Origin of the sequence: Vibrio sp. D404a (genome assembly GCF_030248535.1) — a bacterium.
Lineage (GTDB): Bacteria > Pseudomonadota > Gammaproteobacteria > Enterobacterales > Vibrionaceae > Vibrio.
Map to the genome: position 1 here is coordinate 115,343 of NZ_JAHGAJ010000017.1, position 57,671 is coordinate 173,013.

Annotated in this window: 52 protein-coding genes (1 of these 52 cut by a window edge); 20 read left to right on the top strand and 32 right to left on the bottom strand. The window is 47.6% G+C overall.

Going from position 1 to position 57,671, the window contains the following annotated elements; genetic code table 11:
* Positions 1 to 94: 94 nt before the first annotated feature.
* On the bottom strand, positions 95 to 1,393 hold the full coding sequence (gene envZ, locus KI655_RS10775) for a two-component system sensor histidine kinase EnvZ (protein WP_285404724.1): 1,299 nt from the start codon (positions 1,391 to 1,393) through the stop codon (positions 95 to 97).
* A gap of 145 nt (positions 1,394 to 1,538) precedes the next feature.
* Positions 1,539 to 2,258 (bottom strand): two-component system response regulator OmpR, encoded by a 720-nt coding sequence (gene ompR, locus KI655_RS10780; protein ID WP_032551125.1) that lies wholly within the window; start codon positions 2,256 to 2,258, stop codon positions 1,539 to 1,541.
* Positions 2,259 to 2,419: 161 nt separating this feature from the next.
* Between ompR and greB the strand changes: the two genes are divergently transcribed.
* Positions 2,420 to 2,896 (top strand): transcription elongation factor GreB, encoded by a 477-nt coding sequence (gene greB / locus KI655_RS10785; protein WP_032551124.1) that lies wholly within the window; start codon positions 2,420 to 2,422, stop codon positions 2,894 to 2,896.
* Positions 2,897 to 3,573: 677 nt separating this feature from the next.
* Positions 3,574 to 5,895 carry a Tex family protein gene (locus KI655_RS10790; RefSeq protein WP_285404728.1) on the top strand — a complete coding sequence of 774 codons (2,322 nt, stop codon included), beginning with the start codon at positions 3,574 to 3,576 and terminating at the stop codon, positions 5,893 to 5,895.
* A 194-nt stretch (positions 5,896 to 6,089) separates the two neighbouring features.
* Here the strand turns inward: KI655_RS10790 and KI655_RS10795 are convergent, their stop codons facing one another.
* Both KI655_RS10795 and bioH read right to left on the bottom strand, forming a co-directional pair.
* On the bottom strand, positions 6,090 to 6,563 hold the full coding sequence (locus KI655_RS10795) for a hypothetical protein (protein ID WP_032551121.1): 474 nt from the start codon (positions 6,561 to 6,563) through the stop codon (positions 6,090 to 6,092).
* 174 nt (positions 6,564 to 6,737) lie between these two features.
* Positions 6,738 to 7,514, bottom strand: coding sequence for a pimeloyl-ACP methyl ester esterase BioH (gene bioH, locus KI655_RS10800; RefSeq protein ID WP_285404730.1), 777 nt, complete (start codon positions 7,512 to 7,514; stop codon positions 6,738 to 6,740).
* Between the two features lie 90 nt (positions 7,515 to 7,604).
* On the opposite strand from bioH, the gene KI655_RS10805 reads away from it, so the two are divergent.
* The 4 genes from KI655_RS10805 to cysQ all read left to right on the top strand — a co-directional run bounded on the left by KI655_RS10805 (position 7,605) and on the right by cysQ (position 10,692).
* Entirely contained in the window at positions 7,605 to 8,327 is a 723-nt protein-coding gene (locus KI655_RS10805; RefSeq protein ID WP_306416256.1) for a ComF family protein, read from the top strand.
* A 109-nt stretch (positions 8,328 to 8,436) separates the two neighbouring features.
* Positions 8,437 to 9,021 carry a Fe-S biogenesis protein NfuA gene (gene nfuA / locus KI655_RS10810; RefSeq protein WP_032551117.1) on the top strand — a complete coding sequence of 195 codons (585 nt, stop codon included), beginning with the start codon at positions 8,437 to 8,439 and terminating at the stop codon, positions 9,019 to 9,021.
* Positions 9,022 to 9,290: 269 nt separating this feature from the next.
* Positions 9,291 to 9,854, top strand: a complete 564-nt coding sequence (gene nudE, locus KI655_RS10815) for an ADP compounds hydrolase NudE (RefSeq protein WP_285404734.1) — start codon at positions 9,291 to 9,293, stop codon at positions 9,852 to 9,854.
* 10 nt (positions 9,855 to 9,864) lie between these two features.
* Entirely contained in the window at positions 9,865 to 10,692 is an 828-nt protein-coding gene (cysQ, locus tag KI655_RS10820) for a 3'(2'),5'-bisphosphate nucleotidase CysQ (RefSeq protein ID WP_285404736.1), read from the top strand.
* 56 nt (positions 10,693 to 10,748) lie between these two features.
* On the opposite strand, the gene KI655_RS10825 is transcribed toward cysQ, so the two are convergent.
* The 12 genes from KI655_RS10825 to gspC all read right to left on the bottom strand — a co-directional run bounded on the left by KI655_RS10825 (position 10,749) and on the right by gspC (position 22,203).
* Positions 10,749 to 11,528, bottom strand: a complete 780-nt coding sequence (locus KI655_RS10825) for a type II secretion system protein N (RefSeq protein WP_285404738.1) — start codon at positions 11,526 to 11,528, stop codon at positions 10,749 to 10,751.
* Between the two features lies 1 nt (position 11,529).
* Complete coding sequence (locus tag KI655_RS10830; protein WP_285404740.1) at positions 11,530 to 12,018, bottom strand: type II secretion system protein M; 489 nt, start codon at positions 12,016 to 12,018, stop codon at positions 11,530 to 11,532.
* A 20-nt stretch (positions 12,019 to 12,038) separates the two neighbouring features.
* Positions 12,039 to 13,265: a type II secretion system protein GspL gene (gspL, locus tag KI655_RS10835; protein ID WP_285404742.1), complete on the bottom strand. Its 1,227-nt coding sequence runs from the start codon at positions 13,263 to 13,265 to the stop codon at positions 12,039 to 12,041.
* Entirely contained in the window at positions 13,234 to 14,271 is a 1,038-nt protein-coding gene (gene gspK / locus KI655_RS10840; protein ID WP_285404744.1) for a type II secretion system minor pseudopilin GspK, read from the bottom strand. Before gspK ends, gspL begins: the two co-directional genes overlap by 32 nt.
* Positions 14,264 to 14,950: a type II secretion system minor pseudopilin GspJ gene (gene gspJ, locus KI655_RS10845; protein WP_285404746.1), complete on the bottom strand. Its 687-nt coding sequence runs from the start codon at positions 14,948 to 14,950 to the stop codon at positions 14,264 to 14,266. The genes gspK and gspJ overlap by 8 nt, the downstream gene beginning before the upstream one ends.
* Positions 14,937 to 15,311 carry a type II secretion system minor pseudopilin GspI gene (gspI, locus tag KI655_RS10850; protein ID WP_285404748.1) on the bottom strand — a complete coding sequence of 125 codons (375 nt, stop codon included), beginning with the start codon at positions 15,309 to 15,311 and terminating at the stop codon, positions 14,937 to 14,939. The genes gspJ and gspI overlap by 14 nt, the downstream gene beginning before the upstream one ends.
* Positions 15,298 to 15,873 (bottom strand): type II secretion system minor pseudopilin GspH, encoded by a 576-nt coding sequence (gspH, locus tag KI655_RS10855; RefSeq protein WP_285353334.1) that lies wholly within the window; start codon positions 15,871 to 15,873, stop codon positions 15,298 to 15,300. The genes gspI and gspH overlap by 14 nt, the downstream gene beginning before the upstream one ends.
* An 80-nt stretch (positions 15,874 to 15,953) precedes the next feature.
* Positions 15,954 to 16,397, bottom strand: coding sequence for a type II secretion system major pseudopilin GspG (gspG, locus tag KI655_RS10860; protein ID WP_255231703.1), 444 nt, complete (start codon positions 16,395 to 16,397; stop codon positions 15,954 to 15,956).
* Between the two features lie 116 nt (positions 16,398 to 16,513).
* On the bottom strand, positions 16,514 to 17,737 hold the full coding sequence (gene gspF, locus KI655_RS10865; RefSeq protein ID WP_285404751.1) for a type II secretion system inner membrane protein GspF: 1,224 nt from the start codon (positions 17,735 to 17,737) through the stop codon (positions 16,514 to 16,516).
* A gap of 1 nt (position 17,738) precedes the next feature.
* Positions 17,739 to 19,241, bottom strand: a complete 1,503-nt coding sequence (gene gspE, locus KI655_RS10870) for a type II secretion system ATPase GspE (RefSeq protein WP_285404753.1) — start codon at positions 19,239 to 19,241, stop codon at positions 17,739 to 17,741.
* A complete protein-coding gene (gene gspD, locus KI655_RS10875; RefSeq protein ID WP_285404755.1) occupies positions 19,241 to 21,265 on the bottom strand; it encodes a type II secretion system secretin GspD in 2,025 nt (674 codons plus the stop codon). Before gspD ends, gspE begins: the two co-directional genes overlap by 1 nt.
* Before the next feature lie 41 nt (positions 21,266 to 21,306).
* A complete protein-coding gene (gspC, locus tag KI655_RS10880; protein ID WP_285404757.1) occupies positions 21,307 to 22,203 on the bottom strand; it encodes a type II secretion system protein GspC in 897 nt (298 codons plus the stop codon).
* 317 nt (positions 22,204 to 22,520) lie between these two features.
* Here gspC and hslR point away from each other — a divergent pair, with 317 nt between their 5' ends.
* The 4 genes from hslR (at position 22,521) to KI655_RS10900 (ending at position 27,897) form a co-directional block, all read left to right on the top strand.
* Positions 22,521 to 22,907: a ribosome-associated heat shock protein Hsp15 gene (gene hslR / locus KI655_RS10885; RefSeq protein ID WP_285404759.1), complete on the top strand. Its 387-nt coding sequence runs from the start codon at positions 22,521 to 22,523 to the stop codon at positions 22,905 to 22,907.
* 18 nt (positions 22,908 to 22,925) lie between these two features.
* Complete coding sequence (gene hslO / locus KI655_RS10890; protein ID WP_285404761.1) at positions 22,926 to 23,804, top strand: Hsp33 family molecular chaperone HslO; 879 nt, start codon at positions 22,926 to 22,928, stop codon at positions 23,802 to 23,804.
* A gap of 337 nt (positions 23,805 to 24,141) precedes the next feature.
* Positions 24,142 to 25,767, top strand: coding sequence for a phosphoenolpyruvate carboxykinase (ATP) (pckA, locus tag KI655_RS10895; protein ID WP_285404763.1), 1,626 nt, complete (start codon positions 24,142 to 24,144; stop codon positions 25,765 to 25,767).
* Positions 25,768 to 25,926: 159 nt separating this feature from the next.
* On the top strand, positions 25,927 to 27,897 hold the full coding sequence (locus KI655_RS10900) for an AsmA family protein (protein WP_285404765.1): 1,971 nt from the start codon (positions 25,927 to 25,929) through the stop codon (positions 27,895 to 27,897).
* A gap of 43 nt (positions 27,898 to 27,940) precedes the next feature.
* Here KI655_RS10900 and KI655_RS10905 read toward each other — a convergent pair whose 3' ends face one another.
* Genes KI655_RS10905 through KI655_RS10915 form a run of 3 tightly spaced genes read right to left on the bottom strand, consistent with a single transcriptional unit; the run spans position 27,941 to position 30,240 of the window.
* Positions 27,941 to 28,876 carry a bifunctional GNAT family N-acetyltransferase/hotdog fold thioesterase gene (locus KI655_RS10905; RefSeq protein WP_285404768.1) on the bottom strand — a complete coding sequence of 312 codons (936 nt, stop codon included), beginning with the start codon at positions 28,874 to 28,876 and terminating at the stop codon, positions 27,941 to 27,943.
* Between the two features lie 16 nt (positions 28,877 to 28,892).
* On the bottom strand, positions 28,893 to 29,327 hold the full coding sequence (dtd, locus tag KI655_RS10910; RefSeq protein WP_285404770.1) for a D-aminoacyl-tRNA deacylase: 435 nt from the start codon (positions 29,325 to 29,327) through the stop codon (positions 28,893 to 28,895).
* Positions 29,299 to 30,240 carry a virulence factor BrkB family protein gene (locus KI655_RS10915; RefSeq protein ID WP_285404772.1) on the bottom strand — a complete coding sequence of 314 codons (942 nt, stop codon included), beginning with the start codon at positions 30,238 to 30,240 and terminating at the stop codon, positions 29,299 to 29,301. Before KI655_RS10915 ends, dtd begins: the two co-directional genes overlap by 29 nt.
* A 40-nt stretch (positions 30,241 to 30,280) precedes the next feature.
* On the opposite strand from KI655_RS10915, the gene KI655_RS10920 reads away from it, so the two are divergent.
* Together KI655_RS10920 and KI655_RS10925 are read left to right on the top strand one after the other, a co-directional pair.
* A complete protein-coding gene (locus tag KI655_RS10920; protein WP_285404774.1) occupies positions 30,281 to 30,922 on the top strand; it encodes a DUF2959 domain-containing protein in 642 nt (213 codons plus the stop codon).
* 14 nt (positions 30,923 to 30,936) lie between these two features.
* Positions 30,937 to 31,467, top strand: a complete 531-nt coding sequence (locus KI655_RS10925; RefSeq protein ID WP_285404776.1) for an AAA family ATPase — start codon at positions 30,937 to 30,939, stop codon at positions 31,465 to 31,467.
* A gap of 179 nt (positions 31,468 to 31,646) precedes the next feature.
* Here the strand turns inward: KI655_RS10925 and typA are convergent, their stop codons facing one another.
* Positions 31,647 to 33,476: a translational GTPase TypA gene (gene typA, locus KI655_RS10930; RefSeq protein WP_032551091.1), complete on the bottom strand. Its 1,830-nt coding sequence runs from the start codon at positions 33,474 to 33,476 to the stop codon at positions 31,647 to 31,649.
* 553 nt (positions 33,477 to 34,029) lie between these two features.
* Here typA and glnA point away from each other — a divergent pair.
* From glnA to KI655_RS10955, 5 genes are all read left to right on the top strand, one after another.
* The gene (glnA, locus tag KI655_RS10935) at positions 34,030 to 35,439 is read left to right on the top strand and encodes a glutamate--ammonia ligase (protein WP_032551090.1); all 1,410 of its coding nucleotides are present in this window, start codon (positions 34,030 to 34,032) and stop codon (positions 35,437 to 35,439) included.
* A 176-nt stretch (positions 35,440 to 35,615) separates the two neighbouring features.
* Positions 35,616 to 36,173, top strand: coding sequence for a DUF4124 domain-containing protein (locus KI655_RS10940; RefSeq protein WP_285404779.1), 558 nt, complete (start codon positions 35,616 to 35,618; stop codon positions 36,171 to 36,173).
* A gap of 168 nt (positions 36,174 to 36,341) precedes the next feature.
* Positions 36,342 to 37,418 carry a nitrogen regulation protein NR(II) gene (glnL, locus tag KI655_RS10945; protein WP_285404782.1) on the top strand — a complete coding sequence of 359 codons (1,077 nt, stop codon included), beginning with the start codon at positions 36,342 to 36,344 and terminating at the stop codon, positions 37,416 to 37,418.
* A gap of 112 nt (positions 37,419 to 37,530) precedes the next feature.
* Positions 37,531 to 38,931 (top strand): nitrogen regulation protein NR(I), encoded by a 1,401-nt coding sequence (gene glnG, locus KI655_RS10950; protein ID WP_285404784.1) that lies wholly within the window; start codon positions 37,531 to 37,533, stop codon positions 38,929 to 38,931.
* A 106-nt stretch (positions 38,932 to 39,037) separates the two neighbouring features.
* Positions 39,038 to 41,572 carry an EAL domain-containing protein gene (locus KI655_RS10955; RefSeq protein WP_285404785.1) on the top strand — a complete coding sequence of 845 codons (2,535 nt, stop codon included), beginning with the start codon at positions 39,038 to 39,040 and terminating at the stop codon, positions 41,570 to 41,572.
* A 107-nt stretch (positions 41,573 to 41,679) separates the two neighbouring features.
* Here KI655_RS10955 and hemN read toward each other — a convergent pair whose 3' ends face one another.
* From hemN to KI655_RS10980, 5 genes are all read right to left on the bottom strand, one after another.
* Entirely contained in the window at positions 41,680 to 43,071 is a 1,392-nt protein-coding gene (gene hemN / locus KI655_RS10960) for an oxygen-independent coproporphyrinogen III oxidase (RefSeq protein WP_285404787.1), read from the bottom strand.
* Between the two features lie 239 nt (positions 43,072 to 43,310).
* Positions 43,311 to 43,799, bottom strand: a complete 489-nt coding sequence (locus KI655_RS10965; RefSeq protein WP_285404790.1) for a DUF2489 domain-containing protein — start codon at positions 43,797 to 43,799, stop codon at positions 43,311 to 43,313.
* Between the two features lie 6 nt (positions 43,800 to 43,805).
* The gene (yihI, locus tag KI655_RS10970; protein ID WP_285404792.1) at positions 43,806 to 44,357 is read right to left on the bottom strand and encodes a Der GTPase-activating protein YihI; all 552 of its coding nucleotides are present in this window, start codon (positions 44,355 to 44,357) and stop codon (positions 43,806 to 43,808) included.
* Positions 44,357 to 44,995: a class I SAM-dependent methyltransferase gene (locus tag KI655_RS10975; protein WP_285404794.1), complete on the bottom strand. Its 639-nt coding sequence runs from the start codon at positions 44,993 to 44,995 to the stop codon at positions 44,357 to 44,359. The genes yihI and KI655_RS10975 overlap by 1 nt, the downstream gene beginning before the upstream one ends.
* Positions 44,996 to 45,553: 558 nt before the next feature.
* Positions 45,554 to 46,171, bottom strand: coding sequence for a cytochrome c (locus KI655_RS10980; RefSeq protein WP_285404796.1), 618 nt, complete (start codon positions 46,169 to 46,171; stop codon positions 45,554 to 45,556).
* 148 nt (positions 46,172 to 46,319) lie between these two features.
* Between KI655_RS10980 and yihA the strand changes: the two genes are divergently transcribed.
* Together yihA and KI655_RS10990 are read left to right on the top strand one after the other, a co-directional pair.
* Entirely contained in the window at positions 46,320 to 46,979 is a 660-nt protein-coding gene (gene yihA / locus KI655_RS10985; RefSeq protein WP_285404798.1) for a ribosome biogenesis GTP-binding protein YihA/YsxC, read from the top strand.
* Positions 46,980 to 47,167: 188 nt separating this feature from the next.
* Positions 47,168 to 47,812, top strand: a complete 645-nt coding sequence (locus tag KI655_RS10990) for a GTP-binding protein (RefSeq protein WP_285404800.1) — start codon at positions 47,168 to 47,170, stop codon at positions 47,810 to 47,812.
* Between the two features lie 515 nt (positions 47,813 to 48,327).
* Here KI655_RS10990 and polA read toward each other — a convergent pair.
* The 3 genes from polA to hemB all read right to left on the bottom strand — a co-directional run bounded on the left by polA (position 48,328) and on the right by hemB (position 53,361).
* A complete protein-coding gene (gene polA / locus KI655_RS10995) occupies positions 48,328 to 51,135 on the bottom strand; it encodes a DNA polymerase I (protein ID WP_285404802.1) in 2,808 nt (935 codons plus the stop codon).
* Positions 51,136 to 51,816: 681 nt separating this feature from the next.
* Positions 51,817 to 52,251, bottom strand: coding sequence for a GNAT family N-acetyltransferase (locus KI655_RS11000; RefSeq protein WP_285404805.1), 435 nt, complete (start codon positions 52,249 to 52,251; stop codon positions 51,817 to 51,819).
* A gap of 66 nt (positions 52,252 to 52,317) precedes the next feature.
* A complete protein-coding gene (hemB, locus tag KI655_RS11005; protein WP_239842190.1) occupies positions 52,318 to 53,361 on the bottom strand; it encodes a porphobilinogen synthase in 1,044 nt (347 codons plus the stop codon).
* A gap of 210 nt (positions 53,362 to 53,571) precedes the next feature.
* On the opposite strand from hemB, the gene KI655_RS11010 reads away from it, so the two are divergent.
* Positions 53,572 to 54,357: a TatD family hydrolase gene (locus KI655_RS11010; protein ID WP_285404809.1), complete on the top strand. Its 786-nt coding sequence runs from the start codon at positions 53,572 to 53,574 to the stop codon at positions 54,355 to 54,357.
* Between the two features lie 282 nt (positions 54,358 to 54,639).
* On the opposite strand, the gene tatC is transcribed toward KI655_RS11010, so the two are convergent.
* From tatC to ubiB, 4 genes are all read right to left on the bottom strand, one after another.
* Positions 54,640 to 55,386 (bottom strand): twin-arginine translocase subunit TatC, encoded by a 747-nt coding sequence (gene tatC / locus KI655_RS11015; protein WP_285404811.1) that lies wholly within the window; start codon positions 55,384 to 55,386, stop codon positions 54,640 to 54,642.
* Positions 55,387 to 55,470: 84 nt separating this feature from the next.
* The gene (tatB, locus tag KI655_RS11020; protein ID WP_285404813.1) at positions 55,471 to 55,878 is read right to left on the bottom strand and encodes a Sec-independent protein translocase protein TatB; all 408 of its coding nucleotides are present in this window, start codon (positions 55,876 to 55,878) and stop codon (positions 55,471 to 55,473) included.
* A gap of 3 nt (positions 55,879 to 55,881) precedes the next feature.
* Positions 55,882 to 56,118 carry a Sec-independent protein translocase subunit TatA gene (tatA, locus tag KI655_RS11025; protein WP_032551065.1) on the bottom strand — a complete coding sequence of 79 codons (237 nt, stop codon included), beginning with the start codon at positions 56,116 to 56,118 and terminating at the stop codon, positions 55,882 to 55,884.
* Positions 56,119 to 56,170: 52 nt separating this feature from the next.
* Positions 56,171 to 57,671, bottom strand: the 3' portion of a protein-coding gene (gene ubiB, locus KI655_RS11030) for a ubiquinone biosynthesis regulatory protein kinase UbiB (protein WP_285404815.1). The gene runs 134 nt beyond the window's last position; only the last 1,501 of its 1,635 coding nucleotides appear in the window; the start codon falls outside the window, past its right edge; it ends in the stop codon at positions 56,171 to 56,173.

Below are 57,671 nucleotides of genomic sequence, written 5' to 3' on the forward strand. Positions count from 1 at the left end.
GGACAACACTTCAAGACTAATCACATCGTCATCCCCGAGAGGGAAGAATGACCGAGTCGGGGATCTGTCTCAGCCCCGAAAGTCTCATTAATACTTACGACTTAACCGGGAAGCTGATCTGCGCTTTCAAGCCACCTTGGCTGCGGTTATTCACCACCACCGCGCCTTGGTGCTGACTGACAATGCGTTTCACGATCGCCAAGCCTAAGCCTGTACCTTCACTGCCACGAGCGGTGTCGCCTCGGGTGAAAGGTTCGAACAGCTTACTGATCTGATCTTGAGGAATACCGGGGCCATTATCTTCCACCGTTACCCAAGCCAGCTTATTATCCGCGGTCATGCCTGTGGTGACTTTGACCCAGCCATTACCATAACGCAGGGCGTTAACCACTAAGTTGCTGATGGCGCGTTTAATCGCAATCGGGTTACCCAAGGCAGGCTTCATATTAGAAGATAAGTCAGTTTCAATCTCGACCTCATAGCCACCTTCAGAGCTTGCTACTTCTCCAGCGATATCTTCTAAGAACACCGCTTGGAAAGAGTTACGATCAACAGGTTTTAGGTAATCCATAAACTGGCTGATGATCTCATTACACTCTTCAGTATCACTGATAATGCCATCAGCTAAGTAGCTGTCTTCTGGAGACATCATCTCTGTCGCTAAACGAATACGGGTTAATGGCGTACGCAGGTCATGGCTGATACCCGCCATCAACAGCGCTCTGTCTTCTTCCAGCTCTTGAATGCCTTTCGACATCTGGTTAAAGGCGCGAGTCACCGAGCGAATCTCTTGTGCACCTTGCACTGGTAGCGGTGGTGGAATATCGCCACGCCCTACTCCTTTGGCGGCTTTCTCTAGTGCAATCAACGGGCGATTCTGTAAGCGTATAAACAACCAACCACCAGCAATGATCAGCAGCGCCATAATCAAACTATTGCGAAATAGCGGCGCAAAGTCTTCTTCTTGTAGCTCAGAGAGTGGGATTCGAATCAGTGAGTTAGGTAGCTGCGCTATATCCATCCATAGCACATAGCTCTCGGAACCTAAGATCAGTCTCACCTCAGTTTCCGAACCAAGCTCCTTGGTCATCTCTTCACTCATCAGGTCTATCGCCACAGCATGGTAAAACTCACCCGCTGTGTCGCTGTCTTTGGTATGTACTGTCACGCCAAGCTGCTCTAATACACGCTGACGCAGCGGTGCGTCCATCCCAATATCAAGGTCACCTTCGTCCAAAACCAAGTTCAGCTCATGCGCCAAGATCTTATTAAACTGCTGCAAACTCGGCATCAAGGCGTAATTAAACACCGCGTAGTAAGAGAAGATTTGGCTGGCAACCAACAAGGTTAAGAAGAGAACGATAGATTGAGTAAAGGAGCTACGTATACGCATAGGGTACCCAAAGTGTAGAGAGAAAAAACAAAGCGTTATATGACTATAACCATAAACCTTCGTTCTGAATAGAAAACGGGCCATCACATAACAATGAGATGGCCCGATAGAAATCACATTTCAATCACGATAATGACTGGCAGCGTTATACGGCTTTTCCATCTGGAACAAACACGTAACCCAAGCCCCACACCGTTTGGATGTAGCGCGGCTTACTTGGATCTTCTTCAACCAGACGACGCAGGCGAGAGATCTGCACATCGATAGAGCGTTCCATTGCCGAGTATTCACGACCACGAGCCATGTTCATCAGCTTGTCGCGAGACATAGGTTCACGCGCATTAGTTACGAGCGACTTCAATACTGCAAACTCACCAGAAGTCAGTGGCATTGGCTCTTCACCACGGAACATCTCACGCGTGCCTAGATTCAGGCGGAATTCGCCAAACTCAACCACAGACTCTTCCGTGCTTGGTGCGCCCGGTGCTTCAATCACTTGGCGACGCAGTACCGCTTTAATACGAGCAAGCAACTCACGCGGGTTGAATGGTTTTGGCAGGTAGTCGTCGGCACCCACTTCTAGGCCAACAATACGATCTACTTCATCACCCTTTGCTGTCAGCATTAGGATAGGCAGCATGTTGTTAGCATTACGCAGACGGCGACAGATAGATAAGCCATCTTCGCCCGGTAGCATTAAGTCCAGCACCATCAAGTGAAAGTTTTCACGGGTTAACAGGCGGTCCATCTGCTCACTGTTCGCCACGCTACGCACTTGAAAGCCTTGTTCAGACAAGTAGCGTTCCAGCAATGCACGAAGGCGCGCATCGTCATCGACCACTAAGATTTTGTAGTTTTCTTGCATGTAATGGTTCCACCTATTAAAACTCAAACTTGAAGATTAAGTATTCTTTTTAGACATTGAAAATGTAACATTCTTGGAGAAAATGTCGCCTAAAGAATTGTTAACGTATGTTGCCTTTCTATATATTCTATCTTAGAACATGATTTCACTAAGTCAGAGTTATGAAAACAAACTTAATTACTCGTGAGGGTTATGAAAAACTCACAAAAGAGCTGAATTTCCTATGGCGAGAAGATCGTCCTGAAGTGACCAAGAAAGTAACGTGGGCAGCGAGCCTCGGAGACCGCAGTGAAAATGCAGACTATCAGTACAACAAGAAACGCCTGCGTGAGATCGACCGCCGCGTTCGCTATTTAAGAAAACGACTCGACCAAGTAAAGGTCGTCGACTACTCGCCACAGCAAGAAGGCAAAGTGTTTTTTGGTGCTTGGGTTGAAATAGAGAATGACGATGGCGATACCAAGTCATTTCGTATTGTTGGGCCAGATGAGATCTATGGCGGTGTGAAAGATTACGTCTCCATTGACTCACCAATGGCACGAGCCCTGCTCAAGAAAGAAGTGGATGATGAGTTCACGGTGCGTACCCCAGAGGGCGACAAAGAGTGGTTTGTGAATGCGATTCGCTATACACCATAGAGACTTTTCAAGGCTCTAGATAAAAGGAAACCCCGTGAGGCTTGCGCCCTACGGGGTTAAGTTCTTTCGTAGCCTTCCTGCCACTATTTATCTCATTGAGATAAGGTGCTCCCTGCATCTTTCCTTGATATTGGCTAAATCCTTTAACCGATTTCCTTTTGTCATCGCCATCCTAGCGGTGTCCATGCTTGCCTATCATCCTGACGGGCTAATCTCATCCAGAGATATTCACTTTCATCAGCATCAGTAACCATCCTAGCCACATCAAACTCAATCAGTGTTTTACATCCTTGCTGACCACTCATCCTAAGCAATCAAATCTTCATCCTGAAGATACCTAATCCGTTAGGCTTTTTCCTGTTCCTGCCAACTCCCTGTCGACAAGGTAAATATTACCCGAAACCTGAGCCCATCCCAGACATCTGCTCATTAAAAATGGATGAGATCTATATCACACTTGATGTAAGTTGTTATTTTTCAGACACTTAAATAAAAACATGGCAAAAGTGGACGTCACAAAGTGATTTAGTCGCACATCACTTGTAAGAGATCTCGCACAAAGGGTATGTCAGATCGGGAAATCACCGAACAAACAGGAAATTGACTTAGCAAAGCTAGAAAAAGCTAAGGTTCACCCCCATATATGTGGGCACGATAATCAAAAAGAGATTCAACGGATGAGCCAAGCTATCTGTAGACAGATCGCTCAAGAGCTGAGCGTTCGCCCCGATCAAGTGACCGCAGCAGTTACCCTAATCGATGACGGTAACACGGTTCCCTTTATTGCACGTTACCGTAAAGAGGTAACGGGCGGCCTTGATGACACCCAATTACGTAATCTAGACAGCCGACTTTCTTATCTGCGTGAACTCGACGATCGCCGCCAAACGATCCTCAAATCAATTCAAGACCAAGGCAAGCTGACCGCTGAGCTTGAAAAAGAGATCACTCAAGCCGACAGCAAAACCCGCCTAGAAGATTTATACCTGCCTTACAAACCTAAGCGTCGCACCAAAGGTCAAATTGCGATTGAAGCAGGCCTAGAGCCACTCGCAGAGACGCTGTGGAACGAGCCACAACACGATCCAGAAAGTGAAGCCTCTCAATACCTGAATAGTGAAAAAGGCATTGAAGATACCAAGGCTGCACTGGATGGCGCTCGGGCCATTATCATGGAGCGCATCGCAGAAGATGCAAACCTGCTTGAGAAAATCCGTCAGCACCTGACGCGTAATGCGGCACTGGGCGCGCGCGTTGTTGCAGGGAAAGAGCAAGAAGGCGAAAAGTTCAAAGACTACTTCGAGCATGACGAAACGCTGAGCAAAGTCCCTTCACACCGAGCACTAGCCATGCTGCGTGGCCGCAACGAAGGCTTCCTAACCCTGACCATGAACGCAGACCCAGAGCAAGAAGAGGGAGTGCGAGGTTCTTACTGTGAAAACATCATCTCTGATCACTACGGTATTACTCTGAGCAGCGCCCCTGCCGATACATGGCGTAAACAGGTGATCAGCTGGGCATGGCGCATTAAAGTATCGATGCACATGGAAACCGAGTTGATGGGCGCAATGAAAGAGCGTGCAGAAATCGAAGCGATTGAAGTATTCGCGACTAACCTGAAAGATCTATTGATGGCTGCTCCGGCTGGTCCTCGTGCAACGCTAGGTCTCGATCCAGGTCTACGTACAGGTTCAAAAATCGCTGTAGTTGATGCAACAGGTAAAGTGCTCGCAACAGAAACCATCTACCCTCATCCACCACAAAAGCAATACGACAAATCTGCACACATCGTTGAGCAGATGGTGCGTCAATTCAATGTTGATCTAATTGCGATTGGTAACGGTACAGCTTCACGCGAAACCGACAGCTTTGTGGCTGACGTGATTAAGCGCGGCAACCTAAAAGTACAGAAGATCATTGTGAGTGAAGCTGGTGCATCGGTTTACTCGGCCTCTGAGCTTGCAGCGAAAGAGTTCCCGAATATGGACGTGTCGTTGCGTGGTGCCGTATCGATTGCTCGTCGTCTACAAGACCCACTGGCAGAACTAGTTAAGATTGACCCGAAATCGATCGGTGTTGGCCAATACCAACACGATGTGAGCCAAACCATGCTCGCGAAACGCCTAGACGCGATCGTCGAAGACTGTGTAAACGCCGTCGGTGTTGATGTAAACACTGCCTCCGCCGCACTTTTGACTCGTGTTGCTGGCCTATCTAGCACCATCGCACAGAACATTGTTGATTACCGTGATGAGAACGGCCGCTTTGAAGCGCGTACCACGTTGAGGAAAGTTGCGCGCTTGGGGCCAAAAGCCTTTGAACAGTGTGCCGGCTTCCTGCGTATCATGGGTGGTAAAAACCCACTCGATGCCTCAGCAGTTCACCCTGAAGCTTACCCTGTGGTAAAAGCGATCTCTGAGAAGAACAGCAAAGACATTAAGACACTGATCGGCGACTCTGGCTTCTTAAAAGGCCTGCACGCGGTCGATTACACCGACGATAACTTTGGTGTTCCAACCGTCACAGATATCATTAAAGAACTAGATAAACCGGGCCGTGACCCGCGTCCTGAGTTCAAAACGGCGACTTTTGCAGAAGGTGTTAACTCGGTGTCTGATTTAGAGCCAGGCATGATTCTAGAGGGCGTGGTCTCTAACGTAGCCAACTTTGGTGCCTTCGTTGATATCGGTGTTCACCAAGACGGTCTGGTACATATTTCAGCACTGACTGATCGCTTTGTTTCTGATCCACGTGAAGTGGTAAAAGCAGGCGACATCGTTAAAGTGAAAGTGATGGAAGTGGACGTGCAGCGTAAGCGTATTGCACTAAGCATGCGCATGAAAGACGAGCCGGGACAAGATAACCGTGCTCAACGTTCATCTGCACCTCGTTCTCAAGGTCGTCCATCGCAAGGCGGTCAGCGTCGTCGTGAAGAGCCACAACAGAACGGCGCTATGGGTGGCGCGTTTGCTGCTGCTTTTGCAAAAGCGAAGAAATAACGCTTCACGATAAGGGAGTGAGCGGCTAGAAAAGCGTTTGGATCATAGTAGACCTAAAGCTGTAAAAGCTTTCTTCTAGACACAAGAACGTGCTCCTAGATGAAAAAGCTTGCTCCTAAAAACAGAAAACCTGCATCGCCACTGGCATGCAGGTTTTTTATTAGGTTCAAAAAGGCTTGGCGATATTGACTGCGCTAGAGCACAACCAATACCTCAGATGGCTTATGAGGCGCAACAGCATGGCCATAGTGATACTTAATGACCTTACGTCGTTGTTCCATCTGCCCTTCTCGAATCGCCGCATCAAGAATGTGCTTGGGCAATCGAAAACGCATGGTGTAACCCTTTCCTTGATCAGCACTATAACTGCTCAGTGCCAATAAGCTGAACAACCTATCAAATGGATCTTTAGGCTCTTCTTGGTTTACCGCATTTATTTCCTGCTCGTTATCCATTTCATAACCGGGATGGTCAGAGGGATCCCAAGCTGATTGCTGCCTTCGTTTATCGTCCGATTTTACCTTGCGCTCTGCATTGGTTTTAGCCAATGCGACGGCTGGAGCAACAGGCTCTCGAACTCTATTTTCACGCGCAACTTGCTCAGTTTGCACATTAACAGATGGGGCGATCAGTGGCACACTTACTGCCGTTGCAGGTGACACAATCATTGCGAACTCTCCTCAAGAATCGCCCATCGCTATTGCCATGGCACCGTTGAACCCAGTAAGCACAACAGGCATAGCCCAAACTACTGTGTTCTGCTCAGGTGAGAGAGAGGGCTGAGCATCGTTCAGTGCCTTGGTTAGATTATATATCGACCACGTTGTCTATAATTTTAGCAATTATTTCTCGGCGAAGCTGATCAGCTCACAGCAAAAAGCGTCCGCTTCTGTCATGAACGGCGCATGCGAAGACTGGGTAAAGATGTATTGCTCGGTGTTTGGTAGCGCTTTTTCTAGATCTTTTGCCACCTTAATCGGCACCAAACCATCTAATCGACCATATAAGCGCAGCATAGGCACTGTTAGCTCAGGTAAGCGCTCACGCAGATCGACATCTGAAAGCATTTTTAATCCAGCAAGCAGTGAGTCTGGGTTCGGCAATGGACGCGACAGGACTGCTTGTTTAAGCTGCTTCACATCTTGTCTTGCTGATGGACTGCCCATTGCTTGCAGCGCCATGAAGCGTTCGATAGTGGTTTGGAAATCTTCCACCAGCTGCTCGGTAAAGTTGGTCAGTACATTGGGTTGAATACCACGCCATAGAACTGGTTCTTTGGCCGCTGCGAATTTCGGAGAACTCGCAACTGTGACGAGCTTAGAGACATAATCAGTATGATGAAGCGCCATATGCGTCGCGACTAAGCCGCCCAAAGACCAACCGACCCAGATCGCCTGTTTTGGCGCCTCTTCCATCAACTGCTCCGCAATACCTTCGAGCGTATCTGCATGGCAGTGACTGCTGTGACCATAACCAGGTAGATCAACCACATGGACACGGAATTGAGTCTCAAGCACCGTTACGGTTTGCTGCCACACCGCACCGTTCATTCCCCATCCATGGACCAAAACCAAATCTGGCCCCTGCCCAGACACGTGCCAATACAGTTTGTCGCTCATCTCGTAATTATCCCTACTATTCTCATCCAACAATGATGACCACGCTCACTAGGCTAATAAAACCAAGGTCATCAATGTACTACTGCCGCTATGTTATCTGATTGGATCCAAAAACACACACCACGCCTGGTCACACCTCAATGTCACTTATGTAAGTTACCTAAACGGCCCAGCGATACACATCCGAAATGGTGCAATACCTGCCTAACTCATTTCGAACCACAGAGACGCTGCCAGCGATGTGGTATCAAGATGGACATTGAAGCCAACGAGTGTGGACAGTGCTTACGCCAACCACCTCCGTGGCAAAGAATTTACTGTGTGGGAGACTATGATTTTCCACTCAGCCACTATGTTCACCAGATGAAATACAGTGATCAATTTTGGTTAAGCCGCGATCTGGTCAAGCTGCTGGCGAGCCAAATAGAGCAGCCCGCCCCCATCATCACCAGCGTGCCACTGCACTGGCGGCGCTACCTGCATCGCGGATTTAATCAAAGTGCCTTATTGGCTGACGCTCTTGCCAAAGAATTAAATAGTGAAAGCCATGTTTTGTTTCGTCGTAATCGCGCTACACCCACCCAACAAGGTCTAAGTAAAAAGCAACGACAATGCAATCTTCACAAGGTTTTCTCCTTAAGAAACAAAGATGTGATGAAACTGATAGAAAAAGGCGACGCCCATGTTGCAATCATCGATGACGTCGTGACCACAGGCAGTACCGTGTATCAATTATGCCAATTGCTACTTGAAGTGGGCGTAAAAAGGATTGATATTTACTGCATCTGTCGCACTCCTGAACCCGCGTCCTAGTCAATTTCCCTCGAAACTTGTCTATCAATTCAGCAAAAAAGGGCTGAATTACCGCTCTGACAGGAGTAGAATGGCAGTAATAGCCTACAAATTTACTCAGGTATTCGTCGTGTCAAATATTACTATTACAGAAACAGCTCAAACTCATTTTGCTAATCTGCTGTCACAGCAGCCAGAAGGGACTAACATCCGCGTATTCGTGGTAAACCCAGGTACACAAAATGCAGAGTGTGGCGTTTCTTACTGCCCTACAGATGCGGTAGAAGCATCTGATACTGAACTAGCATTTGAAGGCTTCTCTGCTTACGTAGATGAGCTAAGCCTACCTTTCCTAGATGAAGCTGAAATCGACTTCGTTACAGACAAAATGGGTTCTCAGCTAACTCTAAAAGCACCAAACGCAAAAATGCGTAAAGTGGCTGATGACGCGCCACTTCTAGAGCGTGTTGAGTACGCAATCCAGACTCAAGTTAACCCACAACTAGCAGGCCACGGCGGTCACGTAAGCCTAGTTGAAATCACAGATGAAGGCGTTGCTATCGTCGCGTTTGGTGGTGGTTGTAACGGTTGTTCTATGGTTGATGTAACGCTAAAAGAAGGCATCGAGAAAGAACTTCTACAACAGTTCGAGGGTGAACTAACAGCCGTTCGTGATGCAACTGAGCACGATCGCGGTGAGCACTCTTACTACTAATCACACCTAAGATTAGAGACTAAGGCTGATGTGAAAACATCGGCCTTTTTGTTTTTTTAATGACAGCACTTTTGTGCACTACTATGAGGGCGACCAATTCAAGCATTAACTTCGTTAATAAAATCAATAGAATGGCGTTCTAATCCATACAACCACCATTGCAATCGCTTCCTATTCAATAATTCCATGATATAAAAACTCACCTCTAGGAAGTCACCGTCATTTCCCCTATATTAGAAAGACTTCCCAAAAAGCTAAGGAGCGAGCGCATGACAAAAAGGACCAAGCCAGAAATCTTGGCTAAGCAAACTGTCGCTCAATCAAAACTATTCTCCATCGAATCTCTCGATCTCAAGTTTTCTAACGGTGAGCATCGTACCTATGAACGCATGAAGCCAAGCGGTCGCAATGCAGTAATGATGGTCCCAATTACTGAGCAAGGCGATATCCTATTGGTACGTGAATACGCTGCAGGTACAGAGCGCTATGAGCTCGGCTTCCCTAAAGGTCTCATCGACCAAGGTGAAACACCAAACGAAGCGGCGGTACGAGAACTAAAAGAAGAGATTGGTTTTGGCGCTCGCAAACTGACGCCACTCAAGGAAGTGATTCTCGCCCCTTCTTATTTTTCGAGCAAAATGACACTGTTTATTGCCGAAGACCTCTACCCAGAACAGCTAGAAGGTGACGAACCAGAACCACTGGATATTGTGCGCTGGCCGCTGGCTCAAGGAGAAGAGTTACTTACGCACCTCGACTTCTGTGAAGCTCGCTCCATCACCGCTTTATTACTGGCTCTTCGACTACTAAAACAACAATCTGACGAAGAGTAAGAGACTTTTTATGCCAATGACAAAAGATTTATCCCATCTATTGCCTTCCGTGATTGAAGTCGCTCGCTCAGCCGGGCAACTGATCTTAGAGATCTACGAGAAGAAAGATTACGAAGAGTACACCAAGAGTGACGATACCCCCGTCACCAGTGCCGATCTTGCGGCGCACAAGCTCATTTCACAAAGACTAAGTGAACTGACCCCAGACATCCCAGTGTTATCCGAGGAAGCAGCCGACATCAGCCTAGAGAAGCGCTCTCAATGGGATCGCTACTGGTTGGTGGACCCACTTGATGGGACCCAAGAGTTCATCGCTCGTAGCGGAGACTTTGCTACCATCATTGCGCTGATTGAGCATAACAAACCCGTGATGGGCGTAGTTTACGGCCCAGTATCGGGCGTGACTTACTATGCTTACGACGGCAAAGGCGCATGGAAGATTCCAGATTTGAACGACAGTGTGAAGATCAAGACTCATCGCCATGAGCTACCAAATCAGCCAATTGCGATGGCGATCAGCCGCCGCCAAGATATCAACCGTATCACCAGCCGCATGAGCCCGAAATGGAACTACGACCTAGTACCACTTGGCTCTGCCGCTCTTAAAGCCTGCCTAGTCGCAGAGGGCGCTGTAGACTGTTACCTGCGTTTAGGTCCAACGGGTGAATGGGATACAGCTGCAACTCAATGCATCGTTGAAGAAGCGGGCGGACGCATCTTAAGCACCCAACTAGAGCCGCTGTCATACAACGAACGTGAAACCCTAGAGAACCCAAACTTCATCGTACTCGGCGACGCCGACCTACCTTGGGCTGAAATCTTGCAGGGTAAAGATTAATCCTATCCATAAAAAATGGGCACCTCGTTGGTGCCCATTTTTGTATCTAAACTCGTCTACAAACGCCCTTGATAAGTAAACTGGTACTTACCTTGGCTGTCTGGGTTACCTAACCAGCGCAGTTGGTTCTGCATCGCTTGTGGGAACTCAGTGCCCGGTTTGAACCATGCCGTGGTTGAATAGCGCAGGTTTGGTGTTAAGTTGGCCGTAAATGCGCTCTCTACCTGATTGGTTTTCTGCTCACCCTTAGCCGCAATGGTGTTGTCTTGACAGGTGACATCTGCAATCACTGGACCGAAGTCTAACGAGCCGAGTGGAGTATCCGCGCCTGCTCCTGACCATGCCACAGTACCTTCACCCGTTTGACACCAAGGTTGCCCTTGCTGAAGGTGCTTAATAGTTAATTCAACCTGACCCACTGCAGTGATGGGTACTGGAATGTTCGGCACGTATTTCATGACATCTTCAGCCGGTAGCGATGCGACCAAATTCTGCGCGTAGGCACCATTCATGCTGTAACCAACATAGCCCTTACCACGTAGGTTCATGTCACTGTCGCGACCAAATCGAACCGCGAGCTCTGCTTTGCCTGTGAATAGCTGGCTAAACTGGAAACCCCATTGAACTGAACCGTAATTCACTCGCTGCCAAGCAATATTACTTGCACTGCCCTGCCAGATAGAACCTTGCACACCATCGATTTGCAGCCCTCTTACCTTAGGGGCATGTTTAAGAGCAAACGACGCTGGCAGATGCAGGATCAGGCTAACCGAAAAGAACAGGATAAAAATGGTACTAAAGAGTAAACCGTATTTTAAAGTTGAACCTCGCTTCACATTAACCTCGTTTGAACTGTAATCGTTTGACGTCAATCACGCCCGGCGTGTCACTGCGGTCAATATCCATGAATTCGACTTCCACACCCTGTTGCTCTTTTAGATAAGTAAGCCAATCCACAAATTGATTAAATGGTACGGGTTTAACCCACACTTGCAGCATGTCACCACGAGGTTGCACTCGAATCAATTCAATCTTGAAGCGACGCATTGAAGCAGGTACTGAGCGGTTCAATGGCTCTGAACTCTTTGCGCCGCCACTGCCGCGCAGATCCACGATTTCATCCGCTTTGTTCGTTACCCAAGTCAACAACTGCTTCTCACTCTGGATTCGGCTTTGTGCTAATTCTGCACGGGCGTTTAAAGGCTGCAGCAATCCCCAATAAACAACGCCAACTACCAACAAGATAGAGCACCCAATTACGAGTCTCTGCTCGCGCTGACTAATCGATGTCCACCACGCTTGGAGTGGCTCAATCATATTTCTCATCATTGATCTCCTAACGTGAGTTACTGTAATGGTTTAAGGGTAAAGCTTCCGTAGACTGCATCACCGTTACGGTTAAGTGGCCCTTGTTCAACAGAGAATTTCTCGGCTAACTTGGTACGTGCTGTCTCGAAGTGTTGGAAATCCGAGCTCTTTGCTTGCAGGCGTACTTCTGAACGGTTGCCGTCGTAACGAATGCTCTCGACTTCAATCGTGGTCACCTGCCCAAGCGTGTTTGGCAATTGAGTAAGCCAACCCAGCAGTGTCGCACCATCACCCGAGCCACCATATCGGCTCGCTTCTTCATTCATGGTACGTTTCAGGTAAGTCACGCTTGGTATTTTGCGTTTCCCCGGCAACACAGCACGGAAGATGCGCTCACTCTCAGCACGATAAGCTTGAGCTTCCGCTTCATAGCGCTGCACTTTCAGCGTTTGCTGCGTTGCAACAACAGCAATAAGCAAACAAGCGGCAATAGCGACCTTCTGCCAAACCTTCCAATACTTAGTAAATGAGGACTTGGTTTTGAAGCGCCCTGTGAGCAGGTTAATGCCACTCGTAATCGCTTGTTGGCTAAGCACAGCCATGACCAATTCTGCAGGCTTCTCCTGCCACTCGACATTGCTCTGCTGTTGAACATCGGCTTGAGGTAGCGCGGTATAACTGAAGATGGTTGGCTTAACCTCTTCTTCACTCTTCAACCAATCGCTGTTCAGGAACATTGGCAGCCATGCTTGGCGAATCGAGACCGCTTGATAGGTACTTTGACGCAGTAACCACTGGTCATCAATCTGCAGCGCAGTCACACCTTCAGCATCCACGGGAAGTGCCAATGTATCCGGCAAAACTTTGCGAATCGCGATACCAATTTCTGAAAATGCGCCAATAATCTGGTTGAGCCACTGATGCTCCACACCACAAACAACCGCAGATTCCGCCCCTTTATCCAGAATGGTAAAGTGCAGATCTTCAATATCTTGCGCAACCTCATCTTCTAGAAGAAATGGCAGCATTGAATCAAACTGACGTGCCGCCCCTTTCGGGATCTCGACACGCTTTAACAGGCAATCGTTGCCCGATAACAGAGCAATACAGGTCCGTTTTTCAGCATATGGTGTCAACTCATTGAGCTGTTGCCAGCTAGCAAGTTCACCACTTGCAATAACTTCTTGCTGGCTTGTCGACCAAACTAACCACTGCACTGGGCTTTGTGGTTCGCTACTCAGTCGAACGGTCAGAAACTCGCTCACTGATTCCTCCAAAGCGACGGCGCACTACCGTCACTGTTTCTCGATTACTACTATAAAAGAGAGTGCGTATTCGAACACGCGACTTCTCCACTAATACTTCGGCATCCAACTCGAAGTAACTACTGTCTACCGCTAAATACCCTTTGGCGTTCTTGGTTACATCCGCACTGACACTCGATAAATTCGACTCAGCTAAGAAATCATCAATGCTATCCCAGCCATCAAAGGGGCGGTTTTCAATTAATGCTTTGGCGTCTGATTCACTCAAATTAGGAGCAAACATCGCTTCCAACAAGGGCGCCTGTTTTACAGATAGTGTATTCACATTCAAACGCCAATCATCACTTGGCAAAGCACACACATAAGGGCGAACCTTATCCATCACTTCGCCACTGACTTGGTAAATCGCACGCAACTCAGATTCATCGGCGATCAAACCATTCGCCGCTAGATAAGACGGCTTCATCGCTTCGTAAGTGCTGTCTTCGACCCCGACCGAAGAGATGCTTCGAGTATCCTCATCAACGAACTCCCAAGTCGAGTTTGCAATCACTTCCGCTTGATAAGAGTCCACTTCCAAATTTTGTAGCAGGGTTTGCCATACAGACACCAAGTAAGGTGATTGATTGTCTGTGGTCGCAGTCACCGACTTCAATGCATTCAAATTAAAGCACGCTTGTCCGTCGCGAATATGCCCAACCACTTGACCATAATCGAGCGGATAAACCTGCTCTTCCAGTGCCCATGGCTGGCTTAAATTAATGGTATCGCTGTCTTTGTAACTCTGCTCAATACCCACCTTCGCCAAGGCTTCGATACCGATACTGTACCAATAGGCCTGTTGATAATTGAGCTGATTGCCAACACGCTTGAACTGGGTAAATAACCGTTCAGACATACTGCCCGCAATCGTTGCCATGATCGCCAATAGCATCAGTATCACGATCAAGGCGACACCGCGCTGCTTGTTAGGTTTTACCCTAGAGCCTCGATAATGCTTAACCATTATTGCCCCCACTCGATGAGGAGCTGTCGCTGCTATCACTGGTATTAATACTGCCGCTTGGCGTTAGGTAGATTCGCTCAATCTCACCATAATCTTTAAGGGTCAGCTTTAGCCTTACCGCTTTTGGTAGCGCACCATCGGTTTGCCACTCTTTAAGCCAAGAGCTTCCGTTGTAGAATTCCAAACTGAAGGCCTCTATGCCTTCGAGCAGTGGAGTCACCACACCCTCTTGACCTGTCGGCGTATCAGGATAACGCCACCATACCCTTTCAAGAGTCTCTTCCTTGATGCGATAGCCGACCTTAGTCACCTCACCGCGCGGAAACTGCTGTTGAGGGTTATGCCATCCCAAACGGGTGAACATGACACCAAGGGTATCGGAGTCGAGCAGGTATTCCTGCATCAGGATCAGTTTAGATGATGCTTCTTCACCATTAGTGCGGAACTGACGTTGCGCCATCTGACGAAAATCATTATCTAAAATGACCAAGCTACGCTGCAGTGCATTCAATCGAGCACTACGTTCAATTGAGACCTCATTACTACGTTGGATCTGATTGACGACCTGATACGCCGCCACACTTAAAGTGGCAAATATCGCGATCGAGACCAGCACCTCTATCAAGGTGAAGCCTTTGGCTCTATTGCGTGGAGAGCGGGTGCGACTAATTTGAGACATAACTGCGTACCGTCACCACAGGTGATGCATTCTTGCTGGTTGCCACACTGACATCAAAAGCCTTGAGCAAATTATCGCTGGTTGCCACTGGGGTCACTGTCCAAAACCAATCTCGCTCGGCCAACTTTTGTGTGCCTTGCGCTTTTTTTAGCTTCTCAGGGTGGAGCATTACCATCGCCATTTGATTGTCCACAACCATGGCGGCAAAGGTTTTCTCTTCCAAGTAGCTGAGTGTATTGATGTGTTGAGTCACAGCACGTATCACGCTGATCGCAGCCGTGGCAAAAATTGCCAGAGCCACCAAGACCTCGAGCAGAGTCATACCACGCTGACGCTTTGAGCTAAGATTACTCTTCTTCATCTTGCTCTCCAGGTTGCAACAGGCGAATCACCCCATTGTCTTGCACACGAATACGCCAACCGTCTTGCAAAGAGTCACCAGTATTTGGGTAGAATGAGAGAGTAAAAGGCGTCAACTCAGCACTCGATAAAATATAGATCTGAGGCGGCTTAGGTTTCTTCTCTTCTTCCAGGTCGGCAAACATATCTTCATCAAACAGGCTACCGGGATTGAAAAGACGATCGTCGTCTTGCCATGCCCCGCCACCCAAGCTTAATGAAAGAGAGAGTTCTTCAGGCAGTTCGGTGATAGAAGGGATCTTTTCAAATTCCACCTCTTGCCAACCTTCAGAGTTCAAGCTCATCAGAACATAAGTGGATTTCTGTTCATCGACACGAATGCCGAAATCTAAGCCACTTAAAATCGCCTCTTCATTAAGAAGCTGCACGCGCTGATAGAAGCTCTGTGCATACTGCTTAGCAACGTCTTTGGCATTGGTTGGAATGGTTGCGATCACCGCAACCGCAGTCAATGACAGTAATACGAGAACCAGCAGAATTTCTATTAGAGTAAATCCACGCAGTCGCGTTGTGCTGCGGGATTGAATAGGGCTTCTCACGTTTCGTATTACCATCACGACATAGATTCACAATAAGCGTCAGCTTATTGGAAGTCTTGCATATTCCAGTTACCGATATCTGCCGCAGCACCTTCACCGCCTTCTTGGCCGTCTGCGCCTAGCGTGAAGATATCAATCGTACCGTTATCACCTGGGCTTACGTATTGGTACGCGTTACCCCATGGGTCGTTTGGTAGGCGCTTGATGTAGCCGCCGTCACGGTAGTTGCGTGGCTCTGGGCTGCTTGGCTTAGATACAAGTGCATCTAGGCCTTGATCCGTCGTTGGGTACACACTGTTGTCTAGCTTGTACATATCGAGTGCATTCTCTAGAGCAACGATGTCAGTGATCGCTTTCTGTTGATCCGCTTTCTCTTTGTTGCCTAGAAGGTTTGGCACAACAAAGCTCGCCAACACACCTAAAATAACCACAACCACCATTACCTCTAGTAAGGTAAAGCCGGATTGTTTGTTGATTTTATTTTTCATTATTTTCTCCAAATGACAGCCGGAGAGTTCAGCAGACGCGCCTCTCTCCGAATCTAAAAACTATTCGCTTTTTACAACGTATAGGGTCTTAAAGCCATTACATTAAATCAGCGAGATTACCCGCTCATTAAATTGTTCATTTCCAGCATTGGCATCAGGGTCGCCATGACGATAAACAGTACCAAGCCTGCCATCAGTGCAATTAGTGCCGGAGTAAAGATACCCAAAGCAATGTTCACCGTAGATTCAAAGCTCTGGTCTTGGTTATCGGCAGCACGGGTCAGCATCTGCTCTAACTGACCACTCTGCTCGCCACTGGCAATCATATGCAGCATCATAGGCGGAAACAGCTTGGTCTGATCGAGCGCTTTTCTTAGGCTCGCACCTTCACGAACATTGTCTGAAGCCTGCAGGACTTGTTGTTTCACATGATGATTCGACATCACATCCACCGCCACCTTCATCCCTTCCAAGATTGGAATGGCACTTGAGGTACAGATAGACAGAGTACGAGCAAAGCGCGAGGTATTGATCCCTTTAGCAATTTTACCAACCAAAGGAATACTCAGAAGCTTTCTATCCCAGCTAAGACGAATCGATGGTTTCTTAAGTGCCGTTTTCACCAGCACAATAAAGCCAACGATTAAAAGGAATAGCTGAATGCCCCAGTTTTGAATGAACTCACTCGAGGCCAACAAAAACTGAGTAGACTGAGGCAGTTCTTGCCCCATCTGAATGATAGGTTCGACAATCTTAGGCACAACGGTTGCGAGTAGGAAGGAGACAATCGTCACCGCAAACACCACCAGCACCACCGGATAGATCATCGCTTGCATCAGCTTAGAGCGCATCTTTTGACGGTTCTCAGCGTAATCAGCCAAGCGCTCCAAGACCGCATCTAGGTGACCCGATTTTTCACCGGCAGCTACCATGGCACGAAACAGTTCATCGAAGATATGAGGATAATCAGCCAAGCTGTCAGCTAGGGTGTAACCTTCCGTCACTTTAGAGCGAACCGCCAGTAGCATGGTACGAATACGCTGCTTCTCTGACTGCTCTGCTACCGCTTTCAAACACTCTTCGAGCGGCATACCAGACTGAACCAAAGTCGAAATCTGTCGCGTAATCAAAGCAAGATCGGGCGTACTGATACCACGCTTAAAGCTAGTCGAAGGCGCACTGCCCCCTTTGCTGCTTTTCGCTTTGGCTTCGGCCATTTCAACCGGCATCAGGCCTTGCTCTTTGAGACGCTGACGAGCTTGACGCGCGTTATCTGCCTCTATCGAGCCTTTCTTGGTTTTGCCTTTGGCATCCAGTGCCTTGTATTCAAATGCCGCCATACTAGACTTCCTTGGTCACGCGCATCACCTCTTCTAGTGAGGTAATACCCTGACGAACCTTCGCTAGGCCATCATCGCGAATACTTGGCGTTGTGCTACGAATCGCTTTCTCGATCGCTTGCTCACCGGCTTCGCTGTGAATCAGTTCTTGTACCGACTCATCGACCATGAGTAGTTCATGGATACCGGTTCGGCCGCGGTAGCCTTTGTGATTACACGCTTCACACCCTTTCGCATGATAGAGCGTCAGGCTGTCTTCTTCCTTCAAATCAAACAGCTTTCTAGTCTCTTTATCGGCTTCGTACGGCTCTTTACAGTCGTTACATAACGTACGAACCAGTCGCTGTGCTAGCACGCCAAGCAGTGAAGAAGAGATTAGGAAAGGCTCGATACCCATATCACGTAGACGCGTGATCGCACCCACAGCAGTGTTGGTGTGGAGCGTCGACATTACCAAGTGACCCGTCAAAGATGCTTGTACTGCAATCTCAGCGGTCTCTAGGTCGCGGATCTCACCAATCATTACTACGTCAGGGTCTTGACGAAGAATCGCCCTCAGCCCACGCGCAAAGGTCATATCAACCTTAGGGTTCACCTGAGTCTGACCAATGCCGTCGATATCAAATTCAATCGGATCTTCTACGGTCAGGATGTTGCGCTCGTTACTGTTGAGCTCTTGTAGACCAGCATACAAGGTCGTCGATTTACCTGAACCCGTCGGACCGGTGACCAAGATAATGCCGTGTGGGCGCTGAATCAGTTTACGGAAGTTCTCGTGGTTTTGCGCCGTCATGCCTAGGCTGTGCAGATCAAGGCGAGTGGCATTTTTGTCGAGTAGACGCATTACCACGCGCTCACCGTGTGACGATGGCATGGTCGATACACGCACATCTACAGCGCGACCACCGATACGCAGGGAAATACGGCCATCTTGTGGCACGCGTTTTTCTGCAATATCCAGTTTTGCCATAACCTTAACACGTGACACCAGCAACGGTGCCAGTTTACGGCTTGGCGCAAGAACATCACGCAACACACCATCAATACGGAAACGGATGGAGAGCGATTTCTCAAAGGTCTCGATATGAATATCCGATGCACCCTCTTTGATCGCTTCACCCAGCATCGCATTGATTAGCTTAATGATCGGTGCATCATCTTCTGACTCAAGCAGGTCTTCGTCTTGTGGCAGCTCTTCCGCCAACGAGAAGAAGTCGTCGTTATCAGCACCGATGTCTTCCATCAGCTGACGCGCTTCCGATGAATCACGCTGATACGCCTCGGTGAGTTTTTTCTCAAACTCATCGGCGATGATCGCTTGTGGCGTGAAGCCGCTTTTCATCACGCGGCTCACTTCTAGAATCGCGGCCGCTTTTAGAGGCTCTACATAATAGAGTACTGGCGGGCGTTCAGGGTGCTGATACTCCAGCACCATCTTATAGCGATTTGCAAAGCTGAACGGCAAACGCTGAAAGTTGCGTACAGGCTCGACCATCTCTGCCATTATTGCTCTTCCATTTGATCGATGAACGCTTGGATCTCTGCTGGGTGATTGTGGCTTTCACCAAACTTAGGCAGTACTGGAATGTTATCGTCCTCCAGTAGCTTCAAGCCTTGCTCCGCTTTAAACAGTTGCTCAGCACGGATAAAGTTGTACTTACGCTGGGTAATACCATCGGCCGTCATGCCATCACGAATAATGGTTGGCTTGATGAATACCATCAAATTCTTTTTCTCAACCTGAGTACTGGTCGATTTAAATAGGTGACCAAGCACAGGGATGTCACCCAGTAGCGGCACCTTAGATTCACTCTCTAGTGCACGCTCATCAATCAGACCACCAAGCACAAGCATCTGACCATCTTGAACAATCACAGAAGTGTTCAGCTGACGCTTAGCAAAACGAACATCGACCGCACCATTCGCACCCAGTACGTTAGACACCTCTTGTTCAATGTTCAGTTGAACCGAGTCGCCCTCGTTAATTTGTGGAACGACTTTCAGCTTAATACCGACTTCTTTACGATCAACCGTTTGGAATGGGTTATCGTTGCTTGAACCCGCCGTCGAGCCCGTCAGAACTGGGACTTCTTCACCCACAATGAATGAGGCTTCGCCGTTATCCATTACGGTAATGCTTGGAGAAGATAGAATATTCGAGTTTGAATCGGTCGCAACCGCGCTGATTAGCGCTGTCCAGTCACCCATAACGACACTTACCGCGGCGCCATTAACACCAGCCAACGCAGAAGCTAAGGTAGAGTAGTCACCTTCTTTAGTTACCGTATTGAAACCAGTCACGTTGCCGTTTTCATCGGTAATCGTTGTCGTTTCCTCTGAGTCTTTTGCTTCCTCTAGGCCTACCATTACGTTACCAATCGATGCACCAGTGTTGCCGTATTGGATCATCGCACCCGTTTCAAGGTTACCCCACTGCACGCCGAGGTTGACGCCATCACCCTCTGCCATTTCGACGATCAGGGCTTCAATCAATACTTGAGCACGGCGAATATCCAGCTGAGCGATCACATCTTGCAGGGCATTCATGATGTCTGGCTGTGCTGTAATAACCAGAGAGTTGGTTTCTGCGTGCGCAGAGATCATTACCTGATTACGATTTGCACTACGGTTTTTGCTTGAGGTCTGCTTCTCTGACTGTAGGTTGTCTGACACACCCTTTAGTACATCGACTAGCTCTTCCGCTTTCGCATACTTAAGGTAAACCACTTGGTTATTGCCTTTAGTCGCCATCTCAACATCTAGCTGCTCAATCAGCTTTCTTAGACGGCTACGAACCTTAGGGTCACCAGAAATCAGAATCGCGTTCGTGCGCTCGTCGGCTACCAGTTTAGGCTGTAGGAATGCAGGTGTGTTCTTCGCGTCAGTGGTTTTATTAAGAGCATCAACAATGCGCACCATCTCGGCTGCAGAAGCGTTTTTCAGCTCTACCACTTCGATCTCTTTGTCACCCGCTTGGTCAACACGCTTGATGATCTCAGCCAAACGGTTAACAACCGCCGCACGGCCAGTAATCAGGATGATGTTGGCAGGGTCGTAGTGCACGACGTTACCCGCACCAGCATTATCGTTCAGCTGACGCAAGAGTGGCGATAGTTCGCGTACCGATACATTACGCACCGTCACTACACGTGTCACCACACTGTCGCCTTGAATGTTTTCGCGGTCGCCGACCACAGGAATAGCAGAGGTCTTAGAGTCTTTGGCTTTGATGATCTTCAAAACGCCAGATTCCATCTCAACCACGGCGTAGCCGTACACTTCCAGTACATTGAGGAAGAAGCTGTAATACTGTTCTTCATTGAGCACGTCATAACTGCGTACATCAATCTTGCCGCGTACCGACGGATCAACGATGATCGTCTTCTCTAAGTTACGGCCAACAATATTAATAAACTCTTGAATATCAGTGCCCTTAAAGCTGGCACTAAAATCATTAGCGATGGCTGCTGGTGTGCAGATCAAGCTTCCCGCTAATAACCATGCACTTTTCTTAAACCAATGCTTCACGTACTACTCCTACACTCTCGCCTTTCGGTAAGCGAAATGTTTTAAAATTCGATAAAAATGTCATGCTGCTGTCCGTCTCTTTCGACCACCAAATTCAGTTCGGTTAAGTCAGAGATAGAGCGAAAAATCGTGCCCATAGCAGCGGGATCGGTCAGGTCTTGTCCATTAAGCTGAGTCGCGATGTCTCCACTTTGGAGCCCAACCGATTTAAAAAGTTCGGGATCTTTTCCAGGACTGACGCGATAGCCAATCACATTACCGTCGCGTTTCACTTGTGAAAGACGAACGTATTGGAAGATTTGTTGTGGGTCTTGGGTGATCTTAGCCTTAATATCTTCCAGCTTCTCTTCCGCAGAACCCGGATTGTTGCCGCGAACCGATGCCGACGCACGCGGCTTCGCAGGCGCAGATACAGACAGGCGCTTATACTCAAGACCTTCAAGCATCAAGGTTTCATCGCGGCCAGAGTTATCAATAATGACACGATCAATCAGCACCGCTTTCAGCTTGGCGCGCGTCCCTTCTATTTCTTCACTGATGCCGTAGGTCGCTTGTTTACCACGGTTTGCTATGACCGCTAGGCTACGATTCGGATCAGAACTCGCCACCGCCCCCACCAGCACGAGGTTCAAACGTGTTTTAGGGGCGTCTTGAATCACAGGCTGTTCAATAACCTGAGGCGTTTCGGCGTTGTATTCACCAAATAGATGACTCTTTTGTAGAGATGAGATATCGAGCGTTGATTGCGGTCGAGATGACGACGAGGCTTGCGCCTTCCAAGACGTGATAGATTGCTCTGCTGGTTCAATCAACCAAGCCAATTGACCCAGAATCCATGCAGAGATAGCGATCAATACACAACAAGTTATCAGGCTCAGCTTCTGCTGAAATACAAATCCATTCTCTATTAAGCGGCTCAACAGGGGAGAATTTCCCATGCGATTCTTGAGCTCTAAAAACTTCACTTGCCTAAACCCTTCTGTGAAGATGAGAGCACTAAACCATTAAACTCTCAGCTTTTTTGTTCATTATGACTATATCGTATTACAATTTGATATAGGATCCGAAACTATAACATAGCCGACGCATAAAAAATCATAACGTGAGCTATTTTGCAGTATGCCTTGAAAAAAAACACATTTGCCACCACTTTAGCTTCTACCAAATGTGATAAGCATCATCTAAGACAAGTTGCGAACTGATTTTACTCAGTTAAACCACATTCATTTTCTCACTTTTAAAGGCACAGCGTCCTATGAAAACTGCTAATGAAGCTGTCAGACTAGATAAATGGTTGTGGGCAGCACGCTTTTACAAAACTCGTTCGATTGCTCGTAATATGGTCGATGGTGGTAAAGTCCACTATAATGGTCAACGCAGCAAACCAAGCAAAATCGTAGAACTTGGGGCAGTCATCGCACTGCGTCAAGGCAATGAAGAAAAGACGGTCACGATCGAGAAGATTTCCGATCAACGCCGCGGAGCTCCAGAAGCTCAAACCCTTTACACTGAAACGAAAGAGAGCTTGGCAAAGCGTGAAGCACACGCCCAACAGCGTAAATTACATGCACATAACCCAAGCCCAGATCGTCGTCCTGACAAAAAGCAACGTCGTGACATCATCAAGTTCAAGCATCAATAAGCTAGAAGGAATCGCCAAATGGCAAACAATGTTTTAAATCGCTACCTATTTGAAGACCTATCGGTACGTGGTGAATTGGTACAACTGGACGAAGCGTACCAACAAATTATTTCTAGCAAGGAATACCCAGCGGCTATTCAAAAGCTTCTTGGTGAGCTATTGGTTTCAACTACTCTTCTTACTGCGACTCTAAAGTTTGAAGGCTCTATCACTATGCAGCTGCAAGGTGACGGCCCAGTATCTCTAGCAGTAATTAACGGTGACCACGATCAGAAGATCCGTGGTGTTGCGCGTTTTGAAGGTGACATTGCTGATGACGCGGGTCTACACGACCTAATGGGTAAAGGCTACCTAGTTATCACTATCGATCCTAAGAAAGGTGAGCGTTACCAAGGTATTGTGGCACTTGAGGGCGACACACTAGCCGACGTTCTTGAAGGCTACTTCGCAAACTCAGAGCAACTGAAAACACGCCTATGGCTACGTACTGGTGAGCACGAAGGCAAACCACACGCAGCGGGTATGCTTCTACAAATCATGCCAGATGGCACAGGTACACCGGATGACTTCGAGCACCTAGAGCAGCTAACAGCAACAGTAAAAGACGAAGAGCTATTCTCTCTAGAAGCGAACGAGCTTCTATACCGTCTATACAACCAAGAGAAGGTTCAGCTGTTTACGCCTCAACCGGTTGAGTTCTTCTGTGGTTGTTCTCGTGAACGCAGTGGCGCAGCTATCATTACTGTGTCTCAAGAAGAGATCTACAGCATCATCAGCACCGAAGGTAGCGTTGCTCTACACTGTGATTACTGTGGCACAAGCTACGCTTTTGATAAGAACGATGTTGATGCACTGTTCGCAGAAGCAGCAGATAAAGGCAGCAATACGGTTCATTAATTTACGCCGTTCTAAAAACACGTAATTTAAACCAAAAAGGCCAGCGCAAAGCTGGCCTTTTTTGTGATCAAATTAGCGCAAATCTCGTAACATCTCGTAATAAAATCACCGCTTAATTTTAATCAATTAATAATGTTCAAGCCCCTAGCGCAAAGGTTTGCGTACAGGATAGACTAGTTGGGCCAATATGTGACGAGACACTTAAAACCCCATGGAAATTATGGATAAATTTTGAGCTACATCCCTGTTTCCCCCAGGTCTCGTTGCTAGCATGGTGAGCAGATAAGAATAAAAAATTAATACAAAATCCCTACAAAATATCCTACAAGGAGCACCTATGACCGTTATGGAACATACAAAGGCTGCACAAATTGATCTTACTAAACACGGACTTACTGGCGTAACTGAAGTACTGCGTAACCCTAGTTACGAGCAATTGTTCGTGGAAGAAACTCTTCCAGGCTTAGAAGGCTACGAAAAAGGCGTAGTGACTGAACTTGGCTCTGTTGCTGTTGACACTGGTATCTTTACTGGCCGCTCACCAAAAGATAAGTACATTGTTAAAGATGACACAACTCGCGATACCATGTGGTGGTCAGATCAAGGCAAAAATGATAACAAACCAATTACAACTGAAGTGTGGAACGACCTTAAAGAACTCGTGACTACACAGCTGTCTGGCAAGCGCCTATTTGTGATTGACGGTTACTGTGGTGCTAACCCAGATACACGCCTAAGCGTACGTATTATCACTGAAGTAGCGTGGCAAGCGCACTTCGTTAAGAACATGTTCATCCGCCCAACAGAAGAAGAGCTGGCAACATTCGAACCAGACTTCGTTGTTATGAACGGCGCGAAGACAACCAACCCGAAATGGCAAGAACACGGCCTAAACTCTGAAAACTTTGTGGCGTTCAACCTGACTGAGCGTGTACAAATCATCGGTGGTACTTGGTACGGCGGTGAGATGAAGAAAGGCATGTTCGCAATGATGAACTACCTACTTCCACTGCAAGGCATCGCTTCTATGCACTGTAGCGCGAACGTAGGCGAGAAAGGCGACGTAGCGGTATTCTTCGGCCTATCAGGTACAGGTAAAACAACGCTATCTACAGACCCTAAACGTCAACTTATCGGTGACGATGAGCACGGTTGGGATGACGACGGTATCTTCAACTTCGAAGGTGGCTGTTACGCGAAGACAATTCGTCTATCGAAAGAAGCAGAACCAGAGATCTACAACGCAATCCGTCGTGATGCACTGCTAGAGAACGTAACAGTACGTGGCGATGGCTCTATCGACTTTGATGATGGCTCTAAAACAGAAAACACACGTGTTTCTTACCCGATCCACCACATCGATAACATTGTTAAGCCAGTATCTAAAGCAGGCCATGCGAAGAAAGTTATCTTCCTGACTGCGGATGCGTTTGGCGTTCTACCTCCAGTTTCTAAACTGACTCCAGAGCAAACCAAGTACCACTTCCTATCTGGCTTCACAGCGAAACTAGCCGGTACTGAGCGTGGCATCACTGAGCCGACTCCAACGTTCTCTGCAGCGTTTGGCGCAGCGTTCCTAACACTACACCCAACTCAGTACGCTGAAGTACTAGTGAAGCGTATGGAAGCAGCAGGCGCAGAAGCGTACCTAGTAAACACAGGTTGGAACGGCAGCGGCAAGCGTATCTCTATCCAAGATACTCGCGGCATCATTGACGCAATCCTAGATGGCTCAATCGACGATGCAGAAACTAAGGTTATCCCTATGTTTAACCTTGAGGTGCCATTGGCGCTGCACGACGTGGATTCTGGCATTCTAGACCCACGTGATACGTACACAGATCCACTACAGTGGGAAAGCAAAGCAAAAGACCTTGCGGAGCGCTTCATCAACAACTTTGATAAGTACACCGACAACGACGAAGGTAAGGCGCTGGTATCTGCTGGCCCGCAACTGGATTAATTGTTCACTCTGCTCTGAGAGCGTGACGCGTAAGCCGATGCTCTCTTAAAAACGATATTTTTGTAGCAAGCCCCTCTTTTGAGGGGCTTTTTTGTTGCCGCAGCGCCTATTTTGTTCCACTCTATTTTGAGCAACGAAGAAATGGAAGGTGTGCAAGGAATGAAAAGAGTCATCATGGTGGTTGGGATTGTGTTATCTGTCCTAGTCGCAGCCGTCGCAACGCTGCTGCTTGGTTTACAGACCCAGTACCGCACTGACATCGCGAATTTCTTGCTCAAGCACACCACTGCCGACTCAATCACAGTGGAAGATGTCAATTATCAAGCCCCTTATGAGCTGACCTTACAAGGTATCACGCTCAACGCGGAAAACGAATCACCGAGCTACATCGACAAACTCCAACTATGGCTCAACCCAAATAGCTTTCTCACCGCTCGCCTCGAACTCGACTCGCTATTAATCAGTGGCGTTCAATGGCAAGGCCCTGAATTAGAAATCCTGAAACAGCGCCTCTCTCAACCAGACATTACCCTTCATCAGCTAGCGATCAACAACCTAGACTTCTCAACGCCTGAGTACAGCGCTCGTGACGTTGATATCCAGATTGCGCAGCCAGATTGGTCGAGCACGCAACAACTGCTGCCCAACGGAAAGATTCAGCTCAAGGCTGGGCAGATCTTTTGGCAAAACGAGGCCCTAGACAATTTCCTCATCGACCTAGATCTAAAAGCCCATGACAGCACACTCTACGGGGCATCGTTTGAGTGGCGTGGTGCCAAGGTATCAGGTCAGGCAGAGCAATATCCGACGGGGTGGTCACTGATCAATGTGACCATCGATGGCTTGCGCCTCAACCAGCAACAAACTCAGCAACTGCAACGTGCAGATTGGCGTGTCTCGGGGTTCAACGTCAGCCACATTAACAGCCTCGACATCCTCAAAAGCGATATTGCTTGGCAAGATGGTCACCTTGCTGCGTTCAGCGCATCCTTGGAAAACATTCAGCTTCCTTTCAAGGTTTGGCAGCAACAGCAGGGTTATTTTTCTCTACAGGCGGAGAGTGTCTCTCTACAACAAGAGCAGTGGATTGACCCCAACCTAAAGCTGACTCTACAAGAAAATGAGATCGAGATTAATGACTTTTATAGCCAGTGGCAGCAAGGCAGCATACAACTCAATGGCCGCGTGACCCCTCAAACCGTTCAACTCCAAGAGCTGGATGTGCGCGGAGTAAAATGGGTCACGGAGTCAACACAAGACAGCGAGCCTCTATCTCTATTGCAACCTTGGCTACAGGGCATCAACTCACTATCGATTGCAAGGCTGAACGTCGAGCGCAGCCAACGCATTCAATTGGCACGACAACCTTATTGGCAGGTTTCTGGCTTGCACATCGAGGGGCAAGATCTTAGCCTGATTGAACAAGGAAAATGGGGATTGTGGGAAGGCGAACTGAACGCCAGCGCCAATGATGCCAGTTACCAAAGTATCCTCTCAGCACAGCCCGTGATTGAGATGAGCAGTCACCAAGGCAAGTGGACGCTCAAGAGACTCTTTGCACCGCTCAAGCAGGGTTATATTGAGGCTCAAGCCACAGTCGACTTCAATCAAGTCAGCCAGCCATGGCAAGCAACCATCAGCGCCGATGGCTTACCACTGTCGCCATTCGCTCCCTACTTAACATTGCCATTTGATGCATCAGGTATCGGTGAATTTGAACTGCAGGCATCTGGTTTAGCCGGCGACGACCTAATGCTGAGACATTCAGTCACCGGAAGCCTAGAGGGCAGTATTCGCAATGGCGTGATTAACTTCACCCCTAACAACAACCAGACCAATGAGCCCCAAAAAGACGAAGTGCCACAATCCAACATCGTGAACTTCGAAATCTCAGATATCAAAGCCGACTTAAACCGCGGTCACCTGTCATTACCGTCTTTGCACATTATTGGTGCAACACAACAAGGCGACCAGCCTCAGCCAGTGACACTGACGGGAGAGGTCAATGGAGAGCTGGATATGGTGACACCGCACAAGCACACTCTACAGCTCACTTTGTCGAGTGAGTGCTACCAAGTCTCTGGCCCAGTGAACCAAGCCAAGCTCACTCAAAAAGATAACTGCCAATAAAAACGCCACTCATCGAGAGTGACGTAATTTAAGATGTTAGAGCTTATTCCGAGACGTTTTGTGTGTAGCTAAGAACCTTTTTATAGTCTGGAATCAACATGTAGGTGCCAGTAAACTCAACCGCTTCCACATCACCACTGTGAATCGTCACATGAATGATGATACGCGCCTTACGACCCGAGGCTAATCGGTCTAAATCGCCACTGATGCCATCGAGCGATGTCGAAGCCACAGGGTTTTGCTCAACCGGATGACGGTAGCGAATGTTGCTGTCAGCTAACACGATATCACCTGTCAGGCCACGCTCTTTCATTAGCAACCACGTCATACCCCACCCCGTCAGTGTCGCCAGAGTAAACGCTGAGCCCGCAAACATGGTGTTATGAGGATTGAGGTTAGGGTTAAGCTGAGCACTACACTCAAACTGGTAACCTGTGTATTGGTTTATCTTGATGCCCATCTTGTCACTGATAGGGATCTGATGTTCCCAACGCTGCTGTAGCTCATTACACCATTCAGGTTTACGCAATACGTCTGCCATTGGGTCGAGATGTTTTACCATCTGCTGGTGACGCACCGGACCACGTTGATCGTTAATCTCACCACGACGCTCAAAGCTGTTCTTCTCATAGAATGAGATCGCATCTTCACGCGCATTACACACCAAACGTTTCGCGCCCTCTTGGCGAGCCAGAGATTCCAGTGCAACCAAGATAAGAGAACCCATACCCTTGCTACGGCGTGAGTTTTTCACCGCCATATAGCGAATTTGGCCTTCGAGATCAGGGGTAATGTAGAGACGGCCAATCGCCATCGGTCGACCACGACCATCGACAATCATTCGATGATGACTCATGCCATCGTATTCATCACGCTCTGAGCCAACTGGCATGCGCCACGGCTCACGCAGCATCTGCCAACGAAAGTGATAATATTTATTGAGTTGATTCTCCGTGGTCGGAGTAATGAGTTTAAACATGCTTATTCCTTTAAGCTTAAACCTGTAGCCAGAATGTCACTGGGCCATCATTGACCAGAGAAACCTTCATATCTGCTGCAAATCGGCCACGTTCCGTTGGCAATACTGATTCACACTGATCCGAGAAATAGTCGTAAAGACGCTCAGCATCCGCTGGGTGAGCACCACGAGAGAACCCGGCACGCGTCCCTTTCTTAGTATCTGCTGGCAGCGTAAATTGCGAAACGACCAATACCTTGCCCTCAACCTGTTTAACGTTGAGGTTCATTTTTCCGTCTTCATCTTCGAACACACGGTAGGTCGTGACACGCTCCATTAAGCGCTTCGCCTTGGCTTCGTCGTCGTCTCTTTCAACGCCGAGTAACACCAATAAGCCCTTATCAATTTCGCCAACTACCTCACCATCAACGCGAACGGCCGCTTCACTTACTCTTTGAATCAGTGCTATCACTGTGATTTCCTTGTTCTGGAACTTCTTGACTATCGGTAGAGTGTACCATTTCTTTCGCCTCACTCCACTGTTCACGCTCACCCAGTGCCGCAGTAACCTCAGCACCCACCAGAACGATTAACCAACACAAGTAAACCCAGACAAACAGAATCGGAATCGCCGCCAGTGCGCCGTAGATAAGTTGATATGACGGGAACTGAGTAATGTAAGCCGCAAAGCCTTTCTTACTCAATTCAAACAGCAGGGCGGCCACCAACGAGCCCGCCGCCGCGTGAGAAAAGTTGACCTTTTTGTTCGGAACCAACAAGTACAAGCCAAAGAAAGTGAAGAAAGAGAGGATTAATGGCAGCTTGCGAATCACAAAATTATACAGACCCGATACCGCTTCGTTTTGCAGTAGAGTCAGTGAGGTCACGTACGAGGTTGCGGCGATACTGGCTCCGACCAAAATCGGGCCGAGAGTTAAAACCATCCAGTACATTGAGAAAGAGTGAACCGGACGACGCTTGCCCTTCACTCGCCAGATGTAATTCAGGTTTTTATCGATGTTGGAGATCAGCATCATTGCAGCAATAAACAAGAAGCCACTACCAACTGCGGTCATCTTGCCGGTATTTGCGACGAAATCCTGCAAAGCGTTGTGTACGGCATCACCAGAGGCAGGGACAAAATTATTGATAATGAATTTCTGAATCACGATCCCTACATCGGCAAACACCGAAAAAGAGGAGAGTATCGATAACAATACCGCCAGCATCGGGACAATAGACAGCAGAGTGATGTACGCCAAGTAGCCAGCATTCACATTTACCCGATCGTGTTTCATCCTTGCTATCAGGTAGTGCGAGAACGCGATGCTGAGCGTGGTTGTCTTTTGGATCTTCAACTTGTAACTCCCATGTAACTCGTTCATAGTCCTAATAATGTTGATTATTTGTATATAGGAACCAAGGATGCCTTATTTTCTCGTATTAGTGCTATCTATTTTTACCCTAACCGGATGTCAGTCGGCTTATTACTCAGCCATGGAGCAAGTGGGTTACCACAAACGTGACATCATGGTCGATCGTGTAGAAGATGCCAAAGAGTCTCAACAAGATGCTCAAGAAGAGTTCACCAGTGCGTTAGAAGCCCTAAGCAGCCTGACCAACTTCAATGGCGGTGACCTTGAAGACATGTACAACAAGATCAACGACAAGTATCAAGACAGCGAGAAAGCAGCGCAAAATGTCAGTGACCGCATCGCCGCGATCGAAGACGTTTCAGACGCCCTATTTGCTGAATGGCAAGAAGAGCTCGATCTCTACACCAGCGCTTCATTGCGCCGTTCCAGTGAACAGAAGCTGCGGGAAACTAAATCCTCTTATCAAACCATGCTGTCTGCAATGAAACGCGCTGAGAAGAAAATGGACCCTGTGCTCAATACGCTGCGCGACAATACCCTTTACCTTAAGCATAACCTAAATGCGAGCGCTGTCGGTTCTTTACAGGGTGAATTCATGAGCCTAGAAAAAGACATCGCCTTTGCAATCAAGCAGATGAATGCGGCTATTGAAGAGTCAGACAAGTTCCTAGCTCAGCTCAACCAGAAGTAATACTGAACCATTCAATGCAACCTATCATCATTAGCGGTGGACCCGGCGCGGGCAAGACGACCTTAGTCAACGCGCTGGCATCGCACAACTTCGCCACCTTTGCCGAGGCGTCTCGCACCTTGATTGAGGAGCAGAGCCGGTTAGACAATGGAATACTACCTTGGATTAACCTACCCGGTTTTGCAGCTCTCTGTTTAGACGTGATGAGTGAGCAGAAAGCGCAGGCCAACCAACACCCAGTCGCGTTTCTCGACCGCGCTATACCTGATATCTGTGGTTATCTGTCACAAGCAGAGATAGCGATTGATGAGGAGTATCTCGAGGCGAGTCAGGGTTATCACCCTCAAGTGTTCTTATGTCGCCCAGAAGCGAGCATTTACGTGCAAGATGAGGTGCGCCCTTATCCGTTTGAGGTTGCATTAGAGATTCACGACAGTTTGGTGTCGATTTACCAGAACCTAGGTTATGAGGTGATTGAGGTGCCGTTTATGTCGGTTGAAGAGCGCGTGCAGTTCGTTCAGCATAAATTGGGTATCACAAGTTAGATCCCCAACTCGGTCGTTCCTCCCTCTTGAGGATGACGGATACTTCGACGCTCTTCGTATCTCAAATCTCGTTTACTCGAATCCCGCATCCCGCTTACTCGCATCTACTCTCACACAAAACAAAAGCCCCGAGCAGCATCGCTACTCGGGGCTTTTTAAACTCAATCAGTTAAATCTGATTATTTCGCTGCACGTGAAGCACGCTTACGATCCGATTCCGTTAGGAACTTCTTACGGATACGGATGCTTTCAGGTGTTACTTCTACTAACTCGTCGTCATCGATGAATTCTAGAGCTTGCTCAAGAGTCATGATGATTGGCGGAGTAAGAACCTGTGCGTCATCAGTACCAGATGCACGAACGTTCGTTAGCTGCTTACCTTTCAGTACGTTAACTGTTAGGTCGTTGTCACGGCTGTGGATACCAACAACCATGCCTTCGTATACTTCAACACCGTGACCGATGAACATGCGACCACGCTCTTGTAGGTTGAATAGTGCGTTAGTTAGCGCTTTACCCATACCGTTAGAAATTAGTACACCGTTAACACGCTGGCCGATTTCGCCGCCTTTGTGTGGACCGTAGTGATCGAATGTATGGTAAAGAAGACCAGAACCTGAAGTTAGAGTCATGAACTCAGTTTGGAAACCGATTAGGCCACGAGATGGCATAACGAAGTCCATACGTACACGACCTTTACCGTCTGGAGACATATCAGTCAGCTCACCTTTACGTAGGCCGATGTTCTCCATGATGCCGCCTTGGTGCTCTTCCATAACGTCGATAGTTACCGTTTCGAACGGTTCCATTAGTTGACCATCTTCTTCTTTGATGATTACTTCTGGACGAGATACTGCTAGCTCGAAGCCTTCACGACGCATGTTTTCGATCAGGATAGATAGGTGAAGTTCACCACGACCTGATACGCGGAATTTGTCTGGATCGTCTGTTTGTTCAACACGTAGTGCAACGTTGTGTACCAGTTCTTTCTCTAGACGCTCAAGGATGTTACGTGAAGTTACGAACTTACCTTCTTTACCAGCGAATGGAGACGTGTTTACTTGGAACGTCATTGTTACTGTTGGCTCATCTACAGACAGTGCTGGAAGCGCTTCTACTGCGTTTTGTGCACAGATAGTGTCAGAGATTTTCAGTTCACCAAGACCCGTGATCGCGATGATGTCACCTGCGTTCGCTTGTTCAACTTCGTGACGCTCAAGACCAAGGTAGCCCATTACTGTGCCAACTTTGCCGTTACGAGTTTTACCGTCTGCGCTTACGATAGTTACTTGCTGGTTTGGTTTAACAGAACCACGAGTTACACGAGCAACACCGATAACACCAACGTAAGAGCTGTAATCTAGTTGAGAAACTTGCATCTGTAGTGGACCGTCTAGGTCAACTTGTGGTGCTGCTACTTCTTCAACGATAGTTTGGAATAGCGGTTCCATGTCTTCGCCAGTTTCGCCTTCTTCTAGAGAAGCCCAACCGTTAAGTGCTGAAGCGTAAACTACTTTGAAGTCTAGCTGTTCGTCAGAAGCACCTAGGTTGTCGAATAGGTCGAATACTTGATCCATAACCCAATCAGGACGCGCGCCTGGGCGGTCGATCTTGTTGATTACAACGATTGGCTTAAGGCCGTGTGCGAATGCTTTTTGCGTTACGAAACGAGTTTGAGGCATTGGGCCATCTACTGCGTCAACGATCAGTAGCACAGAGTCAACCATAGACATGATACGCTCTACTTCACCACCGAAGTCCGCGTGTCCCGGAGTATCTACGATGTTGATGCGGTGATCGTTCCAGTCGATTGCTGTGTTCTTAGCAAGGATGGTAATGCCACGCTCTTTCTCGATGTCATTCGAGTCCATTACGCGCTCTTCAGTCTCACCACGAGATTCTAGTGTGCCTGATTGTTGTAGCAGTTTATCAACCAGCGTTGTTTTACCGTGGTCAACGTGCGCGATAATCGCGATATTTCTTAACTTATCAATCTGTGGAGTAGACATGGATTCTCGATTCACTCATAAAAGTAGCCGCACATAACCTCTACAATCAGGGTAAGTGCCACTAGCTTGATTAAAAAAACGGTCAATAATATACCAGATTCTAGCAAAAACCCCAGAAATATGTGATCTGAACCAAAGCCTTTTTCCACAGGCGTTTATTCCCGATAAATAACCGGCCATCAGGCGCCCTCAATTCGAAATGGCTCTGCCTTCCATTTACCTCGGCCAAGCTGGTGAAATCTCTTCGTAAAATGAAAAAGTGGATTGACAACCCATGCAAATCGTTGCTGAATGGTACTCGTTTGTGACTCATTATGGTGCACAACCAAACTATTGCACCACAATTGTGCATCGCATGATCATTTTGGTGCAAAGAAACGCACCAAGAAAAACACAAACAAATTAAACCCTTGAAATTAATGGATTAATTTTTTTGGCACGCTTTTAGCTTTAGTTAAAACAGCATCGATTAATGCACCGAAAGACATTAATCAATGCTAGTTTCGACCGAATCGAGCACAAACCAAATTAATAACACTGGAGGTTATCCAAGATGTCAGTAGAAAACGTACTATCGCTGATCCAAGAGAACGAAGTTAAATTTGTAGACCTACGCTTTACAGATACTAAAGGTAAAGAGCAACATATCTCTCTACCTGCTCACCAAGTTGACGCAGACTTCTTTGAAGAAGGTAAGATGTTTGACGGCTCTTCTGTAGCTGGTTGGAAAGGCATCAACGAATCTGACATGGTAATGATGCCAGACGCATCATCTGCTGTTCTTGACCCATTCACGGAAGATGCAACGCTAAACATCCGTTGTGACATCCTTGAGCCTGCAACAATGCAAGGCTATGACCGTGACCCACGCTCTATCGCAAAACGTTCTGAAGAGTACATGCGCTCTACAGGTATCGCAGACACAGTTCTAATCGGTCCTGAGCCAGAGTTCTTCCTATTCGACGACGTTAAATTTGCAACTGACATGTCTGGTTCTTTCTTCAAGATCGACGACATCGAAGCTGCATGGAACACAGGTTCTGACGTAGAAGGTGGTAACAAAGGTCACCGTCCAGGCGTTAAAGGCGGTTACTTCCCAGTAGCTCCAGTTGATTCATCTCAAGACATCCGTTCTGCAATGTGTCTAGTAATGGAAGAGATGGGCCTAGTTGTTGAAGCGCACCACCACGAAGTAGCAACTGCGGGTCAAAACGAAATCGCAACTCGCTTCAACACGCTAACAACGAAAGCTGACGAAACTCAAATCTACAAGTACGTTGTACACAACGTTGCTCACGCATTTGGTAAAACAGCGACATTCATGCCTAAGCCACTTGTAGGTGATAACGGTTCTGGTATGCACGTTCACCAATCTCTAGCAAAAGACGGTGTTAACCTATTTGCTGGTGACAAGTACGGCGGCCTATCTGAAACAGCACTTTACTACATCGGTGGTGTTATCAAGCACGCTCGCGCTATCAACGCATTCTCTAACCCAGCAACAAACTCGTACAAGCGTCTTGTACCAGGCTTCGAAGCACCAGTTATGCTTGCTTACTCTGCACGTAACCGTTCTGCTTCTATCCGTATCCCAGTGGTACCAAGCCCTAAAGCACGTCGTATCGAGCTGCGTTTCGGTGACCCAGCAGCGAACCCATACCTATGCTACGCAGCAATGCTAATGGCTGGTCTTGACGGTATTAAGAACAAGATCCACCCAGGCGAAGCTATGGATAAGGATCTATACGACCTACCAGCTGAAGAAGCAGCAGAAATCCCAACAGTAGCGTACTCACTAAAAGAAGCTCTAGAGTGTCTAGATGCTGACCGTGAGTTCCTAACAGCTGGCGGCGTATTCTCTGATGACTTCATCGACTCTTACATCGATCTTAAGTCTCAAGATGTAGAGAAAGTAAACATGACAACTCACCCACTTGAGTTTGAACTGTACTACTCTGTTTAATCTCTGGTAGAGAAGCTTTCTTACTGAAACTCTGTAAGAATCGCTAACTAAATATTAGGCTCGCCTCGCAGGCGGGCCTTTTTTATATTCCCCGCTCCCCTTTCACTTCGTACCATTCCCATTCCTCACCTTTTCTTGGTCACTGCATCGACAACGCCGGTAATAAGGTCACCACTATGAAACGAATATGGATATTGATTGGCGCGATACTCTCTGCCTCTGTGCATGCTCAAACGGTTTATACCTGGGAAGACGAGCAAGGTGTTCTGCACTTTAGTGACACGCCAGACAACAACAAGGCCAAAGCACTGAACCTTCCTGATGTTCAGGCCGTTGCGCCTGCGCCTAAGTTTGATAACACCACCCCGGTTGACTCTCAAACCACACAAACGTCAGAGCCTGAAGTGCCAAACCATGACCAGAAACCACAACCCGATGTTCCACCACCACTCAAACTAACCCTAGTCAGCCCGCAGCATGACCAAACCTTACGTAGCAACCGCGGCCTGATCGCCATCGAAATCGAACTCAACCGCAAGCTAGGGATCGGTGAACAGTTGCAATTGATGCTTGATGGGCGCCGTTATGGTGCACCACAAACCACGACTACGTGGGCATTAAAAAACATCGATCGCGGCACACATACCATTGCGATTCAAGCACATAGAAGCGGCAAGCTTATTGCATCTACTACTCCAGTCACTGTGTTTTTACACCGTGCTACGATCAAGTAGGCCAATGTGCACAAAACAAGCCCAGTTTGTCTGTTTTTCACCGAATACTGACCACTTTAAGGCAACAGATAGGAATTATCTTTAGCTTCTGGTTGAGATGCGCCATACTTGAACTTATCAACGCACCAATTTGGTGCAAGGAAATAATCTCAGTTCAAGGATGTAACAGTGAATCGATCAGCGCAAAGCGACAGCATAGAGACCCATCAGTTATCCAACGCCATACTCGACAATATGGTGACCGCGACCTTGATGCTCGATGAGCAGCTCTATGTGCGTTATGCCAATCCGGCGGCCGAGCAACTCTTCTCACAGAGTGCCAAGCGCATTGTCGATCACCCATTAAGCCAGCTCATTCAACACGCCTCTCTTGATCTCGCACTGCTCACCCAGCCCCTACAAAGCGGGCAAAGCATTACCGACAGCGACGTGACCTTTGTGGTTGATAACCGCCCATTGATGTTAGAGGTGACGGTGAGCCCGATGACATGGCAGCGAGAAACTCTGCTGCTGGTTGAGATGCGCAAGATCGACCAGCAGAGGCGCCTCAGCCAAGAGCTTAACCAACATGCCCAGCAACAAGCGGCCAAGCTCTTGGTGCGCGGCTTAGCTCACGAGATAAAGAATCCACTCGGTGGTCTGCGTGGTGCCGCGCAACTGCTTGGTAAAATGCTGCCAGACCAATCACTGAACGAATACACCCAGATTATTATCGAGCAGGCCGACCGCCTACGAGCCTTGGTCGACCGTCTATTAGGCCCACAAAAGCCGGGCAAAAAGAGTGAAGAGAACCTTCACCAGATTCTGGAGAAGGTACGTCAGTTGGTTGAACTAGAGTCTGGTTCTTCATTGGCGATTGAGCGCGATTATGACCCGAGTTTGCCAGACATCTTGATGGACTCGGCACAAGTCGAACAGGCAATGCTCAATATCGTTAGTAACGCTGCGCAGATTCTGAGTTCACAAGAATCAGGCAAAATCACCATTCGCACCAGAACGGTGCATCAGGCGAACATACATGGGCAGCGACACAAACTGGCGGCGCGTATTGAGATCTCCGACAACGGGCCGGGTATTCCTGATGAGCTTAAAGATACCCTTTTCTACCCTATGGTCAGTGGACGAGAAGGTGGTACTGGTCTGGGGCTTTCGATCTCGCAAAACCTGATTGACCAACACAACGGAAAGATCGACGTAGAGAGTTGGCCGGGGAACACCACCTTCACCATCTATCTACCGATTTAATAGATTTATCGACATCACCAGAGAGCTGCTCCGGTGGTGTCGGCAACAAGATATAACAGCATAAAAACAACAATGATCATCACAATAGATTTGGCTGCAAAGGAATGGAACTATGAGTAAAGGATATGTTTGGGTCGTCGATGACGACAGCTCTATCCGCTGGGTAGTAGAGAAGACGCTCTCTTCGGCGGACATTAAATGCGAAACCTTCGCTGATGCGGAGAGTGTGCTTATGGCATTGGAGCGCGAAACCCCTGATGTCTTAGTCTCCGATATTCGCATGCCGGGTATCGATGGTATCGAGCTCCTGAATCAAGTCCAGCAGCGTTCTCCTGATCTACCGGTCATCATCATGACTGCGCACTCGGACCTCGACGCAGCGGTTAACGCATACCAGAAAGGTGCTTTCGAGTATCTTCCTAAACCATTCGATATCGATGAAACTCTGACTCTGGTAGAGCGTGCCATTGCCCACAGCCATGAACAGAAGCGCGAGCAAGCCAATGAAGTAGTCGATACCGACGCACCCGAGATCATCGGTGAAGCGCCAGCTATGCAGGAGGTGTTCCGCGCCATTGGCCGTCTGTCTCGCTCTTCAATCTCAGTACTCATCAATGGTGAATCGGGAACCGGTAAAGAGCTGGTTGCCCACGCTTTGCACCGCCACAGTCCACGTGCGACAAAACCTTTTATCGCCCTCAATATGGCAGCCATTCCCAAAGACCTGATTGAGTCAGAGCTGTTTGGTCACGAGAAAGGCGCGTTTACCGGCGCTAATAGCGTTCGCCAAGGTCGCTTTGAACAAGCCAATGGCGGTACTCTGTTCTTGGATGAGATCGGTGATATGCCACTGGATATTCAGACCCGCTTGCTGCGTGTGCTGTCAGATGGGCAGTTCTACCGCGTTGGTGGTCATTCCGCGGTGAAGGTCAACGTGCGTATCGTTGCGGCAACGCACCAAGATTTAGAACGTTTGGTACACGAAGGCGACTTCCGTGAGGATCTATTCCACCGCCTCAACGTCATTCGAATCCACATTCCAGCGCTGCGTGAGCGTAAGCAAGACATCGAAAAACTCACCCAGCACTTCCTTAATTCCGCGGCAGAGGAGCTCGGGGTTGAGGTCAAGGCGCTGCATCCAGAGACCATTGCCAAGCTCAACCAGCTCAACTGGCCTGGTAACGTGCGTCAGCTAGAGAACATCTGTCGCTGGCTGACCGTAATGGCGAGTGGTAGTGAAATTCTGCCGTCGGACCTTCCACCAGAGCTACTTGAAGAGAAGACAGTCACCACCAGCGATAGCAGTGACAGCTGGCAAAACTTGCTCGCGAATTGGGCAAAGTGTGCGCTTGATTCAGGAGAAAAAGAGCTGCTCTCTTATGCGTTGCCAGAGTTTGAACGTATACTACTTGAAGCCGCGTTGAACCATACTAATGGTCATAAGCAAGATGCTGCGAAAGTGCTCGGTTGGGGACGAAATACCCTAACTCGGAAGCTAAAAGAGTTGTACTAGTCTCGATATGCTCAAAGTTGCCGTTACTTTTTAATCAAAAAAGTGTCGCTTGAGAGGGGTGGAGTCGGTACAATTACAGTACAACATACAAAAGTTTTAGTCATCGATGTCCATAAAGACCCAAATTACACTCAGAACGGCAGTGGTACTGCCGTTCGTGATGATTTTTCTCTTCACTATAGGTGTATTGGTTTTTACCCAAAAGAGCAGCTTTGAAGAGATGGTTCGTGATGTCAGTGCTCGTCAATTAGCGTCACTGACAGAAAACGTCCATAAAAGTCTTTCTGAATTTCTAGAAAAGCCCTTCCATGCCAATCTGTCACTGAGCCACAACATCGGCTATCACCAGCTGTATCACCAAGACAACCTGAATGAGATCCAAGACTATATTCTGCAGAGCTTTTCTGGGCACTTCTCGACCATAGAACAATTGGATGTGATAGGCCTTGGCACTGAAGACGGTCACTATGTTGGCTTTAGGAAAGAGGCTAATAACGGCTATACCTTGATGATTCAAGATGACCGTACTCGTAACCAACTGGTCATCTACCGTGGCCGCAAGGTAAGCGACGATATTCGCTCTGTTATTCCTAATTATGACCCACGTATTCGCCCTTGGTACACGCCTGTCGCACATCAAACCAAGCCTGCATGGTCCACGATTTATACCAACGCCGATGAGAGACAAGAGATCACCCTCTCTGCCCTCGCGCCAATCTATGACCAAGGCGAGTTCAAAGCAGTCATTGTCAGCGACATTAAGATTGATACCTTCAACGCCTTCCTCAAACAGCTCAAAGACAAAACCAATGCCTCTGTTTACATCATGGATAAACAGCAGCGTATGGTCGCTCACTCTGATGGTGGCAGTGTCGTTTCTTGGGGCAACACCCGTCATTCTGATCGAGGCGAAAGACTGCTCGCCACAGAGAGTCCAAACCCGATCATTCGTGAGAACGCAGCCCACGTAAATCAGTTTCACCTCTTAGATGATTCCAAGGTACACCGCTTTAGCTTTGAGCTGGATGGCGAACGCTACTTTAACCAGATCACGCCTTACTCAGATGAACACGGCATCACTTGGTTCATCGGCATGTCGATACCAAAAACCGACCTGCTCGGTAAGCTGCCAGAGAATCAACGTAATAGTTGGTTGCTCGGACTGCTACTGAGCTTTACTGGCATTGGTCTTGGTTTCTTGGCATTCAACCGTGTGACGCGTCCGATCACCTCTACTGCCGATGCCGCAAAACAGCTAGCAAAAGGCGATTGGGACAGCACCATGCCTAAGCCAGGCAACATCTACGAAACCAGTATGCTGGTCGAGGCATTCAATGAGATGACCGACAACCTCAAGTCGTCATTCAACGCACTGCAGACTCAGCTCACCTATGATTCGTTGACTAAGTTGTTTAGCAGAGAAGGTTTAGTGGATGCGGCGAAAAAGCTCAACATCGCCAATACCGGCACTCTGTACTTGGTGGGTATTGACCGTTTCCGCGACATCAACGACAGTCTTGGTCACTACAATGGTGACCAACTACTGATCATCGCTGCCGCTCGCCTGCGAGGAATTCTGCCAGAGCACTACTTACTGGCTCGTACTGGTGGCGATGAATTCGCTATCTACGCACCAGATGTGACAGGCCAAGAGGAAGTGGGCTTATTAGCAAACCGACTGCTACAGACCTTCGCCTCCCCTTTCTGTATGGAATCAGAAAATGTGGTGATCAACATTTCGATTGGCATTGTTCAGCAGTGTGAAGACAGCGATATGACCCTATGGCTGCGTAACAGCAGTATAGCCTTGAGTAATGCGAAACAAGATAAAGCGCGCTTTAGCATCTATAGCCCAGAGATGGCCAACGCTTCAAGGCATCGTACAAAGATGTTGGCTCGCATCAATAAAGCGATTGAGAAGAAGCAGTTTGAACCCTTCTACCAGCCGATCATCGACCTAGAGACAGGCACCACCGTTGGTGCAGAAGCACTGGCTCGTTGGGTAACGGAGCAAGGTATCATTGCACCGCTGGAGTTTATTCCGCTAGCGGAAGAGACCGGGCTCATCAGTGATATCGGCCAGCAGATCTTGCACAAATCGTGTCGTGATACTGCAATAGCGATTGAGACAGGCATGTGGCCTGCCGACTTCTCTATTCACGTCAATCTTGCAGTGGATCAGCTCAGTCAGCCGGGCTTTGTCGAACAAGTCAAAACCACGCTGCGTGACACTAAGCTCCCTGCACGTAACCTCACACTGGAGATCACCGAGTCACGTATCGTCGATAACGACCCAACCATCATCGAGAACATGCTGGCTCTGAAAGCGCTCGGTATCTCAATTGCGATTGATGACTTTGGTACTGGCTACTCTTCGCTGGCCTACCTCCAAAAACTGCCATTCGACTGCTTGAAGATCGACCGCAGCTTTGTAAACAAGTTAGAGAAAGAGAACCTCGATAGCTCGATTGTGGCCGCCATCGTCAACATCACGCATGGCTTTAAGGTTAACTTGGTGGCTGAAGGGGTGGAGACTCAGCAGCAAGCCGACCTATTAAGAGAACTCAAGTGTCCACAGGCGCAGGGCTTCCTATACAGCCGCCCGGTACCCTTTGACGAGTGGCCGCATCAACTGGGTTAACAGTGCTTAACTAAGCCATTGATATTGAATAGCTAGAATAAAAAATGCCAGCATCTCAAGTGCTGGCATTTTTATCGGAACGTCGATATTGCGAAAGCAGAGCTCTCTTAGATAACGCGAGAGAACTGCTGTTGACGAGCCTTGGCACGCAGGTATTTGTCGAAACACATACAGATGTTACGAATCAACAAACGACCACGCAGGGTTACGCGGATCTCTTTGTCATCCACTTCAACCAGTTCATCATTGATGAAGGTTTGCAGTAGCTCTAAGTCTTCTTTGAAGTAGCGATTAAAGTTCACTGAGAACTCAGATTCAATCTGAGTCTTATCCAGTTTAAAGTTACAGATCAGCTGCTTAATCACTTCACGACGCAGTAAATCATCGTTATCTAGAGCCACACCTTTCCAGAGTGCATGACGCAGGTCGTTCACTTGCGCGTAGTATTTCTTCAGCTCTTTCTGGTTCTGTGCGTACGCATCACCCACCATAGAGATTGCCGATACACCGAAGCCAATCAGGTCACATTCACCTTGAGTGGTGTAGCCTTGGAAGTTACGGTGAAGGATGCCTTCTCGCTGAGCCACTGCGAGCTCATCTTCTGGAAGTGCAAAGTGGTCCATACCGATGAACTGGTAACCCGCACCCGTTAGCGTCGCGATGGTGTCTTGCAGAATCGCCATCTTCTCTTCTGCTTTCGGTAGGTCTTCGTCTTTAATCTTGCGCTGAGCTGCAAACAGTTGAGGCATATGCGCGTAGTTAAACACAGACAGACGACCCGGCTTCATCTCCAACACCTGCTTTAGCGTGTCCGCAAACAGTGCTTGAGTCTGCTTTGGCAGGCCGTAGATAAGGTCAAGGTTGGTTGAGCGGAAGCCCAGATCTTTGGCACGCTGAACCATAGCAATGATGAACTCTTCATCTTGCTCACGGTTCACCAACTTCTGGACTTCTTTGTTGAAGTCCTGAACACCGATACTGAGGCGGTTAAAGCCTTCATTGCGCAGGTGATCCAGTACGTCTAGTTCAATCTCACGTGGGTCAACCTCGATGCTGATCTCAGCGTCTTGAGTGAAGTTAAACTCATCACGCAGAATCATCATCAGACGAGTAATTTGCGCCTTACTTAGGAAGGTTGGCGTACCACCACCAAAGTGCAGCTGTGTCACCTCACGCCCTTGCAGCAATGCTGCGCGCTGACGGATCTCATGCTCAATCACATCGAGATACTCATCGGCCTTGTGCGAGTGGCGAGTAATGACCTTGTTACAACCACAGTAGTAACAAAGCTTATGACAAAACGGGATATGTACGTAAAGAGAAAGCGGGCGCTCAGGGTACTGAGTACACGCCATGTCATAATCAGAGACCGTGAAAGCTTCATGGAACTCCAACGCAGTTGGATAAGAGGTGTAACGTGGACCAGAATAGTTGTACTTGTCTAAGATGGCTTGATCCCAAACGATTTGCTGGCTCGTTACTGCTGGCTTGCTCGACATGATGGTATTTCCAATTTAGATCCGTGAATACGGGTGTACTCTCAAATCATTTTACATACATTAAAATATAGACGGGTTATTTTGCCATACGAGTTGTAAGGACGTTTGATCGCTAATCGCTTTTTAGAGACAAAAGCTCAAAAGTGATAGCTTGATCACTAACCGACTTAGGGGTGTAAGATAACACAAAGGCAAGAGGGCTTATTTGATGTGACACCACACCACATAAGCCCTTTCTATTAGATCATCTGAATGTTGATTTGGTTATTAAGCGGTTTTACTTTCTTTTGTAACTGCTTCAACTCTTCAATGATGGATTCGTTCAAGCGTGACTCTGCTTTTTGTCGAGTCAAGTTCTGTTGCATGCGCTCTCGCTTCGGAAGGTTTTGTCTGTCTTCCCCGCGCGCCATGTCCTTAACCACATGATAAAGCTCTGAGGTCGCTGGATATTCAGCGTCAAAGTCGATGCGTTCATCACCCTGAACAAAGTCCATAATGTTGTACACGCGAATACTCACCTCTGACAAATCACACTGCCCTTGGATGCCAGCAAGGCAAAGGGTGTTGACGTTGTCATAGATGTTCGCGTTACGCTTCTCGATTGCCAGAGCTTGATGCTGCTTTTGCAACTCCGTCTGCTTCTTCACTTGAAGTAGAAGGTAACCTGCGTACGAGCCCAAGCCGAGAATGATAATTCCACCAGCAATTGCTAATAAGGTTACGTTCATTGGTTCTTAACCTTTAAAGTTATCGAGATCGATGTCTTCAAACTGAGACAGTAAGTCTTCATCTGAAGAGGCTTTCTTAGAAACAGACTCAGGAAGGTCATCAAATACCTCTTCCTCTTCTGGCTCAAGCAGGCCTAGGCGATCCATTAGGAACTCGATACGGTCTAGCTTCTCGTCTACCAATTTCTGTAGACCAGCACCTAGGTTCTCGCCCGCTTCAATACGGTCTAGCAAGGTGTTCAGCTGTGCATCGTTCTCAAGCATTTCTAGCTCTTGTTCAAACGACACCTTACGCTCTTGTTTAGTCGGCTTCTTAACCGGTTCGATCACCAAAGGAATCTTTTTCTTGCTGCCTAAACGAGGGTCGCGGTTTTGTGCAGCTTTACGCTGTTTCGCTTCGCCACCGTCTGAGTGACGGCTACCTGATTTTAAACCTTTACGTTTCTTCAGGCGTTTGCGTTCACGTCCTTCCACATCCGATTCGCTACGGTTGCGAGTTACGATCACTTCAGGAGCACCGTAAGCTCCTGGCTTTCTTGATTTTTTGCTACGGCTCATTACTGGGTCTTCCTCAGTAAAATTACATCATTTCCAACAAATTCGAGTTCGAGCTTATCCCGCTCAGCCAAAAACTGGAATGTTTGGCGGCTAAAAAAGACCACATGCGTTGGGTCATTCTTATAGTGCCAACCAGCAAACGCGTCCACGTCTATTACTAGCTTGGTCATAAGACCAATCCAGCCCTCTGGCTTAACTAAATTCAACCATTGCTGCCACACCTTATCGGGTTCATAAAGATGCTCAATCACCTCGGTGGCAGTCATAAAGTCGTACGTCTTATCAAGAACGGTGCGTTCTGGGTGATAGTAGATGTCGTACAACTCCATGGTGTGTCCCGCTTCTTCTAACATGATAGATAGCGTAGGGCCTGGGCCACAACCAAAATCTAACCCGTGTGAGTTAGATGAAATTCTGTCTGTTAATGGGTCGGCAATGCGCGACAAGAACTTACGATAACCAGCATCACTGGGATCATTCTCATGCAGATCATAGTGTGCTTTCTCTTCGCTTGCTTCTAGCCTTTGGTCAGGTTTTACAAATACCAACTCACATTGCTGACACTGCAGATACTCTCTGCGTTTGTCTTCAAAGTAGTGATGCACATCGTGATGATGGCATAAGGGACAAGTATACATAGCACATCCTTAAACAGGGATGCGAAACATACCAGAAAGTGCGTTTAGAGTGGAGAGATATTGGGTGTTTTTTCATCAAATCAATAAAAAAAGCGATAGGAAAACCTATCGCTCTCTAAATCTGCCTATATTGGCCAAAATTTGCATACTCAACTTGGTACACAAATCTCCATTTGTTATTGGTGCTTTCCCTGCCAAATTTGTTTGTTGTTCATCACCCTGATGAATTTTGGCTATCCGTTTCTAACACCTTGTCACTGGGCTATCCTAGCCTGATCCGTTTCTGTCTATACCGTTAGACTAGACGATCATCCATATCGATTTCAGCTCCAAGCTGATGGCGCCTACTTTACTCATTTATCAAAAAACGACAAGAGCGCAGCTTCACACTTTTTGTACAGCAAATGAACACTCATAAATAATGCCAATCTGATCACACCAACAATCAATTCACCCTATAGAAAAGACAACGCCCCAGCCAATCATGGCTAGGGCGCATCCTAAATCTTGCTCGAACGTACATTTCTTCACTCTGGCTAAGAGCGAGAAACCGACAAATTAGTGTAGACCACCAACGTACTTCGATAAGGTTTCGATATCTGCGTCTGTCAGCTTTTTAGCTACATCACGCATCATCGCATTCATGTCGTTGTTACGGCTACCATCGCGGAACTTCTCAAGTTGTAGCTTGATGTATTCTGCATGCTGGCCAGAAATCTTAGGGAAACCAGATAGCTCTGTACCGTTACCACGTGGACCGTGACAAGCAATACATGCTGTTAGGCCGCGTTCAGCGTCACCCGCGGTGTATAGAACTTTACCCTCTTCTACTACGTTTTCTGGTGTAGAGTTATTAGAGATAGGCAGAGATGCGTAATATGCTGCAAGGTCAGCCATGTCTTCTTCAGACAGAGGCATCGCCATTGCACCCATTACAGGTTCATTACGACCTTGTTTACCACCACTAGTCATACCTAGCTTGAGATCTTTTAACTGCTTCTCAAGGTATTTCTCATGTTGACCAGCCAGTTTAGGGTACTGCGTGATCAGACTGTTGCCGTCAGCACCGTGGCAGGCAACACATGTTTGTGATTTGGCTTTACCAGCTTCAATACTACCTTGAGCCCATACTGAGCAGCTGGCTAATAGACTCAAAATTAGCGCTAATTTCTTCATGACATTCCATTATAATTATCAAGCTTCCAGTACCACTCTATGTTGCCACTCATGGTACAATAGGCGACCTTATGCCGAGCACGGTTATTTTACACAAATTCACAAAAAAGTAATCAATCGACTACACAAAGTCGAGATGGAGTTAACAGTGAGCGTAAAAATTCATTATCAAAACACGCATTTCATTACCAGTGCACCTGATATTCGTCACTTACCAGAAGACGAAGGGATCGAAATTGCGTTCGCAGGACGCTCCAATGCTGGTAAATCTAGCGCACTAAATCGCGTTACAAACCAAAAAAGTTTGGCGAAAACCAGTAAGACCCCAGGTCGTACTCAGCTTATTAACCTATTTAAGGTGACTGACGGTTGTCATATCGTTGACTTACCGGGATACGGTTTTGCACAAGTGCCACTAGAGATGAAGAAAAAGTGGCAGAAGTCACTGGGTGAATACCTACAAAAGCGTGAATCGCTTAAAGGCTTGGTAGTATTGATGGATATCCGCCATCCAATGAAAGATCTAGACCAACAGATGATCTACTGGGCGATTGATAGCCGCATCCCAGTACAAGTCCTGCTGACAAAGGCCGACAAGCTTAAACAGGGCGCGCGCAAGGCACAGCTGCTGAAGATTCGTAAAGATGCACAATCGTTCGGCGGTGATGTCGCGGTTGACGTGTTCTCTTCACTTAAAGGCATCGGTGTTGACCAACTGCGCAGCAAGATGGACGAATGGTTCGCACCTGCGCTTGCAGAGCAAATGATTGACGAGCTAGCGGACGAAGAGCGTAACGACGACGCTTAAAATAGACACATTCGTTAGCTTTGATGAATAAAAGACCTACCCTGCTTATATAGCAGGGTATTTTTTTGTCTATTTTTAATCGGTTAGCACTCAGAAGTGATCCATACTAAAAGTCAGAAATAGAACAAATAGATAACAACAATAGTTAGATCACTCCTATCTAACACAATAATGGGAAAGGAAGGCTCATGTTAAAAAAATGCGTACCCGTGCGAATTTTGGCAATCATCTGCACACTATTAACACCACTGTTACAGGCCGAAGAGCCTCAGTCGCCGCCCCCAGCTCTGATGAATGTCGACATGACCCTCGATTTAGATGGCATGGAGAAATACGCCAAGGAAGCAAGCCAATCACTGCAGACCATTTCAGAGTCGCTACAGTCTATTGTTAATAATCCCAACCTCAGCGACTACCAACAACAGGCACTCAATCAAACCATTGCCAGCATTAACCAGCTCAGCGCTTCAACCACGCAATCTCTCAACCACCTTCCTGAGGTGTTCGAACACTCACGAGCCACCTTTCAGCAAACCAGTCAGACGCTACTCGACGATATCCAAACCAAGATCCTGATCGCCTTGATTGCAGTGGTGGGAGTGATTGTGCTCGCTTTGGTCGCTATATACCTGCTGATCCTCAAGCCAATGCAACACACACTGGTCCAAGCCACCAGCAACATCTCTGCCATGGCGCAATCTATCCAGATCACCGCAGAAGCGCTCAAATACAGCACAAACAAACAGCAATACCTGATGGAAGCGATTGAACAGCCGAATCATGGACGTGAAGCCACTAAGCAAATAGAAGATGAGAAAGAAGATAAAGAGTAGTCGTTAATTTGAGTAATCACTCAACCCTAGTTTTAAAGGGGTTATTTTCCTAAATAAAACAAGATTGAGCCGCCCTGATTAATTCTTACATTTTGATCGCTTTATTCCATAACTACGACAAGAACGCAGATCTGGGTGGTGAGGTTTTCTGTAGGATGAGGAGCCAGAGAAAGGCGAATGAAGTCACAAAATGCAGGGAAGAAAAGACGCATTGAAAAATTTTCTTTCGCACAAGAAAAAACGCCCCAGTCAAATACTGACTGGGGCGGCTGAATCAGCCTAATCCAATAACGTGAAACAAAAGGTCTGAAAGATAGAACATCTTACCTCTGTACCCTACGAGATTTAATGTACAACAATTGCTCAGAAATGAAAACAATTTTTGTAGTTTTTTTTCATGAATGTTTTATTAAAACACCAGCAAGCCTTTAAGTGACAGGCTTTATTCACGACAAAAAAAAGCCAGTGTTTGTGCACTGGCTCATACTAATTTAGCAAATAAGGTTAAAAAGTGATTAGTGGGCCTGATCCCAGTTGTCACCATGGCCCGCTTCTGCGACCAGAGGGACATCCAGCTCTGCAGCCGATTCCATCAATTCCTGTACTTTACTTTCAATTTCAGCCAGTGCAGATTCTTCCACTTCAAACACCAGTTCATCGTGCACTTGCATCAGCAGCTTCACGCGACCTGCACCTTCGGCTTGAATCCACTCATCCACCAACAACATCGCTTTCTTGATGATGTCTGCCGCTGTGCCCTGCATTGGCGCGTTGATCGCCGCACGCTCTGCCGCTTTACGACGCATACCGTTACGAGACTTAATTTCTGGTAGGTGTAGACGACGACCATAGATAGTCTCTACGAAGCCCTGCTCTGAAGCTGCGCTACGTGTGTCTTCCATGTACTGCATTACACCAGGGTAACGCTCAAAGTAGGTATCCATGTAGTGCTGAGCTTCGCCACGAGGAATGCCCAGTTGCTTCGCTAGACCAAACGCACTCATACCGTAGATAAGACCGAAGTTGACCGCTTTCGCACGACGACGTTGCTCAGAGGTCACATCCTCGATATTAACGCCAATGATCTCAGCTGCTGTTGCTGCGTGGATATCTTTGCCTTGTTGGAAGGCTTCCAGTAGCGCTTTATCGCCCGATAGGTGCGCCATGATACGCAGTTCAATCTGAGAGTAATCGACTGCTAGAATCTTCCAGCCATGCTGCGCAACGAATGCTTGGCGGATACGACGACCCTCTTCGTTACGAATTGGGATGTTCTGTAGGTTTGGATCGGTCGAAGATAGACGACCGGTTGCTGTTACCGCTTGATGATAAGAGGTATGCACACGACCCGTTTCAGCGTTGATCATCTTCGGCAACTTATCGGTGTACGTCGACTTCAGCTTAGCCAGGCCACGATACTCGATGATCAGCTTAGGCAGTGGGTAATCAAGCGCGAGCTCTTGCAGCACTTCTTCGTTGGTAGAAGGAGAGCCTGATGGCGTTTTTTTGATAACAGGCAGACCCATTTTCTCGAATAGAATCGCTTGCAGCTGTTTTGGTGAGTTCATGTTGAACTCTTGCTCTGCAATCTCGTACGCCTTCTGTTCTAGCTCATCAAGACGCACCGCAATCTCTTGCGACTGTGCACCAAGCAGCATGTCATCAACGAATACACCCGTGCGTTCAATGCGAGACATCACTGGGATCAGTGGTACTTCGATCTCTTCGTAGATGGCTTTTAGCTTTTCATCTTGTTCGATGTTTTTCATTAAACGGTTGTGTAGACGCAGCGTGACATCCGCATCTTCAGCAGCATATGGAGACGCTTCACCCAGCTCGATCTGGTTAAACGTTAGTTGCTTCTTACCTTTACCTGCAATCTGCTCAAACGAGATGCAGCTGTGTTGTAGGAAACGCAGCGCTAGGCTGTCCATATCATGCTTGCCGCCAACACTGTTAAAGACGTAAGACGCCAGCATCGTATCGTGCTTAATGCCTTTCATCTCGATGCCGTAGCGTGCTAATACCGACGCATCGTATTTAAGGTTCTGACCAACCTTGACTTGCGCGTCATCTTCTAAGATAGGTTTAAGCTGCTCAAGCACCCAGTCACGATCCAGTTGTGCAGGCGCGTCTAGGTAATCATGAGCGACAGGCACGTACGCTGCCACACCTTCTTCTGTCGCGAACGATAGGCCAACCAGGTTAGCGACCATGTAATCTAGGCTGTCGGTTTCGGTATCAAAGGCAAACACTTCCGCCGCTTTTAGCTTCTCTAGCCACGCATTGAAGTCTTCTTCGCTGAGAATCGTTTCGTACTTGCTGCGATCGATGGTCACCGCTGACGTGTCCATCTCAACGCTTGATGACGTCGATGCAGCCGCAGAGCGTGTAGCACCCGCTGCGCCAGACTTTTCATCCGCCTCAACCACACCCGTGCCGCCTTCAAGTAGCTCATTGAGCCATGACTTGAAGACTAACTGACCGTACAGTTTGATCAGCTCATCGGTATTCGGCGTCGCTTTGATTAGAGATTCAGGTGTTTCTTCTAGTTCAACGTCGAGCTTGATGGTCGCGAGTTCGTAAGAAAGCTTGGCGTTATCTTCATTATCAATGAGCTTTTTAGCCATGGTTTTTGAACCACGGAAACCCAGTGCTGCGATGTCATCAAGATTTTGGTATAGCTTTTCAATGCTACCAATGCCCTGAAGTAGTGCAGTCGCTGTTTTATCACCGACACCCGGTACACCCGGAATGTTATCCACTTTATCGCCCATCAGAGCTAAGTAATCGATGATCAGCTCTGGCGGGATACCAAACTTCTCAATAACACCTTCACGGTCCATTACCACATTGGTCATGGTGTTGATCAGCGTAACGTTATCGTCCACCAGTTGCGCCATATCTTTATCGCCAGTACTGATCAAAACAGGCATACCCGCTTTAGATGCTTGAGAGGCAAGCGTACCGATCACATCATCAGCTTCAACACCTGGGATAGAGATCAAAGGCAGGCCCATGGCACGAATAACATTGTGCAGAGGCTCGATCTGACAGCGAAGATCATCCGGCATTGGCGGACGATTCGCTTTATATTCTGGATACATATCATCACGGAACGTCTTGCCCTTCGCATCGAAGATCACCGCAATACGATCCGAAGCAAATTGACGCATCATGCTGCGCAACATGTTCACCACACCATAAACAGCATTGGTAGGAATATCACCATTACTCATGGTGCCCGGGTAAGCATGGAACGCGCGATATAGGTAAGAAGAGCCATCAATTAGAATCAATGGATTATCAGGAATACGAGCCATAGTGTTTGTGTATCCAGTAATAAGTACAGAAATGATGGAGTAAGAATGCCACGTATGGTGACGGGATTCCACGTTGTCGATCGGTAACCGTAGAATGGGTTGTGTTTGTTATAAACAGAATCTTGTTATTTTTTGCTCCACAAGCTGCCTCATCTGTGGATAACTCTGTTTATATTATTTATCCACCCTGTTGAGAAGTTGGTAAAATGAAACAAAAATACACCATAAACCATTGAAAATAAAAAATAAAAATAGAGATCGAACATATGATCGACGATCTTTTTTCGATCTTGCGTTGTGGAAAAGAATATTGATGAGGATTTATGCATGCACCTTTATGGTGCTAAATATGCATCTTGTTGAAATGGAGACAGAAAAAAAGCGACACCCGAGGATGTCGCCTAGCAAAAAGCGGTGAAGCTATTCAATTGAATACCACAGCTTAACCAAAAAGCTATAAATTACACTGGAAGCAATGTGAGCAATGTCGTGTCAAAAAGAACTTAGTATAAGTTCGCGAGAATTCTGTCGGTAACTCAGCGGAGCGCTCAGTTACTAAACATCCTTGTGAACATTTCCTCATTCCCTAAGACGAAGTTAATAATAATGATTCTCATTTAATAGTCAACCACTAAATGATAATAAATCTCATTTAATTGCTATTGTCATCGATTCTTCATCTTACATCTGCTTCACAAAGTGGAGTCTATTCTCTTTAATCTCTTCTTTTTCTTCAAAATTTTCTATCATGTAGCCGTTTCTCAACAGCAGTCTCAGCATCGAAGAAAATTGATTTCTAGACTTCACTTTTAGCTGTTTATAGCCCTGATCTCGTACCCATTGCTCTTGAACGTCCAATTGCAATTGAGCCACCCCTTTATTGCGTGCCAATGGAGACACGCCACCAAACCAGCTGTAAAAGGTATGCTCATCCAATTGGTAGCCAATTTTAAATCCGAGTAGTTGCCCCTGCTCTTCTGCCACCAATACCAACTGCTTTTTACCCTGTAGGCGAGCAGAGAGAGACTCTACGCTCTCTTTATGGCTAAACTCATCAATCTGTTCAACCACGGTCACACACTCTTCTAGCGTGCCTTCGCGTACAATAACCGCCATTTTTCTTTCTCCCACAAACGAACAAAGGCCAGCTGTGTGGCTGGCCTTTATAATTTATCTCAACAACTATTTGTTTCTTAGAAACTGCGCCGCTTGAGCATCATCTTCAGCTAACCACTCAGCAACATCTTTCGCGAAGTAAGTCAGAATGCCATCGGCACCAGCACGTTTGAAGCACAGCAGTGACTCAAGTACCGTCTCACGCTCTTTTAGCCAACCATTTTGAATCGCAGCTTTATGCATCGCATACTCACCAGAGACTTGGTAAGCAAACGTCGGCGCTTGCAGCTCATGCTTCACACGACGCACGATATCTAGATACGGCATGCCCGGCTTCACCATCACCATATCGGCACCTTCATTAAGGTCCATCGCCACTTCGTGGATCGCTTCATCGCTGTTCGCTGGATCCATCTGGTAGTTCTTCTTATTGCCGCCTTTTAGGTTCGACGCACTGCCGACGGCATCGCGGAACGGGCCGTAATAACAAGAAGCATACTTAGCTGAGTACGCCATGATCTGAGTGTGAATGTGGCCAGCTTCTTCAAGGGCTTCACGAATCTTACCGATACGACCATCCATCATGTCAGACGGAGCAACAACATCCGCACCCGCTTCTGCGTGTGACAATGCCTGTTTGATCAGGACTTCTGTCGTCTCATCATTCATCACATAGCCATCTTCATCGATGATGCCGTCTTGGCCGTGTGTGGTAAATGGGTCAAGCGCCACGTCCGTAATCACACCGATATTTGGAACATGCTCTTTCAGTGCACGGACTGCACGTTGTACTAAGCCTTCAGAGTTATGCGCTTCTGCTGCACATAGGCTTTTCGCATCTTGGTTAACCACAGGGAACAGTGCAATAGCAGGAACGCCTAACTGAGAAAGGTATTCCGCTTCTTCTAGCATCAAATCAATCGAAAGACGCTCAATGCCCGGCATAGACTCAACCGACTCACGACGGTCTTTACCCATAAGAATGAACATTGGGTAGATTAAGTCATTCACTGACAACTGGTTTTCTGCCATTAAGCGGCGGCTAAAATCGTGTTTGCGCATACGACGCATGCGGCGACCTGGAAATTGACCTTGAATAGAAACAGACACGTGATTCTCCTTGCCTAGCCTAGGTAAACCATTACCTAGATTATAAAAAGTGCAAAATAGTTGGCAAAAGCATATCACCGCTAGCTCAAGACGCTAGCAGTAAAACCTAAAACCCCCATAAAAACCGGGATAAATGGCAAAAAATGACCTTCTCCTCACACTGCCGTATACTCAGGGCAACTCGACTTTTCAGCTTTTCAGGAACCCAACATGATCGACACTCATGCCCATATCTACGCCAGTGAATTTGATAACGACCGCGAGCAGGTCGTGCAACGCGCATTGGCTCAAGGGATTGATCGCATTCTACTGCCTAACATCGACCTCAATTCGATCGAGCCGATGCTGGCCACTGAGCGCCAGTTCCCAGAGGTATGCCGCTCAATGATGGGACTGCACCCTTGTTACGTGGATGGAAACATTGAGGAAACGCTCAAGACCATCCGTGCTTGGTTCGACAAACACAACTTTATCGCGGTCGGTGAGATCGGCATCGACCTCTACTGGGATAAAACCTACAAAGCAGAACAAGAGTATGCCTTTGTCACTCAGCTTCAATGGGCTAAAGAGCTCGATTTACCTGTGGTGATCCATACTCGTGATTCCATTGAAGAAACATTGGCACTATTGAAGCAAGAGCAAGATGGCAGCCTACACGGTGTGTTCCACTGTTTTGGTAGCAGCCTTGAAGAGGCTCAAGCGATCAATGCGCTTGGTTTCCACCTTGGATTAGGCGGTGTTTCGACCTTTAAGAACTCTGGTATGGATAAGGTTATTCCACACCTAGATATGGATTTGGTGATCCTAGAAACAGACTGCCCGTACCTAGCACCAACCCCAAATCGAGGCAAGCGTAATGAGCCAGCTTACACTGAGCTTGTCGCAAAACGAATTGCCGAGTTGCGAGGTATTACAATCGAAGAAGTCGATGCGATCACAACCCGAAATGCCGAACAGCTGTTTAAATTACAGCCAATCGTACCATTAAATAATTGATATAAAGTTACAATTTCAGTTTGAGTTAGAAGCTCAATCGGTCTAATATCAACCTCCTGCATATGGAGGTAGTTGATTATGTGTGACCATTCACAGCACTTACAACGTCAACATCGAACCTTTTGGCATAAACTCATTGGTATAAAAGAGATTTATATCTGTCAGAACTGTGGCTACGTGTTAAAAATTCGATAATTATAAAAACGAAAAAGCGGCCTCTGGGCCGCTTTTTTGCTGTTTAATCATACGATTGGATGAGAATAAGTGAATTGCGTGAAAAGCTCACGACTCCACTTCATCTTCCTCGTCTTTGCGTACGTAGAAGCGAGCAAAGAATAACCCCACCTCAAACAGAATACACATTGGAATCGCCAGCAGCGTCTGTGAAATCATATCCGGTGGCGTCAGCATCATACCGATAACGAACGCACCCACCACGATGTAAGGACGCTTCTCAGCCAGCGACTTTGGATTGGTCGCTCCAGTCCAACACAACAAGATGATGGCAACCGGTACCTCAAAGGCGATACCAAACGCCAAGAACAGCGCCAGTACAAAGTCTAGATAGCTCGAAATATCCGTCGCGAACTCTACCTGCCCTAATGAGATGGTGGTAAAGAAGGTAAACACCAGTGGGAATACCACGAAGTACGCAAAGGCAACACCGCAGTAAAACAGCAGTGAGCTCGATGCCATCAATGGCATGATCAAGCGCTTCTCATGCTTGTATAAGCCCGGAGCCACAAAGGCCCACACTTGATACAAGATAAACGGTACTGCGACAAAAATAGAGGCAACGAGGGTCAGCTTCAACGGCGTAAAGAACGGTGAAGCCACATCGGTTGCGATCATGGTAGCCCCTTCAGGTAGGCGATCTACCAGAGGAGCCGAGACAAACTCATAGATGTCATTGGCAAAATAAATCAGCCCTAGGAACACCACCACCACAGCCACAATGGCTCTCAATAGGCGGTTGCGCAGTTCTAGTAAGTGACTGATTAAAGGCTGTGTCTGCTCAGTCGAAGACATGTCTAACCTCTTAATAAGGACGATCGAAAAGGAGCCGCACGCATACTTATTGGTTCAAGTACTTCGCGACTCCTCCTTGCGAGACTATTCGGCTTTCTTATCTGGCGTAGCTGATGCCTCACTGTTGATCTGAATTGATTCATGATCCGCAGTCTCAGTGTGACTCGTTTGAGCCTCACTTGGCTTATCAGACTCAGGCTTAGCGTACGGACGTTGAACTTCTGCAGCAGCCTGCTTCAATTCATCCACCGACTTTTTCAGCTCAGGAGAAAGATCTTCCATCCCCATTTGCTCAGCCTTACGCAGGTTCTCTTGCAGTTCTTGAACCTTAAGTTCATGTGAAAGTTCATCTTTCACACTGTTCGCCATGCTCTTCGCCGATCCAATAAACTTGGAGACACTACGAATCGCCACAGGCAAACGCTCAGGCCCTAAAACAACTAACCCGACGACAGATATTAATACCAGTTCCCAAAAACCGATATCAAACACGACTTACGCCTGCTCTTTGTCTTTCTTAGTTTCAGCAGTTGCGTCAGTCTTCTGCTGTTCAATGTTTTTTTGTTCAAAGTCTGCATCTTTCTTTGCAGGCTCTTCATCATTCATTGCTTTCTTGAAGCCTTTTACTGCTGAACCTAGGTCACCACCCATACCGCGTAGTTTCTTCGTTCCAAACAGCAAGATTACGATTACAGCAATGATTAGAAGTTGCCAAATACTGATTCCACCCATTGTCATTGTCCTCGGGTCTGTCTACAAAAAAATTATTAAGGAAGTCTACCGCTTAACGACGGTAAGCTCGCCAACTTAGCAGCCAAAATGTGACACCTGCGATGCCACAGCCCATAGATAGCTGCTGGTAAGGGCTTGAAACTAATATTGCGGAGCATACGACTAAAGTTGCTCCAACGCCAAACAAAAATTTACCCGTTGCTTGCTGACGCTTACTTTCTCTATAGCCTTGATAAAGCTGATCCATTCGTTGGTTCATCGCTTTACCTTGGCGCAAACTGTCATAAAGCAGCTCCGGCAGTTCTGGCAGCTTCTCTGCCCAGAAAGGCGCGCGGTCTTTCACCGCATTGATCACCGCTTGCGGACCAACTTGGTTCATCATCCAAGTTTCAAGGAAAGGCTTCGCCGTCTCCCACAGATCCAGCTGCGGATAGAGCTGACGCCCTAACCCTTCAATGTACAACAAGGTCTTTTGAAGAAGGACCAGCTGTGGCTGAACCTCCATATTAAAACGCCTTGCCGTATTAAATAAGTTTAGCAACACATGGCCAAACGAGATCTCACCCAATGGTTTGGCGAAGATCGGCTCACACACCATGCGAATCGCAAATTCAAAATCATCGACGTTGGTGTCATGCGGTACCCAACCAGAATCGACGTGCAGCTCTGCCACTTTACGATAATCTCGGTTGAAGAAAGCCAACAAGTTTTCCGCCAAGTAACGCTTATCTTCGCTATTGAGCGTACCAACAATGCCGCAATCAAGACCAATCCACTGCGGGTTGTCTGGATTCTCTGGGTTTACGAATACGTTGCCCGGATGCATGTCCGCATGGAAAAAACTGTCACGAAACACCTGAGTGAAGAACACTGAAACACCACGTTCAGCCAGCAGCTTCATATTAGTGCCATTGGCTTCTAGCATCGGAATGTCCGACACCTGAATACCGTAGATGCGTTCAGAGACCATCAAGGTTTCACTGCTCAGATCCGGGAGTACCTCCGGAACATACAGCTCTTCACTGCCTTCGAAATTGCGTCGTAGCTGAATCGCGTTTGCGGCTTCACGGCGTAAGTCGAGTTCATCGAGCAGCGTCTTTTCGTACTCTTTGACCACTTCAACAGGTTTCAAACGACGTGCTTCAGGAAGCGACTTGGCGACTATACGCGCCATTCGGTGCATCAGTTTTAGATCTGCATCAATCACAGAGCGAATATCAGGGCGAATTACCTTAAGTACCACCTCTCGACCCGAATCTTTCAGTTTTGCCGTATGCACCTGTGCAATCGAAGCCGATGCCAGTGGCTTAATATCAAAGTCGGTAAACCAGTTATCTAAACTGCCGCCTAGCGCCTTCTCCATATCGCGCTTCGCCAACTCGCCGTCAAACGGGGCAACTTGGTCTTGCAGCAAAGCTAACTGATCGGCAATGTGCGGAGGAAACAGATCGCGACGCGTCGACATCATCTGACCAAACTTGATCCACACAGGGCCCAACTCTTGCAGTGCAAGGCGCAGACGATGACCGAGTTCCTTATCTTGATGACGATTT

Excerpts from the sequence above, each read along its gene's own strand:
- envZ (WP_285404724.1), bottom strand. The coding sequence starts at position 1,393 with ATGCGTATACGTAGCTCCTTTACTCAATCTATCGTTCTCTTCTTAACC.
- ompR (WP_032551125.1), bottom strand. The coding sequence starts at position 2,258 with ATGCAAGAAAACTACAAAATCTTAGTGGTCGATGACGATGCGCGCCTT.
- greB (WP_032551124.1), top strand. The coding sequence starts at position 2,420 with ATGAAAACAAACTTAATTACTCGTGAGGGTTATGAAAAACTCACAAAA.
- KI655_RS10790 (WP_285404728.1), top strand. The coding sequence starts at position 3,574 with ATGAGCCAAGCTATCTGTAGACAGATCGCTCAAGAGCTGAGCGTTCGC.
- KI655_RS10795 (WP_032551121.1), bottom strand. The coding sequence starts at position 6,563 with ATGATTGTGTCACCTGCAACGGCAGTAAGTGTGCCACTGATCGCCCCA.
- bioH (WP_285404730.1), bottom strand. The coding sequence starts at position 7,514 with ATGAGCGACAAACTGTATTGGCACGTGTCTGGGCAGGGGCCAGATTTG.
- KI655_RS10805 (WP_306416256.1), top strand. The coding sequence starts at position 7,605 with ATGTTATCTGATTGGATCCAAAAACACACACCACGCCTGGTCACACCT.
- nudE (WP_285404734.1), top strand. The coding sequence starts at position 9,291 with ATGACAAAAAGGACCAAGCCAGAAATCTTGGCTAAGCAAACTGTCGCT.
- cysQ (WP_285404736.1), top strand. The coding sequence starts at position 9,865 with ATGCCAATGACAAAAGATTTATCCCATCTATTGCCTTCCGTGATTGAA.
- KI655_RS10830 (WP_285404740.1), bottom strand. The coding sequence starts at position 12,018 with ATGAGAAATATGATTGAGCCACTCCAAGCGTGGTGGACATCGATTAGT.
- gspK (WP_285404744.1), bottom strand. The coding sequence starts at position 14,271 with ATGGTTAAGCATTATCGAGGCTCTAGGGTAAAACCTAACAAGCAGCGC.
- gspJ (WP_285404746.1), bottom strand. The coding sequence starts at position 14,950 with ATGTCTCAAATTAGTCGCACCCGCTCTCCACGCAATAGAGCCAAAGGC.
- gspI (WP_285404748.1), bottom strand. The coding sequence starts at position 15,311 with ATGAAGAAGAGTAATCTTAGCTCAAAGCGTCAGCGTGGTATGACTCTG.
- gspG (WP_255231703.1), bottom strand. The coding sequence starts at position 16,397 with ATGAAAAATAAAATCAACAAACAATCCGGCTTTACCTTACTAGAGGTA.
- gspF (WP_285404751.1), bottom strand. The coding sequence starts at position 17,737 with ATGGCGGCATTTGAATACAAGGCACTGGATGCCAAAGGCAAAACCAAG.
- gspE (WP_285404753.1), bottom strand. The coding sequence starts at position 19,241 with ATGGCAGAGATGGTCGAGCCTGTACGCAACTTTCAGCGTTTGCCGTTC.
- gspC (WP_285404757.1), bottom strand. The coding sequence starts at position 22,203 with ATGGGAAATTCTCCCCTGTTGAGCCGCTTAATAGAGAATGGATTTGTA.
- hslR (WP_285404759.1), top strand. The coding sequence starts at position 22,521 with ATGAAAACTGCTAATGAAGCTGTCAGACTAGATAAATGGTTGTGGGCA.
- hslO (WP_285404761.1), top strand. The coding sequence starts at position 22,926 with ATGGCAAACAATGTTTTAAATCGCTACCTATTTGAAGACCTATCGGTA.
- pckA (WP_285404763.1), top strand. The coding sequence starts at position 24,142 with ATGACCGTTATGGAACATACAAAGGCTGCACAAATTGATCTTACTAAA.
- KI655_RS10900 (WP_285404765.1), top strand. The coding sequence starts at position 25,927 with ATGAAAAGAGTCATCATGGTGGTTGGGATTGTGTTATCTGTCCTAGTC.
- KI655_RS10905 (WP_285404768.1), bottom strand. The coding sequence starts at position 28,876 with ATGTTTAAACTCATTACTCCGACCACGGAGAATCAACTCAATAAATAT.
- KI655_RS10915 (WP_285404772.1), bottom strand. The coding sequence starts at position 30,240 with ATGAACGAGTTACATGGGAGTTACAAGTTGAAGATCCAAAAGACAACC.
- KI655_RS10920 (WP_285404774.1), top strand. The coding sequence starts at position 30,281 with ATGCCTTATTTTCTCGTATTAGTGCTATCTATTTTTACCCTAACCGGA.
- KI655_RS10925 (WP_285404776.1), top strand. The coding sequence starts at position 30,937 with ATGCAACCTATCATCATTAGCGGTGGACCCGGCGCGGGCAAGACGACC.
- typA (WP_032551091.1), bottom strand. The coding sequence starts at position 33,476 with ATGTCTACTCCACAGATTGATAAGTTAAGAAATATCGCGATTATCGCG.
- glnA (WP_032551090.1), top strand. The coding sequence starts at position 34,030 with ATGTCAGTAGAAAACGTACTATCGCTGATCCAAGAGAACGAAGTTAAA.
- KI655_RS10940 (WP_285404779.1), top strand. The coding sequence starts at position 35,616 with ATGAAACGAATATGGATATTGATTGGCGCGATACTCTCTGCCTCTGTG.
- glnG (WP_285404784.1), top strand. The coding sequence starts at position 37,531 with ATGAGTAAAGGATATGTTTGGGTCGTCGATGACGACAGCTCTATCCGC.
- KI655_RS10955 (WP_285404785.1), top strand. The coding sequence starts at position 39,038 with ATGTCCATAAAGACCCAAATTACACTCAGAACGGCAGTGGTACTGCCG.
- hemN (WP_285404787.1), bottom strand. The coding sequence starts at position 43,071 with ATGTCGAGCAAGCCAGCAGTAACGAGCCAGCAAATCGTTTGGGATCAA.
- KI655_RS10965 (WP_285404790.1), bottom strand. The coding sequence starts at position 43,799 with ATGAACGTAACCTTATTAGCAATTGCTGGTGGAATTATCATTCTCGGC.
- yihI (WP_285404792.1), bottom strand. The coding sequence starts at position 44,357 with ATGAGCCGTAGCAAAAAATCAAGAAAGCCAGGAGCTTACGGTGCTCCT.
- KI655_RS10975 (WP_285404794.1), bottom strand. The coding sequence starts at position 44,995 with ATGTATACTTGTCCCTTATGCCATCATCACGATGTGCATCACTACTTT.
- KI655_RS10980 (WP_285404796.1), bottom strand. The coding sequence starts at position 46,171 with ATGAAGAAATTAGCGCTAATTTTGAGTCTATTAGCCAGCTGCTCAGTA.
- KI655_RS10990 (WP_285404800.1), top strand. The coding sequence starts at position 47,168 with ATGTTAAAAAAATGCGTACCCGTGCGAATTTTGGCAATCATCTGCACA.
- polA (WP_285404802.1), bottom strand. The coding sequence starts at position 51,135 with ATGGCTCGTATTCCTGATAATCCATTGATTCTAATTGATGGCTCTTCT.
- KI655_RS11000 (WP_285404805.1), bottom strand. The coding sequence starts at position 52,251 with ATGGCGGTTATTGTACGCGAAGGCACGCTAGAAGAGTGTGTGACCGTG.
- KI655_RS11010 (WP_285404809.1), top strand. The coding sequence starts at position 53,572 with ATGATCGACACTCATGCCCATATCTACGCCAGTGAATTTGATAACGAC.
- tatC (WP_285404811.1), bottom strand. The coding sequence starts at position 55,386 with ATGTCTTCGACTGAGCAGACACAGCCTTTAATCAGTCACTTACTAGAA.
- tatA (WP_032551065.1), bottom strand. The coding sequence starts at position 56,118 with ATGGGTGGAATCAGTATTTGGCAACTTCTAATCATTGCTGTAATCGTA.